Below are 56,065 nucleotides of genomic sequence, written 5' to 3' on the forward strand. Positions count from 1 at the left end.
TCCCATGGAGACCGCCCCTGACGGGCACCAGCCCACTACACTCACCGCGCAGCCCTCTGATCAGGCAAAACGTCGAAGTCCTGCTGGAGTACTAGTTCGCCCAGCACCGTCCGAGCAAATCCGCACCACCAACCCACCGGACCCAAGCCGACGGTTGAATTCGGGCCGGCGCCCCGCCCAGAGGGGTCCCCGCGCTACCCCCGGACGCTGCGGACCTCGCCGATGCCCGGCCCGAGTGGCGCGCAAGCCCTTCCGGCCGACGTCGGGGCCGGTCCGAAACCCTTGGACGGCACGGGGGCCGGCTTGCTGAAATGGGAGACGGCCGCTGTTGGAGTCGAAGGGATGCGGCGATGACCGAGATCAGGCTGCATCTGTCGGTGCGCGGCCTCACCGACGCGGACCTGCCGTCCTGCGGCTGGGCCGGCTCCCCCAAGCACGTGCGCGAGCTCGTTCACCAGATCCGCCGCGCCGAGACGGGCGAGATCGACTACCTGGCGGTGTGCACGCCGGTCGGACTACCGGTGGCGGTCGGCGGCATCGACTACACGGTCAGGCCCGGCGCCGGAACGCTCTGGCAACTCGCCGTCCACCCGGCTCTGCAGTCCTGCGGGATCGGAACGCTACTGATCCGCTCCGCCGAGCAGCGGATCGGCGCCCGAGGCCTGAGCCGCGCCGAACTCGGCGTCGAGCAGAGCAACCCGCGCGCCCGGGCCCTCTACGAACGCCTGGGCTACCGGGCTTTCGGCCGCGAGCTCGACTCCTGGGAGGTGGAGGCCGAGGACGGCTCGCTCCAGCGGTACGAGACGATGTGCACGCTGATGTGCAAGGACCTGGCGTGACGCTGGATTTCGCGGCGTTCGTCGCCGATGCGACGGCCGACCCGGCCGTCGTCGGGCTCGTCCTCAAGCGCACCCGGGCCCTGCCAACCGCCACCGGCAGCCCGTCAGCCACCACGCCGACCCCTGCAAGGGAGCGCAACACCGTCGAGCACCTGATCTGATCAACAAGCTGAACGCCCGGCAAGGCACCGCCGGTGACCTGCACGACCGGCAGCCGTCCTGGTCTACGCCGTGGTGAAGCGTGCAGTGGGCCGGTCACCGTTCTGCGCCTGCTGCGCGCGCTCTGCGACAGCCCTGGCGAGGGCTTCGAGAAGCGCCGGCGACGGAGCGCCCTTGGTAACGCCGTGCGTGATCTCGGCGAAGACGGTGCCGACCGTCAGCTCGATGCGCAGCGAGCCGCTCGTCGACGTGAAGCCGGCGCTCATGTCACCGACTTGCTGGAGCGACGTCTTGCGCCAGTCCTGGGGCTCCAGCTTGGACTCGTAGACCGCCTTGGCCTTGTCCGCGCTCTCCATCGATGCGACCTTCACTTTTGCTCCGGAGGAGCCTCCCGGACCGGTCAGCTGGGCGGTCACCGAGTAGCGGAAGCCGCAGATCGCGCCGTCACACGGGTCGTCGTAGACATAGAGATCCGCTTCCTTCCCCATCGACCATCCAGACGGCAGGTCCTCGATACCAGGAATGATCAGCTTCCCCAGATCCTGCGGTACCGCCGCCACCGCCTTCTTCTGCCCGCCAGGCTGCGCGCCGTCCGGTGTTCCTCCGCTCCCGCCGCTGCTGCACCCCGCCAAGAGGACAGCCAGCACCCCACCGGCAACTGCCTTCCCGAAACCCGTCCAACGCGCGCTGACAACCATCCCAGCCCCCTCCAGACCGCACCGCACGATGCCATCCCCTGCCCAGCACGACCATCTTGGCGGCAGCCATTGCACACGCCAACCCCGCCTCCCACACGTCGTGCGGCTGCGCCACGTCCAGGAGCAGCTCACCACCGGCCCGACCGCGGCGTCGTCTTCCACCGGCGGAACAACCGCCGCTGCCGGCCGACGGCGACGGTCGTCCCGCTGAACCCCGACAAGCCCTTTGACTCTCACCCCCCGGACCGGGTCGACCACCACGACCTGGCGAGAACACGCGAAAACACGCGAAACAGAAGTACCGCCACAGCACGGCCAGTCGCCATTGCCGGGCCTTGGACACGGCCGCCAGGAACACCCCGACGTCCTGGACGCCGGCCAGCTGACGCGCTCGCGGCGCCTGGTGCGCGACTACCAGACGCTACCCGCCGTGCACGAGCAGACGGTGCCGTGGTCGATGACGATACTCATGAGCCGCCGGCCGGCCCGGCGGCGAGCGTGAACCATCCCAAGGCGGGTCCGGGCCTTCACCCGTGAAAGCCCGAACCCACGATCGAGGGCGTCACACAGCACGATCCGGAACGCGCAACGGTCGAGGATCCGCACCACGCGATGCCCACGCGGCGCCCCGGCTCCCCCCGGACACACACGCGCCCAATACAGAGGCATCGAGATCCTTCAGGGACTCCAGCACCAGCGCGGCAATCGCAAAGCGCGGATCGCAGCGATCAGCGGCCTCCGGAACGGCGACGACCGCCATCTGGGCCGACACCCCGGCCAGGACGCCGTTGAACGAGTCCTCGACCACAATGCATTCACCGGGCGACGCGCCCAGGGCGGCGGCAGCCCGGAGATAGGCACCCGGATGGGGCTTGCCGTACTCGTCGTCCTCGGCCGAGAACACGGCATCGAAAGACCGCTCAAGGCCGGTACTCGCGAGCGCATGCCGAATCACCGACTCCGGCGAAGACGACACGACAGCCATCGCCCTCGATACACGCGCGCACACCGCAACGGCCTGCTCGGCGCCGGGCTTCAACGCCACCGCCCCCAGCCCACGACACACCGCGGCCACGATCCGCCGCTCCACGTCACCGGGATCGCCTTCAACGGCTGCCCGATCGAACCAGTACGCCACCATGTCCCTCTGCCGCAGCCCGCGCGTCGCCGCCTGCATCTCCGCGGTGAGATGCAGACCAAGCGGACCGAACACCTCACGCTTCGCCGCATCCCAGACCGGCTCGGAATCAATCAAAAGACCATCCAGGTCAAACAGGACAATCGGCCGCACCAGCTACTCCTCCGTTAACGACCACGCGAGGACGACAACGACTCACCGCCCCACCGTCCACAAGCGGACCGTGCCGTGGCCGATGACCATACCCATGAACCGCCGACCAGCCCGGCAGAGCATGAACCATTGAGCCGCCGACCAGCCCGGCGGCGAGCATGAACCATCCCCGGGGCGGACCCGCCGACCCACCCCCCACAGAACACACAGCCACACCCACCACACCCCAACCACACACCCCCCAACACCGGCACCGGCACCGGCACCGGCACCCAAGGGCAGCACAACCAGCACCCGCCGACAGCACACCCGCCCGACCCGGCCACCCGCACCGGAACACCACCGAACCAGCCGCCGGAAACCCGCAAAAGACAAAGAAAAGAACCGACCGGAATCCAACTCGACGGGCGCTTGAGAAAACCCGCCACCACCCCACCAGCGGGCTATGGTGCGACGCGTCCACTCCACCCGACACCCCGCCCCGACACCCCAACACCCGCACCCAGAACCGGACATCGACACCCGCACCCGCACCACGAACAAGGGGGGAACCCCACCGGCGCACCCCCGACACCCCGCCACCACCACCCCACCCGCAACAGCACCGGACCCGCCACCACCAGCACCAGCACCAGCACCAGCACCAGCACCAGCACCAGCCACCGTACACACGCACAACACGGACAGGGCCGGCACCGCACCGGCAGGAACGGCACGGCTGGGGGCGGGCGAGGCGGACACAGGCACCACACCAGCGGACCATCACAGCACAGACCCTGCCCCAGCGGGCCAGGTAGGCACGGACAAGGCACCACAAACACCACACCAGCGGGCCGCGCACGGACGGAGCGGACGGGCCGGACACAGGCACCGCCCTAACAGGCAAGCACCACACGGGCACGCACCGCACCGACAGCACAGACCCCGCCCCAAGAACGCCACACACGGGCACGGGAAGGCCTCACCAGGCCAAGGCGTACGGACACCAGGCGCAAAGGAGAACAACCGTGGAACTGCGGATACTCGGCCCACTGGGCGCCGACATCAACGGCACCTCCATCGTCCCCACCGCCAGCAAACAACGCCAAATCCTGGCCCTGCTCGCCCTCTACCCCGGCCGCGTCATCCCCACCACCACCCTCATGGAAGAAATCTGGGGCGACCAACTACCCCGACGCGCCCACACCACCATGCAAACCTACATCCTCCACCTACGCCGACGCCTCACCCACGCCCTCGGACCCGACACCCCCACCACCACCGCCAAACAACTCCTCGCCACCGGACACGGCGGCTACCTCCTCCACACCACCCCCCAATCCGTCGACGTCCACGAATACAACCGCCTCACCACACTCGGCCAACACGCCTTCGACCAAGGCCACGACGAACAAGCCGCCCACACACTCCGCCACGCCCTCACCCTCTGGCAAGGACCCGCCCTCCTCGACGTCCGCACCGGCCCCGTCCTCACCATCGAAACCATGCGCCTCGAAGAAAGCCGCCTCGTCACCCTCGAACGCCGCATCGACGCCGACCTACGCCTCGGCCGACACACCCAAGTCCTCGCCGAACTCACCCAACTCACCGCCCAACACCCCCACCACGAAGGCCTCCACTCCCAAGCCATGGTCGCCCACTACCGATCCGGCCGCCAAAACACCGCCCTGAACACCTACCACCGCCTACGCCACCACCTCATCAACGAACTCGGCATCGAACCCACCCCCCACCTCCAACGCCTCCACCACGCCATCCTCACCGTCGACCCCAACCTCCACATCACCGCAGGCCCCCGCCACACCTCCACCTTCAACCTCTACGCCGCCTAAAACCCAACCCCTAAACCCTCACCAGCCAACCCCGCCCCGCACCACCCCCGGAAGGAGGACCCATGCCCCACACACCCAAACCCGTCGCCCTCATCACCGGCGCCACCCGCGGCATCGGCCTGGCCGTCGCCCGCGAACTCGGCCGCCGCGGACACCGCGTCTTCATCTGCGCCCGCACCCCCGAAACCGTCACCACCACCATCAACCAACTCCGCACCGAAGGACACGAAGCCGACGGCACCACCGCCGACGTCCGCTCCCACACCTCCGTCACCACCCTCATCACCACCACCCTCCAACGCTTCGGCCCCATCAACGTCCTCGTCAACAACGCCGGCCGCAGCGGCGGCGGCATCACCGCCGACACCGACGACGAACTCTGGTACGACGTCATCGACACCAACCTCAACAGCGTCTTCCTCGTCACCCGCGAAACCCTCAAACACGGCGGCATCACCCAAACCCACCACGGCCGCATCATCAACATCGCCTCCACCGCCGGCAAACAAGGCGTCCTCCTCGGCGCCCCCTACACCGCCTCCAAACACGGCGTCGTCGGCTTCACCAAAGCCCTCGGCAAAGAACTCGCCCCCACCGGCATCACCGTCAACGCCGTCTGCCCCGGCTACGTCGAAACCCCCCAAGCCACCCTCGTCCACGAAGGCTGGGCCCAGGCCTTCCACACCACCCAAGACCACATCCGCCAACAATTCGAATCCCGCATCCCCCTCGGCCGCTACACCACCCCCGAAGAAGTCGCCTCCCTCGTCGGCTACCTCACCACCCCCACCGCCGCCAGCATCACCGCCCAAGCCCTCAACGTCTGCGGCGGACTAGGAACCCCATGAACACCACAACCACAGGAACAGACACACGGAAAATGACGCAGCCAGCACGCAGCGATGTGAAAGTCCACCAACTCTCTTAGGTCGAGCCGCGAATGCTCCCTAGGGGTCACCCCGTGGTGTCCCGGATACGATGCCGCCGCCCTCTCAGGCGGAACCCCTACTCCTCTGAGGCGACGTCAACTTCCGTTCCCTGCACCTACCGTCCTCGGCATGACCGGATTCCGCCGCACAGCCGCCGCGGCAACCCTGCTGCTCGCCCTGCCCCTGTCCGTGGCCGCCGCGACCCCCGCGCCGGCCGCACCCGCACCCGGCACCGTCGCCGCCACCGCGCCGGCCACGGCCACGCCCCCCGTACCGACGGGCGTCCACGCCGAACTCCCGCGCCCGAAGGGCCCGTACGCGGTCGGCCGGGAGATCCTGCACCTCGTCGACCAGGACCGGATCGACCCCTGGGTCCCGTCGGCGGGCCCGCGCCAGCTGATGCTCTCGATGTACTACCCCGCCAAGGCCGGGACGGGCGGGCCGGCTCCGTACATGACCCCCGAGGCCGCCCGCCTCATGCTGGACGGAAAGCTTCCGGGCAACACGATCCCCACCACCGCGGTCACCGCCACCCGGACGTGGGCGGAGTCCGACGCCCGCCCCGCGCACGGCCGGTTCCCGCTCGTGATGCTGTCCCCTGGCCTCACCATGCCCCGCACCGAACTGACCAGCCTTGCCGAGGACTTGGCCAGCCGCGGATACGTCGTCGCGCTCGTCGACCACACCTACGAGAACACCGGGACCACCTTCCCCGACGGGAGGACGCTCACCTGCGCCATCTGCGGCCGGATCCCGGAGGGAGGTCCCGAGGCCGTGTCCACGAGCCGGGCGAAGGACGTGTCCTTCGTCATCGACCGGCTGACCGCCCACCCCCACCCGGCCTGGCGCTACGCGCGCATGATCGACGACGACCGGATCGGCATGGCCGGGCACTCGCTCGGCGGCGCGGCGGCCGTACCGGCCCTGCTCACCGACGACCGGATCCTGGCCGGGGTGAACCTCGACGGCACCATGGACCTCAGGGTCCCCGCCACCGGGCTCAACGGCAAGCCGTTCATGATGCTCGGCCACCCGCTGGACGATGGCCCCGAGGACCCCACCTGGACCGAGAGTTGGCCCAACCTCGACGGCTGGAAGCGCTGGCTGACCGTCGCCGGCTCCAACCACGGCTCCTTCACCGACATCCCGGTGCTGGCCGAGAAGCTCGGCGTCCCCAGCCCTCCCGGGACCACGGTCTCCGCCCAACGGGGGGTGGAGCTCACCCGGTCCTACGTCGCGGCCTTCTTCGACCTGCACCTGAAGGGCATCGACCAGCCGATCCTCGACGGGCCGACGCCGGACAACCCTGAGGTCAGGTTCGAACCCTAAGGCCCTTTCCCCCGGGGTGAGTTGTCCAGTCGTCCGCGGCGGCGAGGGACGGCCTCGGGCTGGGCACACCGGTCACGGGCACCGCCGAGTCGTACTGGCTCCGCGAGGAGTCCCGCGACCGAGAAGCCGTCATGAGCGGCGGCCCGAGCGGCGGGTGAGGGCGATGCAGGCCCATCCGGCAGCGATCAGCAGACCGCAGGCGGCCGCCGCCGGCCATCGCCACCCGCCCGGCGAGCCCGTGGGGGGAAGCTCGCCCCACGGGCTCGGGGACGGCACCGGCGCGGGGCTCCGCGTCGCGGTCCGGCTGGGCGAGGGACTCGCAGTCGTCGGACTCGGGGAGGGCGACGTCGGTGACGGTGACGGTGAAGGCGAGGGCGAGGGGCTGGGCGAGGGACTCGGGGACGGCGAAGGAGACGGCGAAGGAGACGGCGAGGGCGAGGGCGACGGCGACGGCACCTGACAGGCGACCTCCACCTCGCCCAGCCGCAGCGCGGTGATGTCGCCCTGGTAGAGCGGCTGTCCGGCGGTGTCGTTGAGGGTCCCGGACACACTGATGTCCAACCAGGCCTCGGCGGTGGCCTGTCGGGCCTGTGCGGCCGGGTCCTGGTGCGGTGTCACCACCACGGTCAGCACGCTCGGCCCGACGTTCGGCGAACCGAAGTCCGCCCCGGTGACCTGGAGGGTCGTGGTGCCCAGGCCGACGCTGTTGCCGAGGACGGTGATCTGGCTGCTGTCGGTCCTGTTGTACGCCAGGGCGTACGGGCCGACCGGCGGCGGCACGCACTCCGCGTAGGAGTCCAGCGAGGCCACCGAGCCGGCGGACGCCGGGGCCAGCCTGATCAGCGCCCGCTCGTTCAACAGCACCTCCAGCGCCGTCAGTTGGGCCTGAGCGTAGTACTTGGCCGGGTCGGTGGCGGTGCGGGTCGTCATCGTACTGATCGTGATCCGCTGCAGCATGCCGTCGGGATCGGAGAAGTCCCCGCCGTCGGCGTCCGGGACGGTGGTGCTCACCGCCCTGCCGTAGGTGCCGGTGTAACCGGCCATGCCGATCGCGGGGACGGACTGGTTGGTCATTCGGACGAGCGTCGCCTTCGCGAGCTCCCCGGGGCCGAGTGCGGCGTTCGCGGAGGTCGAACCCTGTACCAGCAGCAGCACCGCCACCGCGCCGGCCGCCGTACCGGCCACGGCCACCGCCGCGGGGGAGAATTCGCGCTCACGTCGCATCATCATGAGCCACTTCATAGCAGCGCCGCGTCACCCTCCGGTCGCGCCACGCGCCCGCACCGCGCGCCCCTCCTCCATCCGCACCAGCCCCGCCGCCCGGTTCGGGTCGGGCGCCGCCCCGCGGTCAGGTGACCGTGACCCCGTGCTCCGACAAGCGGTCCCGCACCATCCGCACATTGGGCAATCGGCCTCGCCAGAGCTCACGGTCCTCCGTCAGCCTGAACCCGTGGTGCTCGTAGAAGCGGATCGCCCGCTCGTTGTACTCGGTGACCCAGAGGCGGACCGGCGCGTCCTGCGCCCACGCGAGAAAGCCCTCCATCAGCCGCTGCCCGACGCCCTGGCCCTGGGCCTCGTCCAGCAGGTACATCGGCCCGAGGGTGACCGTCTCGTCCCGGCGGCCGCAGAGGACCCCGACGATCCTCGTGTCGCAGCGGACGACGCGGCAGTAGAGCTGTTCCAGCTGCCACCCGGCCTCCTCGATGAACACCCGCCACCGGCCGATACCCTCCGCGGTGACGGTGGGGCCGCGGTGCTCACGGATCCAGGCCTCGTCAATCCCCGCCGCGTCGTTGGGGTAGGTCTGGATCCACGCCCTCAGTTGCATCCTGCTCACGGCAGCGGCATCGACGGGGTGAGGGACTTCGATCCGATGGTGCATGAGGACATCCTGGACGACCGGGCGCCGACTGCGTGTCGGCGCGCGGGCGACGGCCACCGCGTGCACCCCGCGGTTCGGCCGGGTGCCGCCCGGCACCCGGCCGGTCCGGTCAGCCCAGGTCAGCCCACACCCGGTCCGGTCAGCCCACACCCGGTCAGGTCAGCCCAGGTCCAGACGGTCGGCCAGTCCGGCGGCGGTGAAGGCGGCCACCAGCTCGTCACGGCCCTCGGTGAAGTGGGCCCAGCTGTTGTAGTGGACGGGGACCACCCGGCGGGCGCCGAGGATCCCGGCCGCCTCGGCGGCCTGGGCGCTGTCGAGGACGATCAGCGCGCCGCCGAAGAGGACGGGGAAGCGCGGGGCCCCGGCGAAGAGGACGGCGGTGTCCACCGGGCCGAAGCGCTCGGCGATCTGCCGGACCAGGTCGAGCGAGGCGTTGTCGCCGCTGACGTAGACCGTGGGCAGGCCGTCCCCGGTCAGGACGAAGCCGACGACCTGGCCGGCGATCGGTTCGACCTCCTCGCGCGTCCCGGGGCCGTGCACGGCGGGCACACCCGTCACGGTGACCGTGCCGCCCCCGGGGCGGTCGAGCTCGACCGCCTCCCAGTCGGCCAGTCCCCTGGCCGTGCCTCCCAGGCGCTGCGCGCCGCCAGGGGTGGTGAGGGTGAGGGGCACCTCGGAGAGGAGGGCCCGGCCGGACCTGTCGAGGTTGTCGGGGTGCTCGTCGTGCGAGAGCAGGACCACGTCGATGCGGCCGAGGTCGGCCGGGCTGCCGGCGGACGGCGCGGTCTTGGCCAGGGTCGGTCGGCCCGGTGCCGGGTAGTCGCCGGGAGCGTCGAAGGTGGGGTCGGTCAGGAAGCGCAGGCCGCCGTACTCGAAGAAGGCCGTCGGACCGCCGAGGACACGGACGGGGAGCTGCTCACTGGGCGTGCTGAAGCTGGCCATGAAAAGAACACCTCACGGATGGGGATTGGTCTATCCGTGAGAGAACCTAGCCGCTTCTCACGGATGGCGGCAACCCCTAACGTGAGATCCATCCCTTACCATGAGATCCATGAAGGAGACCGAGTCCGCCGTCCCACCCGCCCCCGGTGCGGAGCAGCACCCGGCGCTCGACTTCGCCAACAGTGCCCTGGCCCTGCCCGGCGGCCAGTTCGCCGACCTCCTCGGCACGCCCGCCGCCGCCAAGCGGTGGCTGATCGAGCACGACCTCGCCCCGGCCGACGTGGACCTGCAGGAGATGTGCACGGCACAACTGCGGTCGTTGCGCGAACAGGTCAGGTCACTGCTCGCCTCCCGGGTCGGCGGCCTCCCGGCCCTGCCCGGGGCCCTCTCCGCCGTCAACGACGCGCTCACCCGCGCTCCCGCGGCCTCCCTGCTGCACTGGGACCTCACCCACGGCCCGTACCGCGCCGCGGCCCACCCCACCGCCCAGATCGTCGAGCACGCCCTCGCGGTCCTCGCCTCCGACGCCGCCGACCTGCTCACCGGTCCGGACGCCGAACGCCTCACCGCCTGCGGATCCTCCCCGTGCAACCGCTACCTGCTGCGCTACGGCCGCCGCCACTGGTGCTCGGTCCGCTGCGGCGACCGCGCCCGCGCCGCCCGCGCCTACGCCCGGCGCACCCAGGCCGAGGCCGGCTCCCCCGCCTGATCCCCGACACCCGCCCGGCCCCGGGCACCCCCCGCCCCCCGATCCTGAGCACCCCCGCCACCGATGGAAGGCCCTCACCGCATGGTCACGCCGACGCTGTCCCCGCTCACGTTCGCACCACGCGAGATCGCCGAGATCGTCGAGCTCTACGCGAGCAACCCGGGCTACTGCCGCGACTCCGGCGAGTACGACCCCGAGCTCGTCCGGGCCGAGGCCGACCGGGTCGAGGCGGACCTGCGCGAGGAGGCCGGTACCGAGTCCTGCGAGGTCCTGCTCGCCCGCGACGCCCGGGGCACCCTGCTGGGACTCCTCTCCCTGCTCGGCAGGCACCCCCGCGACGGCCGGCCCTGGATCGGACTGCTGCTGGTGCACGGCAGTCTGCATCGCAGGGGGGTCGGCCGGCGGCTGGTCGACCTGGTCGAGGAGCGCTTCCGCGCCGAGGGCAGGGACGGCATCCGCCTGGCCGTCCTGGAGAACCGGCCGTCCTCGCTGGCCTTCTGGAGCTCCCTGGGCTGGCAGGAGATCGACCGCCGTCCCGACGTCCAGCACGGCCGCCCCTGCATCGTGATGCACAAGGACCTCGTCTGAGCCGGGAGGAGCCCGGAGGTACCCGGAGGGAAAACCGCGGCCGCCACCACACCGCCCCCCACCCCCACCGGCCGCCACCCCCACCGCCCGCTACGCCCGGGTGCGCCGCGCCTGCCGCCACACCAACGGCAGGACGACCGCCGCGGCGACCGCGACGAGGCCGGCCAGGCCGACCGCGCGGCCGGTTCCGACGGCCTGCACCTCCTGGTAGGCCGCGGTGATCGCGTCGGCGGTGGACTGGTCGACCGAGGCGAGGATCTGGTCGGCGAGCTTGGAGTCGGTGACGGCGTTGCCCAACTCCTGGGCGTCGGCCTCGGAGAGCCCGGCCGCGCGCGCCCGGCTGACCGCCTGGTTGGTCTCCACCGCCTGCTGGACGGCCACCGTGACGGCGACCCCGAAGGCGCCGCCCAGCATGCTGGTGACCTTGAACATCCCCGAGGCCGCCCCGGCGAGCTCCTCCGGCGGTCCGGCCACCGCGGTGTCGGAGAGCGGGATCGACATCAGCCCGAGGCCCGCGCCCAGGACCAGCAGCCCGACGGCCAGCACGGCGTAGTGGTACGACGTGCCGAGCACCGCCGCCACCAGGGTGCCGATGCCCAGCAGATAGAGGCCGAGGACCACCGGCAGCCGGGCGCCGCGCCGGGCCGCCACCCGCCCGCCGACCGGGTTGAGCAGCAGGATGGTCGCCGTCGAGGGCAGCAGCAACAACCCCGCGGCCACCGGGCCGTAGCCCCGGACCTCCTGCAGGTACAGCGTCAGCAGGAAGCTGACTCCGGCGAAGACGATGTTCATCACGGAGTTGGCCACCAGCGCCCCGCTGAACGGGCGGGAGGAGAACAGCCTCAGATCGAGCAGCGGATCCGCGACACGCCGTTCCACCAGTACGAAGAGTGCCGCCAGGACGACGGAGCCGACCAGCAGGGCGATGATCACCGGGTCGGTGAAGCCGTCCTCCTGCCCGGCCGTGCAGCCGTAGAGCAGGCAGAACGCGGCGGCGGCGCTGATCACCAGGCCCACCAGGTCGATGTGCCGGGTGGCGTTCGGGTCGGTGGACTCGACGGCGGCCCGGCGGACCAGCCAGAGGCCCACCAGCGCCACCGGGGCGTTGATCCAGAAGATCGACCGCCAGCCGAGCAGGCCCGTGAGCAGTCCGCCGACCGCCGGCCCGGCGGCCTGGCCCACCCAGGCCACCGCCATCCACGCGCCGAACGCGCGCGGTTGCTCCTCGACGGGGAACATCGGCGGGATCAGCGCGAGCGTGGCCGGCAGGATCAGCGCCGCTCCGACGCCCATCAGTGCCCGCCCCGCGATCATGCCCTCCACCCCCGGCGTGAACGCCGCCGGTACCGAGACCAGGCCCATCACCACCAGGCCGATCTCCAGCATCCGCCGCCGGCCGAAGATGTCGCCCAGTCTCCCGGCCGCCAGCACCAGTGCTCCGGTGGAGAGGCTGAAGGCGTTGTTGGCCCACTGCAGCGCCGGCAGCGACACCGACAACTCGTCGGCGATCGTCGGAACGGCGACCCCGAAATCCGCGAACGACAACCAGACCATGCCGGCGGCGACGCACATGCCGGCCATCGCCGTCCACCTGTGGGGGGAGTAACCGCCGTTCGGCGCCCCGGGCGATCGGGCCATACGTCGGCTCCCTCTTCCCGTGCCCGGCCCCGTGGCCGGACGGACCAGCCCACTATCCGGGCCCGCCCCCGCCACCTCCCGCACCCACGCCGGACATCCCCCTGAACGGTCCCCCGGGCAGCGCCGCACCGGCCGCCGCCGGGAGACGGCGCGGCCGGTGCGGGCAGCGGGGGGAGCACAGGAGGCACCGGCGGCGGGGTCTCCGCAGCCGGGTACTACCTCACTCCGGGGTGACGTACGCCCCGGAGATGCCGCCGTCCACCAGGAAGGTGTTGGCGGTCATGAACGAGGAGTCGTCGCTGGCCAGGAAGGCGACGGCGGCAGCGATCTCCTGCGGCTCGGCGAACCGGCCCAGCGGGATGTGCACCAGCCGGCGGGCGGCCCGCTCCGGGTCCTTGGCGAACAGTTCCTGCAGCAGCGGGGTGTTCACCGGCCCCGGGCAGAGCGCGTTGACCCGGATGCCCTCGCGGGCGAACTGCACGCCCAGCTCGCGGGACATCGCCAGCACCCCGCCCTTGGAGGCGCTGTAGGAGATCTGCGAGGTCGCCGCGCCCATCACCGCGACGAAGGAGGCGGTGTTGATGATCGAGCCCTTGCCCTGGCGCCGCATGTGCCCGATGGCGTACTTGCAGCAGAGGTACACGCTGGTCAGGTTGACGTCCTGGACCCGCCGCCAGGCGTCGAGCCCGGTGGTCAGGATGGAGTCGTCGTCGGGCGGCGAGATGCCGGCGTTGTTGAAGGCGATGTCCAGCCGGCCGTAGTGGTCGACGGCCTGCTGGTACATGGCCTCCACGGCCGCCTCGTCGGTGACGTCGGCCTGGACGAACAGGCCGCCGACCTCGTCGGCCGCCTTGCTCCCGGACACCTCGTCCAGGTCCACGCACACCACCTTGGCGCCCTCGGCGGCGAAGCGCCTGGCCGTCGCCAGGCCGATCCCGCTGCCCGCGCCGGTGATGACGGCCACCCGGCCGTCGAGTCGCTCGGTCATGCTCATCATTCCTCCGTGGAGATGAAGACGTTCTTGGTCTGGGTGAAGGCGTCGAGGGCGTCCGGGCCGAGTTCGCGGCCCAGGCCGGACTGCTTGAACCCGCCGAACGGGGTCGAATAGCGCACCGAGGAGTGCGAGTTGACGGACAGGTTGCCCGCCTCCACCGCGCGGGAGACGCGCAGGGCGCGGCCGAGGTCCGAGGTCCAGATCGATCCGGACAGGCCGTACTCGGTGGAGTTGGCGATCCGCACCGCGTCCTGTTCGCCGCGGAACGGGACCACCGCGACCACCGGGCCGAAGATCTCCTCGGTGAAGGCCCGGTCGTCGTGCCGGACGGGCGCCAGCACGGTCGGCGGGTACCAGAAGCCCGGACCGTCGGGGGCCGTGCCGCGGAACGCCACCGCCGAGTCGTCGGGGACGTAGGACGCCACCCGGGCCCGGTGGGCCGCCGAGATCAGCGGGCCCATCTCGGTCTTCTCGTCGGCCGGGTCGCCGACCCGCACCCCCCGCACGGCGGTCTCCAGCAGTGCCGTGAACTCCTCGTACACGGAGTCCTCGACCAGGATCCGCGAGCGGGCGCAGCAGTCCTGGCCGGCGTTGTCGAAGACGGCGTACGGCGCGGTGGCGGCGGCCCGCGCCAGGTCGGCGTCGGCGAAGACGATGTTGGCGCTCTTGCCGCCGAGTTCGAGGGTGACCGGCTTGACCTGGGCCGCGCAGCCCGCCATCACGGACCGGCCGACGGCGGTGGATCCGGTGAAGACCACCTTGCGGACGGCGGGGTGGGTGACGAAGCGCTGCCCGACCACCGGGCCGCGCCCGGGCAGGATCTGCAGGACGCCCTCCGGCAGGCCCGCCTGCAGGGCGAGTTCGCCGAGGCGCAGTGCGGTGAGCGGGGTGAGCTCGGCCGGCTTGACGAGGACGGTGTTGCCGGCCGCGAGGGCCGGCGCCAGGGCCCAGGCGGCGATCGGCATCGGGAAGTTCCACGGCACGATGACGCCCACCACGCCGAGCGGCTCCTGGAAGGTGAGGTCCACGCCGCCCGCCACCGGGATCTGCCGGCCGAGGTGGCGCTCGGGGGCGGCCGCGTAGTACTCGATGACGTCGCGGGCGTTGCCGGCCTCCCAGCGGGCGTTGCCCACGGTGTGCCCGGCGTTGGCCACTTCCAGGGCGGCCAGGTGCTCCCGGTCGGCGTCGACGGCGGCGGCGAAGGCCCGCAGCAGCCTGGCCCGGTCGGCGGGGGCCACCCTGCGCCAGGTCTCGAAGGCTGCCGCGGCCCGGGCTATGGCGGCGTCGGTCTCGGCGAGCGAGGCCATCTCGACGGTGGTGATCACCTCCTCGGTGGCCGGGTTGATCACCGGGTGGAGGTCGGGTTCGGTCATCTGGCTGCCTCCTTGCAGCTGGCCGCGGTGAACGCCTCGAACAGCCGAGGGTCCTCCGGGTCGGTCTCGGGATGCCACTGGACGGCCACCGTGAAGGCCCGGCCGGGCAGTTCGAGCGCCTCGACGTTCTCGTCGGCGCTCCAGGCGGTGGCCCGCAGGCCGGTGCCGATGCGGCCGACCGCCTGGTGGTGGTAGCAGGAGACCTGCGCCACCGGCCCGAGGATCTCGCCGAGCCGGCTGTCCGGCCGGATCACCACCCCTCTTCTCACGAAGGCGGCCGGCGGGTCCTGGTGGCTCTGGTCGGGCAGGTGCTGGCGCAGGTCGCCGCCGAGGGCGACGTTGAGCAGTTGCAGGCCGCGGCAGATCCCGAGGACCGGCAGGTCGCGGTCGAGTGCGGCCGCGAGCAGGTCGGACTCCCAGCGGTCCCGGTGCGGTTGGGGCGCTCCGGTGCGCGGGTGGGGTTCGGCGCCGTAGCGGGCGGGGTCGATGTCGGCGCCGCCCGCGAGCAGCAGCCCGTCGAGCGCGCCGATCAGCCGTTCGACGCCGCCGTCCTGGGGCGGGAGCAGGACGGGGGTGCCCCCGGCCCGGGAGACGGCGTCGAGGTAGCTGCCGGGGAGGACGGCCGCGGGCTGCCGCCAGACGCTCCAGGCCGCCTCCTCCAGGTAGGTGGTGATGCCGATCAGCGGGCGCACGGTCACAGCCGCTCGAATCCGCGGCGCCGCTCCCAGTCGGTCACCGACCTCTCGTAGGCGGCCAGTTCGGTCCGGCCGGCGTGGGTGTAGTGCTGGACGACGTCCGCGCCGAAGGCCTCGGTGGCGGCCTCGCTGCACTCGAAGGCCTCGACCGCGTCGCGCAGCGTGGCCGGTACCCGGGGTGCGTCGGAGGCGTAGGCGTTGCCGGTGAACTCGGCCTCCAGCGGCAGCCGGTGCTCGATCCCGTGCAGGCCGGCCGCGATCAGCGCGGCGACCGCGAGGTACGGGTTGACGTCGCCGCCGGGCACCCGGTTCTCGAACCGCAGCGACGTTCCGTGGCCGACCACCCGCAGCGCGCAGGTGCGGTTGTCGCGGCCCCAGGCGACGGCGGTCGGGGCGAAACTGCCCGGCGCGTACCGCTTGTAGGAGTTGACGGTGGGCGCGAGCAGCAGCGAGAAGTCGGCCAGGCAGGCGAGTTGGCCGGCCAGGAAGTGCTCCATGACCGGGGAGAAGCCGTGCGGCCCGTCGCCCGGCATCACCGGGCGGCCCTGGTCGTCGCGCAGGCTGAGGTGGATGTGGCAGGAGTTGCCCTCGCGCTCGTTGTACTTGGCCATGAAGGTGAGGCTGACCCCCTCCTGCGCGGCGATCTCCTTGGCGCCGGTCTTGTAGACGGAGTGGTCGTCACAAGTGGTGAGCGCCGCACCGTACTTGAAGGCGATCTCGTGCTGGCCCGGGTTGCACTCCCCTTTGGCGGACTCCACGGTGAGGCCCGCGCCCGCCATGCTGTTGCGCAGCCGGCGCAGCAGGGGCTCGATCCGCGAGGTCCCGAGGATGGAGTAGTCGACGTTGTACTGGTTGACCGGGGTGAGCCCGTGGTACGCCTTGTCCCAGGCCTGTTCGTAGCTGTCCCGGAAAACGATGAACTCCAGCTCGGTGCCGACGAACGCGTGCCAGCCGTGGGCGGCCAGCCGGTCGAGCTGGCGGCGCAGGATCTGCCGCGGGGAGACGCTGACCGGGCTGCCGTCGTGGTGGTGGACGTCGCACTGGACCATGACGGTGGCGGGGTGCCAGGGCACGGCCCGCAGGGTGTCCAGGTCGGGGGTGAGGACGAGGTCCCCGTACCCGCTGTCCCAGGAGGAGATCCGGTAGCCGTCCACGGTGTTCATGTCGATGTCGACGGCGAGCAGGTACCCGCAGCCCTCGGCCGCGTTGGGGACGACGTCGCTGAGGAAGTACTCGGCGGCGATCCGCTTGCCCTGGAGCCGGCCCTGCATGTCGGTCATGGCCAGCACGACGGTGTCGACGGTGCCGTCGGCGACCAGCTTCTCCAGCCGTTCGAGGGTGAGCCGGGGGGCGGTCATCGGGTCTCCATTTCGTCGGCGGTGGCGGTCTCCCGGTCCGGCAGTTCCTGGCTGCCGGCTGCGGGGGCGCCGTGGATCCGGGGGCCGGTGAACCAGTGCCGGGCGGAGAACAGCCACCAGAGGCCGGCGAACCCGACCACCACGGCGACGGCCACGGGGGTGTAGTTGAAGCTCACGGCGGTGACGGGGCTGACGGTGGGCAGCATGAACAGCACGGTGATCACGGCGGTCCAGCCGACCGCGACGGCTCCGACGGGCCGGCTCCAGCGGCCGAGGTGCCAGGGGCCGCGCGGGAACTCCGCGCCCTGGCGCAGCCGTAGGAAGACCGGGATCACGTAGGAGAGGTAGAGGCCGATCACCGAGATGGAGGTGACGGCGGTGTAGGCGGTGGTGTTCCACAGGGCGGGCAGCCCGAGCAGCAGGGCGCCGCCGGTGGCCAGCCAGACGGCGCTGGTGGGGGTCTGGGTGCGGGGGTTGATCCGGTGCCAGAGCCGGGAGCCGGGCAGTGCGCCGTCCCGGGAGAAGGCGTAGATCATGCGGGAGTTGGCGGTGACCGAGGCCATGCCGCAGAAGAACTGGGCGCCGATCACGATCAGCAGCAGCAGCTTGGCCCCGGTCGGGCCGATCGCGTCGATGAAGATCTGTGCGGGCGGAACGCCGGTGGAGCTGGCCAGTGCCCCGTCGTAGTCCTGGATGGCGAAGGTGATGCCGAGCAGCAGGATCCAGCCGGCCACGAGCGAGACCACGATGGCGTTGACGATGCCGCGCGGGCCGGAGCGGGCCGCGTCGTGGGTCTCCTCGGTCATGTGGGCGGAGGCGTCGTATCCGGTGAGGGTGTACTGGGCCAGGAGCAGGCCGAGCATGCCGACGTAGAAGCCGTTCCCGAAGCCGGTGTTGTTGACGAAGTCGGTGAACACGAAGGAGGCGGAGGCGTGGTGGTCGGGCAGCAGGGCCAGCGCGCCCACGATCACCGCCACGCCGACCAGGTGCCACCAGACGCTGACGCTGTTGAACAGGGCGACCAGCCTGACACCCCGGGTGTTGAGCAGCCCGTGCGCCAGCAGGATCACCGCGAAGATCGCCACGGTGTGGCCGGGGGTGGCGGCGAACCCGAACTGGAGGTCGAGGAAGGCGTTGGTGAAGAAGGCCGCGCCGTAGTCGACGCCGGCGGTGACGGCCACCTGGCCGAGGAAGTTGAACCAGCCGGTGAACCAGGAGGCGGCGGCCCCCCTGCTGCGGGCCAGTCGGGCGGCCCAGTAGTAGAGCCCGCCCGCGGTCGGGTAGCTGGAACAGATCTCCGCCATCGCGAGGCCGACGCAGAGCGTCATCAGGCCGACCAGCGGCCAGCCCCAGGTGATCATGGCCGGGCCGCCGGTGTTCATGCCCATCCCGTAGAGGGTGAGGCAGCCGGAGAGGACCGAGACGATGGAGAAGGACACCGCGAAGTTCGAGAAGCCCGACATCGACCGGGCCAGCTCCTGGGTGTAGCCGAGCTCGCGCAGCCGCCGTTCGTCCTCGGACGGGGCATGGGCCGCCGCGTCGGCGGGGACGGCGGCGGTGGGGACGGCGGCGGTGGGGACGGTGTCGGCGGGGACGGTGGCCTTGGGAGCCGCGGCGACGGGAACCGCGGCCACCGGAACCGCGCCGGACACGGTCGTGGAATCGGGAGGAAACACTGCTCTGGCAGTCTGCTCGGCCGGGCTGGAGCCGGCCTGGTCTTCGGACGTCATACGCACCCCTGGGGAATGAGGCGGGACCGACACGTGCGCCCACGTCGTCGTGGTGCACCCTCCTTGCGCTTCAATGGCCTGAAAGCAGACCATTGAAGCCGTGGGCAGCATCGTTCACCCGCGGCCGCCCCGCCGTCAAGAGCACTCCCCCGACCGGCCCCCGGGCACCCCCGGGTACCATCGCCCCGTGGAGGCACAGGTGGACCGGCAGCTCGACAGCGTCTTCCGACCCGTACGCACCGGCAACGCCTTCGAGGAGACCGTCGAGCGGATCCTCCAGGCCATCAAGCTCGGCGTGGTCGGCCACGGCGACCGGCTCCCCGCCGAACGCGACCTCGCCACCCGGTTGAACATCAGCCGGGAGACCCTGCGCGAGGCCCTGCGCTCGCTCCAGCAGGCCGGCTGGGTCGAGGCCCGCCGCGGCCGCTACGGCGGCACCTTCGTCACCTACCGGCTGCCCGCACCGGACGTCGGAGAGCTGCGCCGCGCCGCGGAGGACCTCGGCGCGGAGCTGGAGGACGCGCTGACCCTGCGCCTGGTGCTGGAGACCGGCGCCGCCGAACTGGCCGCCCGGCGCGAACTGACCGCGAACCAGCGCGCCTACCTGCTGCAACGGCTGGCCGACGCGGACGGCGCCAGCGCCGAGGAGTACCGGCAGTGCGACTCCCGGTTCCACCTGGCGATCGGCGAACTCACCGGCTCGCCCTCGCTCGCCGCCGGCATCACCGAGGCCCGGATCCGGCTCAACGACCTGCTCAACGCCATCCCCATGCTCGGCCGCAACATCGACCACGCGTCCGAGCAGCACGGCGCGATGGCCCGGGCGATCCTGGCCGGCGACGCCGCAGCCGCCCGCCGGGCCACCGAGGAGCACCTGGAGGCGACCGCCGCACTCCTGCGCGCATTCCTGGGCTGAGCGGCCTTCCATACCGGGCGCCCCGAGGATCGGAACGGGGAGCCCCGGGCCGGGGGCCGCGTCTACGGGACGAGGACGATCTTGCCCGCGACGGTCCCGGACTCCGCCAGGCGCATGGCCTCGGCGGCGCGCTCCAGCGGGAGTTCGACGGCGATGTGGGCGGTGATCCGGCCCTCGCGCAGGGCCGTGAACACCTGGGTAAGGTCGCCGCGCAGGCGGGAGCGGAAGCTGTCGCGGGCCAGGGCACGGCCGGCCCAGACGTTGAAGAAGTACGCGTGGCGGCCGTTGGGCAGCAGGTTCCACACCCAGACCCGGCCGAGCAGCTTGAGGACGGGCCACTGCTTGGACCCCTGGTCGTCGCGGGTGGCCGCGCTGCCGTAGGAGACGAGGGTGCCGCCGCGGGCGAGCAGTCCCCAGGAGTCGACGATGCTGCGGCCGCCGACGTGGTCGAAGACGGCGTCCACGCCGTTCGGGGCGAGCTCCCGCACCCGGGCGGGGACGTCGTCGCCGCGGTAGTCCACGGGCGTCACGCCGAGGGCGCGCAGCGCGTCGTGGTGGCGGGCCGAGGCCGTGCCGATGACGCGGGCGCCGGCGGCGAGCGCCAGCTGGACCAGGACCGACCCGACGCCGCCGTTGGCGCCGTGGACCAGGACGGTCTGGCCGGCCCGCACCCGGGCCTTGCGGTGCAGCATCTGCCAGGCGGTCAGGCCGTTGACCACCGCCGTCTCGGCCTCCGCCGCACCGACGCCGTCCGGCACCTCGACGAGGTCCGCGGCGTCCAGCGCGACGTGGCTGGCCCAGCCGCCGGTCTTGGTGAGGGCCGCGACGCGCCGGCCGACCAGGTCGGGGCCGACGCCGGGGCCGACCGCCAGCACCGTCCCGACCAGGTCGTAGCCCGGGACGAAGGGGAACGGCGGCTGGTCGTAGTAGCGGCCGCGCCGCATCTGCTGCTCGGCGAACGAGACACCGGTGGCCTCCACCCCGACCAGGGCCTGTCCGGCGGCCGGCACCGGCAGCGGCAGTCCCGTGCGGACCTGCAGCCCCTCCGGCTCGACCTTGCCCGGCAGAACGACCTCGGTGTACTCGGCGGCAACCATGACGACCCCTTCGAAGTTGGATGTTCTCGCTTCCGTTAGAAGCTGTAACTAGAATGAGCGCCACTAAGGGCCGTGTCAAGCGAGCAGATCCATCGATCGTGAGTGGCCATGCCGAGAGTGATAGCGTCTAACGCGTCCGGTCCCCGCCCGCGGCGGAGCCGACGGACGACGGATCCGCGGACGGGCGGAAGAAGCCGAAGAGGCGGAACAGGGCGGAAGAGGTGGCAGACATGGCCGACAGGGCGCCGACCCCACGCGAGCGGTACCGGCAGCAGGTCCGCGCGGAGGTCAAGGAGCGGGCCTGGGAGCAGATCGCCGGCGTGGGCGCCTCCGCCCTCTCGCTGAACGCGATCGCCAAGCAGATGGGCCTGAGCGGGCCCGCGCTGTACCGGTACTTCGCCAACCGCGACGAGCTGATCACCGAGCTCGTCCGGGACGCCTACCGCAGCCTCGCCGACACCCTGCTGGCCACCGGCTCCGCGGAGGGCACCCACCCGGCGGACCTCGGGGAGCTCGCCCACGCCCTGCGCCGCTGGGCGCTGGCCGACCCGCACCGCTACTTCCTCGTCTACGGCACTCCGGTGCCCGGCTACCACGCCCCCGAGGACACCGTCGTGACCGCGTCGGAGATCATGTCGGTGCTGCTCGACGCCTGCGTCGCCGCCGCCCCCGGGGCGGAGCCGACGGGCCCCGCCGCCGGTCTCGACGCCCACCTGGCGCACCACCGCCCCTGGGCCGCCGGACACCCGGGCGCCCACCCGGCGGACCTGCGCCGCGCGCTGGCGTTCTGGAGCCGCCTGCACGGTGTGCTCTCGCTCGAACTGGCGGGCCACTTCACGGGGATGGACCTCGATCCGGAGCAACTCTTCGCAGCCGAGGTGGCCTCCCTCACCAGCTGACCGCCGCCGCACGGCGCACCACCCCCGGATGCGGGGGCGCCGGCCCGTCAAGTCCCTTCCCCCGCAGGCCTGCAGGCCCGCAGGAAAGGACAGCGCTTGACATCCATTTCGGCCGCGCCCTAGCGTCCTGTCCCATCCGCCGACCCGGGAGCCATCATGCCCACCGCCTCCAGCCACTCCCCCACGGCCGACGGCGAGCCCGGCGCTCCCCGCACCGAGGCCGGCACCGGCTTCCACCCCCACCTGCCCGGCCACGACGACGCACCCGCCGCCGACGGCCCGCTGCGCGCCAGGCTGCACCACATCCGGGCCGACGCGCTGGACGGCGACACCGCGCAGACCGGCGGCATGCGCAGGTTCGCCGCCGTCAGCGGCTCCACCGTCGGCTCGGAGAAGCTCTGGATGGGCCAGACCCACGTCTCCCCCGCCACCGCCTCCTCGGACCACCACCACGGCGAGTCCGAGACCGCGATCTACGTGGTCGGCGGCCACCCGGAGTTCGTCTTCGTCGACCACTCCTCCGGCACTCCCGAGGAGGTCCGGCTCCGCACCGGCCCGGGCGACTACATCTTCGTACCGCCCTTCGTCCCCCACCGCGAGGAGAACCCCGACCCGGACGAGGAGGCCGTGGTGGTCATCGCCCGCAGCACCCAGGAGGCCATCGTGGTCAACCTGCCGAGCCTCCACGGCTAGACCGCTTCCGCCGGCCGCGGTCACGGCGACCCGGGGCGCCTCGTACTCCCGTACGCCCCTCGGGCGGAGCTCTCAGAGCCGCTCTTCCATCCGGATCGCCTTGCGGAGTTCCTTGTGGGCGCTGCCCTCACGGCTTTCGTGCTCTTCGAGGAGGGCTGCCGCGATCGCGTCGAGCTTGCGCTGGACGGCATGCTCGGCACGGCGCTCGGCGTTCTTGAGGAGCGCCAGCAGGAGCAGCGTGATCGCGGTCATGGTGTCACCGACGAGGATCTGCCACTCCGGCGACAGGCCGACCGCGTGGACCGTGAGGAAGGCGATCACCAGGAGGACGCAGAACAGCGAGAACGCCGGCGAGCTGGTGAGGTTGGACGCGGCCTCGGCAAGCCGCTCGAACCGGCCGCGCGCGCCGTCACTGCGGTCGGCGGGATGTGAGAGGGTCATGGCCCGTCCTTAGCGTCTGCCGTGTGCGGAGGCGTCCGGCAGCAGGCGCCGCTCGACTCCACCGCCTCCCGGCACGGCTGTCAGCGCCCGGCTTCCACGGGCGGGACGACCCGGCGTCGCGGCGGCGACCGGCCTGCCGGAGCCGGTCGGGGCCAGACCCGGCCCGGGCGCCGCCCTTCGAGGCACCGGCGCCCGGGTACCCGGAAATGGTCAGTCAGCCGTTCCGTATGTCGCCCGGGTCCTCGGGCAGGGGCGGCGCGCCCTCCCCGGTCATCCGGGCCTGGGGCCGCTCGCGCAGCGACGCATCGCCGCGGCCCGCCGCCCCGTCCGGTGCCAGCCGACCGCGCCAGCCACCGCTCTCACGGCCCTGCTCCTCGATGAAGCCCTTGAACCGCTTCAGGTCGCCCTTGACCTGCCGGTCCAGGACGCCGAGCGCGGCGCCTGCCTTCTCGGCCATGCCGTGCGGCTCGAAATCCATGGCCAGGCTCACCCGGGTGTGGGCGTCGTCGAGGCGCTGGAACGTCACGACTCCCAGCTGCTGGACGTCGCCGCCCACCGTACGCCAGGAGATCCGCTCGTCGGGGAGCTGGTCGACGATCTCGGTGTCGAACTCGCGCCGTGCGCCCGCCACCTTCGTCGTCCAGTGGCAGTGCCGGTCATCCGTCTGCCGGACCTCCTCCACGCCTTGCATGAAGCGCGGGAAGTCCTCGAACTGCGTCCACTGGTTGTAGACGCTGTGCAGCGGGACATCCACATCGATGGACTCCTTCACCTTGCTCACAACGGTCTCCTTCCGAATGACAGGCCGGACATTCCGTACCACCCGCGCGTCTGCCCTCATCTCGGGCACCCAATCGGGCATCCGGCATCTCGGGCACCCGATCGGGCATCCGGTCAGGCATCCCGCCGGGCATCGCGTCGGGCGGCCGACCCGGAGGCCGATCGGGAGGCTCGACCGTCAGGCGGCCCGCGAGGTGCGGGCCGGTCGGAGAAGTACCGCGCGCTCGGACTCGGACAGGCCGCCCCACACGCCGTAGGGCTCCCGCACCTCCAGCGCGTACCGCAGGCACTCGCGGCGGACGGGGCAACCCTGGCAGACCCGCTTCGCCTCCTCCTCGCGGTCCTCGTGGGCCTGGCCGCGCTCGCCGAAGGGGTGGAAGAACAGGCTCGCGTCGACGTCACGGCACTCCGCCGCGAGCTGCCAGTTCCAGTGGTCGTCGATGGCGCCGGGCAGGCGCGAGATGTCGGTCACGGAGTTCTCACCTCGACTGGTCGGGGATCGGGACGGTCGGTACCGCGGTCAGTACTGCAGTCGGTGCTGCAGTCGGTACTGCGGCCGGTGCTGCGGTCGGCACTGCAGCCGGTCCGGCCGCGGGGCGCCCCGGGGCGCCCCGGGCCACTCGGCCGCCTGCCCGCTTTCGCCGGTCCCATCCGCCTCGGTTTCAGGCATTCCCGCCCGGGCAGATGCGCTGCCACAGGAAAGCCGGCAGCAGCACAGTGGGGAGGCTCAGCCGATGGATGGGAGCAGCAGGGTGGTGACCGCACAGATCCAGGTCGGGCTGATCACGGCCGAGGGGGACGGCGTTGCCGTGCACTCCGCCTGGGTCTACGACACCAGGGATCCGCTCGCCGTCGGGATCGACTTCCGGCTCAGCGTCGGCACGTGCCAGCGGTGGGTGTTCGCTCGCGCGCTGCTCGCCGAAGGCCTCGACTCGCCTGCGGGTGAAGGCGATGTGGTGTTCGCGCCCGAGGCGGACGGCGTCCATGTGCTGATGCTGCTGTGCGGCGTGGACGGTGCCGCCGTGCTCCGCACGCGCACCGGCGACCTGCGGGGGTTCCTCCGCAGCACGTACGCGTGCCTGCCGCAGGGGGCGGAGCGGTGCGGGGACGCGCTGGATCGCTGGCTGCCCACCGTGCTCGACACGGCGTAGCCGCCCCGGTCCGGCACTGGCGACGGCGGTGGAGGTAGCGGTGGCGGCCTGTCCCGGCCGCCACCGCCTGCCGCGTCAGGCAACTTTTGCCCGTCGCGACGGGGCGAAGGTTGCCTGACGCGGCACTAGCCCTGCGGGAGGTCGATCTCGACCCAGACGGCCTTGCCGGGGGCGCCGACGCGCGGCTGGTGGCCCCATCGGCTGGCGAGCAGCGCGACGGTGTGCAGGCCGTGCCCGCCCGTGCGGACGGGCGAGTGCGGCACGCGCGGGCGGGGCGGTGTGTCGGAGCCGTCCAGCACCTCGATGCGCAGGGTGTGCGCGGTCGCGGACAGCACCAGCTGGTCCGGTCCGCCGGCGTGCTGGCAGGCGTTGGTGGCGAGTTCCGAGACGAGGAGCAGCACGTCGTCGGCCCGCGCCTGCCGGTCCGGGTCGACGGTGGGCAGCCAGCCCCAGTCCTCCAGGGCCGACCGGGTGTGGTCCCGGCAGCGTCCGACCGCTCCCGGGGCGCCGCTCAGGGTCAGCCTGCGGGTCTGGCCCGCGGCGGGCATCCCGGACAGGGCCGACCTGCTCGTGGCGCGGTACTCACTGGCGTTCATCTGTCCTCACTCGTACGACCCGAACTCTCACGACCCGAGCACTCACAACTGAGCTCTCACGACCCGAACTCTCACGACCTGAGCTCTCACGACCTGAGCTCTCACGACCCGACTCCTTCGACCGGCCGAGCCGGGTGGTGCGGCCGGCCGTCGCTTCCTTGTGCCCACCGGTTCGCAGGAGACACCGGTGAACACCCGCCGAGTCACGCCGGCCCCGTGAACGGCCACGACCGCGCCGCGGCTGCGGATCGCCGCCGGTGGCCGTGGCGTCATCAGGCGAGGGCGGAGCCGAGGTCCGTACGGATGTCGAACACGGTTTCCGCCCCGGTGACCTCGAAGACCCGGGCGACTGCGGGCTGCAGGCCGGCGAGGATGAGTGTGACGTGTGCCCGGTCCGCCTCGGTACGGGTGTTGAGCAGCAGGTTGAGGCCGGTGGAGTCGCAGAACGAGAGGTCGCGGCAGTCGACGACCACCCGCTGCTGCGGGCGCCTGATCGCCTCGTACAGCCGCTCGCGCAGGAGCGCGGTGCTGTCGTAGTCCAGCTCGCCGATCGGGGACACCACGACGGCGGTGCCCTCGGTCCGCAGATCGGCCCTCAGGCGTACGGCAATCGAACCTTCGCCGGGGTGCCGAGGGGCCGGGTTGGGTTCGGGGGCGCTCTCGGACATCGCTCTCCTTCGTCGGGTGGGCCGGCTGCACCTACGACCATACGGCGGCATCGTGCGCACGGTACGCCGCGTGGCGGAAGCGGTCGAGCGGCCGCACCAGGCCGTGAAGGACCGGTGAGGAGGCGGGGTTTCTACCGTGAAGTCGGGTCTGATCCGGGTGAGGCCGGGCAGGCGAGTCGTGCTGCCCGGAGCGGGTGACCACCAGCAGAGGAGAGAGCATGCCGAGCGTCGTGTCCCGCATGTCGACCCGTGACCGCGTCAACGACCCTGCGGCCCACGGCTCGACCGCACCTGCCGCGACCAGCGATGACGCGATCGCCGATGACCCAACCGTCGATGCGGTGGCGACCGTCGATGAGGTGACCCGCCCGACCGACTTCGTCCGGATGGCGGCGAGCCTCGGAATCGAGGCGGACCAGCCGGCGGCCGTGTGCCCGACGGACGCGCGCCAGCTCTCCAAGGTGCTGTTCGTCCGTCTGCGCGCGGCGGAGGAGGGCACGGCCGAGTACTCGTACGTGCGCGGCACCCTGATCGAGCTGAACATGGCGCTGGTGAAGTTCGCGGCGAGCCGATTCAGCCACCGCAAGGAACCCTTCGAGGACCTGCTCCAGGTCGGCACGATCGGCCTCATCAAGGCCATCGACCGCTTCGACCCGTCGTTCGAGGTCGAGTTCTCCACGTTCGCACTGCCGACCATCAGCGGGGAGATCAAGCGGTTCTTCCGCGACACCGGCTGGATGGTGCACGTCCCCCGCCGCCTGCAGGAGTTGCGCCTGGTGCTGGCCAAGACCAGTGACGCGATGGAGCAACTGCTCGACCGCGCCCCCACCCCGGGCGAGTTGGCGGCGCATCTGGGGCTGACCGAGGACGAGGTGCGCGAGGGCCTGATCGCCTCCCAGGCGCAGAGCGCAGCCTCCCTCGACGCCCCGGCGCCCGGCAGGGACCAGACGGACGGGGGCACCGCGCTGACGGACCGGATCGCGCAGGAGGAGGGCGCCTTCGAGACCGTGCTCTGCCTGGAGGCCCTCAAACCGGTCCTCGCCGCCCTGCCCGAGCGGGACCGCACCATCCTCTCGCTGCGCTTCGGGGCCGACTTGACGCAGGGGGAGATCGGCCGCCGACTGGGCATCTCGCAGATGCACGTGTCCCGGCTGCTCAGCCGGATCCTGACCGGTCTGCGGGCCGAACTCCAGGCCGAGGCCTGACCCGCCGCCCGTCGGAACCCGGTCCCGGAACCCGGTCCTGATCCTGGTCCTGGAATCCGGTCCCGATCCCGGAACCCGGTCCTGGTCCCGGTCCCGGTCCTGGACGGTACGGACGCGTGCCCGGCACGGCTTCGGCACGGCCCCCGGCCGCGTTCGAAGCCGGGTCGGGCGTTGACTGTGGCGGGCCCACGGCCCGGCGCTCTACGAGAAAGGCCACGTCCCGATGGCTGGCACGACCAAGGACCAGGCGCAGCACCCCCCGAGCGGTGGCACCGCGCAGGTCGGCGAACCGGACCTGCGGCGCCTGCTGGCCGGCCTGACCGCCGTACGCGACGGCGACTTCGGCACCCGGCTGCCCGACGACGCGGACGGCCTGCTGGGCGAGATCGCCACCGTGTTCAACGGCATGGTCGACCAGCTCTCGCTGTTCACCTCCGAGGTGACCAGGGTCGCCCGGGAGGTCGGCACCGAGGGGCAGCTCGGCGGACAGGCGGAGGTCCCCGGCGTTTCGGGGACGTGGAAGGACCTGACCGACTCCGTCAACGCGATGGCGGGCAACCTCACCAGCCAGGTGCGCGACATCGCCCAGGTCGCCACCGCCGTCGCCAAGGGCGACCTCTCCCAGAAGATCGACGTCGCCGCGCGCGGCGAGATCCTGGAACTCAAGAACACCGTCAACACCATGGTCGACCAACTCTCCGCGTTCGCGGGCGAGGTGACGCGGGTGGCCCGCGAGGTCGGCAGCGAGGGCAGGCTCGGCGGCCAGGCCCAGGTACCGGGAGTCGCGGGCACCTGGCGCGACCTGACCGACTCGGTCAACTTCATGGCTGGCAACCTCACCGACCAGGTGCGCAACATCGCCCAGGTCACCACCGCCGTCGCCAAGGGCGACCTCTCCCAGAAGATCACCGTCGACGCCCGCGGCGAGATCCTCGAACTCAAGAACACCGTCAACACCATGGTCGACCAACTCTCCGCGTTCGCCGACGAGGTGACCCGCATGGCCCGCGAGGTCGGCACCGAGGGCATCCTGGGCGGCCAGGCCGACGTCAAGGGCGTCTCGGGTACCTGGCGCGACCTGACCGACTCGGTCAACTTCATGGCGGGCAACCTCACCGCGCAGGTCCGCTCGATCGCCCAGGTGGCCACCGCCGTCGCCAGGGGCGACCTGTCACAGAAGGTTAACGTCACCGCCCGCGGCGAGATCATGGAGCTCAAGGAGACCATCAACACGATGGTCGACCAGCTCTCGTCCTTCGCCGGCGAGGTGACCCGGGTGGCCCGCGAGGTCGGCACCGAGGGCAACCTCGGCGGCCAGGCGACCGTCCGCGGCGCCTCCGGCACGTGGAAGGACCTCACCGACAACGTCAACGTGATGGCCTCCAACCTCACCGGCCAGGTCCGTTCCATCGCCCAGGTGGCCACCGCCGTCGCCAAGGGCGACCTCTCGCAGCGGATCAACGTGGAGGCCAAGGGCGAGGTCGCCGCGCTGGCCGGCGTCATCAACACGATGGTCGACACGCTCTCCGCCTTCGCGGACGAGGTGACCCGGGTGGCCCGCGAGGTGGGCACCGAGGGCACGCTCGGCGGGCAGGCCCGGGTCCCGAACGTGGCCGGCACCTGGAAGGACCTCACCGACAACGTCAACTTCATGGCCCACAACCTGACCAGCCAGGTCCGCAACATCGCCCAGGTCACCACGGCCGTCGCCCGGGGCGATCTCACCCGCAAGATCGACGTGGACGCGCGCGGCGAGATCCTCGAACTCAAGACCACCATCAACACCATGGTCGACCAGCTGAGCGCCTTCGCCGCGGAGGTCACCCGGGTGGCCCGCGAGGTCGGCAGCGAGGGCCGGCTCGGCGGCCAGGCCGAGGTCGAGGGCGTCTCCGGCACGTGGAAGCGGCTGACCGAGAACGTCAACGAGCTGGCCGGCAACCTCACCCGCCAGGTCCGGGCGATCGCGGAGGTCACCGGTGCGGTCGCCGAGGGCGACCTGACGCGGTCGATCACCGTGGACGCCTCCGGCGAGGTCGCCGACCTCAAGGACAACATCAACTTCATGGTGGAGTCGCTGCGCGAGACCACCCGGGCCAACGAGGAACAGGACTGGCTCAAGTCCAACCTCGCCCGGATCTCCGGGCTCATGCAGGGCCGGCGCGACCTCACGGTGGTCGCCGAACTGATCATGGATGAGCTGACCCCCCTGGTCTCGGCCCAGTGCGGCGCCTTCTACCTCGCCGAGGAGAGCGCCGGCACCGTGTTCCTCAACCTGATCGGCTCCTACGCCTTTCCGGCGGGCGCCACGCCCACCCGCTTCGAGCTCGGCGAGTCCTTCGTCGGCCAGGCCGCGCGCAGCCGGCGCACGATCGCCGTCGACGACCTGCCGCCCGGCTACCTCAGCGTCTCCTCCGGCCTGGGCCGCACCGCGCCCGTCTCCCTGGTGGTGCTGCCCATCGTGGTCGAGGGGCAGGTCCTCGGCGTCATCGAGCTGGCCACCGTCCGGACCTTCTCCACCGTCCATCTCGCCTTCCTCGAACAGCTGATGGAGACCATCGGCGTCAACGTCAACACGATCGTCGCCAACGCCCGCACCGACGAGCTGCTCGGCGAATCCCAGCGGCTGACCTCCGAACTCCGCGTCCGATCTGAGGAGTTGCAGGCACGCCAGGAGGAACTGCAGTCGTCCAATGCCCAGTTGGAGGACAAGGCGGCACTCCTCGCGGCGCAGAACCGAGACATCGAGACCAAGAACCTGGAGATCGAGCAGGCCCGCCAGGAGCTGGAGGACCGCGCACACCAGCTGTCGCTCGCCTCCAGCTACAAGTCGGAGTTCCTGGCCAACATGAGCCACGAGCTGCGCACCCCGCTCAACAGCCTGCTCATCCTCGCCCAGTTGCTGGCGCAGAATCCGACGAGGAACCTGACGGCCAAGCAGGTCGAATACGCGGGCATCATCCACTCCGCGGGCTCCGACCTGCTGCAGCTGATCAACGACATCCTCGACCTGTCCAAGGTCGAGGCGGGGAAGATGGACATCACCCCGGAGCGGATCCCGCTGCGCAAGCTCCTCGACTACGTCGAGGCCACCTTCCGGCCGCTCACGAGCCAGAAGAGCCTGCGGTTCGCCGTGGAGACCGCGTCGGCGCTGCCGGTGGACCTGCTGACCGACGACTACCGGTTGCGGCAGGTGCTGCGCAACCTGCTGTCCAACGCGGTCAAGTTCACCGAACGCGGCGGGGTGGCGCTGCGGATCGAGGTGGCGGACGAGGCGCAGGTGCCGGAGGTCGCGCGCCGCGAGGACGGTCCGGTGATCGCCTTCCACGTCGTGGACACCGGTATCGGGATCGAGCCCGAGCATCTGGAGAGCGTCTTCGGGGCGTTCCAGCAGGCGGACGGGACGACCAGCCGCAAGTACGGCGGCACCGGCCTGGGCCTGTCGATCAGCCGGGAGATCGCCTTCCTCCTCGGGGGTGCGATCACCGCGGACAGCGTGCCGGGCCGGGGCAGCACCTTCACGCTGTACCTGCCCGCCGCCCGGGCCGAGTTCGTCGAGCTGAACACCCAGAACCCGCCGGCGGCACTGGAGGCCGGGACCGGCCGGACAGCCGGGACGGCCGAGGCCGCCACCGCGGGCGCCCGCGACGAGGTGTCGGCGCCCGCGGCTCCCCCGGCGGCTCAGCCCAAGCGGCTGCTCGTCGTCGAGGAGCGGCCGCGCGGTCTGCTGTCGCTGGTCGCGGAGAGCGCCGTCGCCGACCTCGCGGGCTCCTCGGACCTCGGGGACCGACGGGCCCCGGTGGAGGTCATCACCACGGTCGGCGCCCAGGAGGCGGCCACGACACTGGCCGCGACACCGTGCCACTGCGTGGTGCTCGAACTCGACCTGCCGGGCGGCGCGGCCCTGCACTTCCTGGAGGAGATGGCCCGGGACGCCGCCCTGCACGGCGTGCCGGTCCTGGCGCACAACAACCGTCGACTGGGCGCCGAGCAGGAGCGTCTCCTGCAGCAGCGGGCCACCCTGCAGCCGCTCGAACTGCTCTCCAGTCTCGACGAGTTGCGTGAGCGCATCACCCTCCACCTCAGCGCCGACCAGCCCGGTGACGTGCTGCCGCTGGTGCGCACCGGGGATCCGGCCACCGCACTCCCCCCGGACGTCGACAACGCGCTCGCCGGGCTGACGGTGCTGGTCGTCGACGACGACGACCGCAACCTCTACGCGCTCACCGGGATCCTCGAACTGCACGGCATGCGGGTGCTGCAGGCCGAGAACGGCCGCGCGGCGATCGAGGTCCTCACCGGGCACCACCACATCGACCTGATCCTGATGGACGTGATGATGCCGGAGATGGACGGCTACAGCGCCACCGCCGCCATCCGTGCGATGCCCGAGCACGCGGACCTGCCGATCATCGCCGTCACCGCCAAGGCCATGATCGGCGACCGGGAGAAGAGCCTCGCCTCGGGAGCCACCGACTACGTCACCAAGCCGGTCGACGCGGTCGACCTGATCGCCCGGCTCGAACGGTGGCTGCGGCCGTAGCGGCCGACCGCACCACCACCACCCGCACCATCGCCGGCGGCACCACCGCCGACCGCACCACCACCGCACTGAACCACCACCGCACTGAACCGCCGCCGCACTGAACCGCCGCCGACCGAGGAGACACCGATGCACGACGCGCCACAGCCTCGGGACGCGGAAGGGCAGCCGCACCCACAGGCCCGGCCCGAATCCACCACCGCGCCCGGCCCGGCCGGGCCCCGCCCCTCGGCCGTGGCACAGCGCGGGTCGGCCGACCGCCCCGCCGAGCGGACGCCCCCGCCCGCCGGCGGGGGCGCGGTGGGCCGGCTGACGTCCACCGTCGACCGCCTGCGCCGCGAGCTCACCCGGGCGCAGGAACAGGCGGACGGACGGGCCCTGGTCGAGCTCGCCAAGGGAATCCTGGTCGAGCGCCTGGGCGTCTCCCCCGCCGAGGCCGGCCGCCAACTCGACACCCTGGCCGACCAGTCGACGCTGTCCGTCCTGGAGTTGGCAGCCGACCTGGTCAACCAGGCCTCGCACGACCGGATCGCCGAGCTCGCCCGCGAGTTCGTGGTCTCCGCGGGCGAGCCGTCGGTGGGCGTTCGGCTGCGCAGCGCCGAGACGGGGGCGCTGGGCGCCTCCGATGTCCAGGCGGTGGCACAGTCGGTGCTGGAGCACGCGGTGCGGCCGCTCGGGGCGCAGGCGGTGGCGATCTGGGCGGCCAACTCCGACCAGTCCCTGACCCTGGCGGGAAGTGCCGGGTTCGCCGACGAGGAGGCGCTGCGCTGGCGCCATGTCCCTCCCGGTGTTCCCGTCCCGGCACGCCGCGCGCTGACCGAACGGGCCTTCGCGGCCTACGAGTCGATGGCCGCGTCGGGCCTCCCCTCCATCGGGCAGCGGGAGTTCGGCGGCGGACGGCTGGCGGTACCGGCCGGATCCGGCGGCCGGATCACCGGTGTCCTGGAGGTCTGCTGGAGCGGCCGCATGCCTGCGCAGTCGCAGTCCCTGCACCGGCAGTTCGAGGCCCTGGCCGAGCTGTGCGCCACCGCTCTGGAAGCGCATCCGGCCACCGGGGGCGGTGGCAGCGGCGTCGACCCGCAGACGGCCGACCTGCTGGAGCTGGTCCACGGTCTGCAGGACCCCTGCCTGGTGATGCACCCGGACCTCGACCCGGCCGGCCGGGCGCGCGATTACCTCATCAGGCACGTCAACCCGAGCTTCGAGGACTTCGCCGGCCGCCCGCGCAGCGCCATCGTCGGCGCCCGGCTGCTGGAGGCCTACCCGCTGGCCGCCGAGCCGGGCGGCCTCTTCGAGAAGATCGAGTACGTCCTGGCCACCGGCGAGTCGTTCCGCTCACCGGGGATGAACCTCTCCGCGCTGGTCGACGGCGTCCCGCTGACCACCCGGGCCAGCGTGAGCGTCAGCCGCCACGGGACCAGCGCGGTCGTCATCTGGCGGACCGAGGACGGCGCCGCCCGCGTCGCCAGCCTGCTGCAGCACGCCCAACGCCTCGGGCGCATCGGCGGGTTCGAGGAGAACCTGCGCACCGGCGAGATCGCCTGGAACGACACCCTGTTCGACCTCCACGGCCTGCCGCCGAACGCCGAGCCCATTCCGCTCGAACACCTGCCCGCGCACGCGCACCCCGACGACGAGCACACCATCGGCCGGTTCCTGCGCACCCTGCTGCACCACCAGCGGCCCGCCTCCACGGCCTTCCGCCTGCAGCGGGCCGACGGCATCGCCCGACACATCCGGGTCGTCGCCGAACCCGTCCTCGGCGCCGACGCCCGCATCACCGCCGTCCGCGGCGCCTACCAGGACGTCTCCGCGCAGCACTGGACCGAGGTCGCGCTCGCCGCCACCCGCGACCAACTCGCCCACACCGAACAGCAGGCCGCCGAGCGCAACCGGCTCGCCCTGCAACTGCAGCACGCCATCATGCCGCCGAGCCGCGGCCCGCTGGACCTGCACGACCTGCGGGTGGCCGTGCGCTACCGGCCCGCCGAGAAGGACCACCTGGTCGGCGGCGACTGGTACGACGCACTCGCCCTGCCGACCGGCCAGGTGCTGCTGTGCGTGGGCGACGTCGCCGGACACGGCATCGAGGCCGCCACCGGCATGGTCGCCCTGCGCAACGCCCTGCGCGGCCTGGCCGCCACCGGCGCCGGACCGGGCCAACTCCTGGGCTGGCTCAACACCGTGACACACCATCTGACCGACAACGTGACGGCGACGACCATCTGCGCCCTGTACGACCCGCGCACCCGGGCACTGCGCTGGGCCAGGGCGGGCCACCTTCCCCCCGTCCTGCTGCGCGACGGCCGGGCCACCGAACTGCCCACCGTGGCCGGGATCCTGCTGGGTGCGATCGACCAGGCCGACTACGAGGAGGGCGAGATCCGGCTCAGGGCCGGGGACACCCTGATGATGTACACCGACGGCCTGATCGAGCGCCGGGACCGCTCCCTGGAGGAGTCCCTCGCCGACCTGCTGACCACCGTCGGGGCCACCGCCGGAACCGCGGACGGCCTCACGGAGCTCGAGCGCCGACTCGACCACCTGCTGCGGTACAGCAGTTCCGACACCGACGACGACACCTGCCTGATCGGCATCACGGTCTGCTGACCCGCCCGCCCGCCCGGGCGGCGCCGGCCCTGCGGCCGGCTCCGGCGGGCTGCGGCGGCGGGGTGGAGCAGGAGGGCAGGGCGGCTCGGCCGGCGTCCTGCTCCACCGGTGCGGCCGGGCTCAGCCGAGCAGGAGGTACTTGGTGGACGGGGTGCCCTGGTTGTAACTGCAGTCGGTGTTCTGGGTGGTGGCGCTGTAGGTGAAGCCGGAGGGGATGGTGCAGGCCCAGAGGCCGCTCACCGGGACGCGGATGTGGAAGGTCGTCGCCGGGACGCCCGGCTGGATGCTGCAGGTCGTCGTGTAGGTGATCCGGTCGTACGTCCAGCCGGGGTTGGCGGTGCACGAGGTGAGGCCGTCGACCGGGGTGCGCAGGTGGTACGTGGTCGCGGGGACGTTCGGCTGGAAGCTGCAGTTGTAGGTGTACGTGATCGAGTCGTAGACGAAGCCCGGCGCGGACGTGCAGGCGGTGAGGCCGTTGACCGGGGTGCGCAGGTGGTAGGTCGTGGCGGGGACGTTCGACTGCTGGCTGCAGCCGTAGGTGAAGGTGACGGAGTCGTACACGAAGCCCGGCGCGGACGTGCAGGCGGTCAGCCCGTCGACCGGGGTGCGCAGGTGGAACCGGGGCGCCGTCCAACTGCCCGAGCTGCACTGGGTGGACTGGCTCACCTGGTCGTAGACGTACCCGGTCGGGACCGAACACGCCCAGGTGCCGTCCAGCCCGGTGATCGCCGTGGTGACGGTGGCTGTTCCGGCGGTGGCGGTGGTCGCGGCGGTGGTCGCGGCGGTGGTCGCGGCGGTGGCGGTGGCCGCCGTCGCCGCACCGGAGAGCAGGAGAGCCAGGGCGGCGAGGGCGGCGAGCAGGAGGCGGACAAAACCGGTGCGGACGGGACCGGTACGGGCGGTGCGTGCGGTGCGTGCGGCGGACATGGGTCTCCCAAGGAGTGGCCGGTGGCATGGGGTCGCACGGTGACACGGGCGCGGATGCGCGCCCGTCGCCGGTTCTAGCACGCCACCCCCGCCCGGCGCCCTGGGCGGGCGGGGCGGACGGTCACCCTGTCGGCCGCCGTCCACTCCCGACCGCGCCGAGCCTCCGGGCGGGCTCAGCCGAGCAGCACCGCCGCCTCCTGCCGCGCCTGGCGTAGCCGCCGTGCGCGAGTGGCCGCCGGGCGACGGCACACCACTACGGGAGCATCGGGCCGATCGAGACCCAGGTGGAGTACACCCGGCCACTGCCGCAGTTGGCGGTGGCGGTGCCGTCCCCGAGCCGGAGGCCGCTGCTGACGGTGATGCCGGACTGGCACTTGGCCCAGACGGACCAGGCCCGACGGGGTTCGAGGCCGCCACAGACGCCGACGCCGAACGGGCCGGAGGGGTAGGCCACGCACGAGCCCGTGGTCGGCGGGTCGACCAGGGTCCGGGCCTGAGCGGCGGTCGGCACGGCCAGCGCGGCGGCCGAGGCGAGAAGCGAGGTCATCAACAGTGCTGCGGTGCGGCGCATCGAGGAGGATCCTTCCGAAAAGCGGCTGTGGCAGGGCGAACTCGCTGATCTGAAAGGTGGAGTGAGTCCCTCTCAGTTGTGCGAGGCGGGTGAATCCTGCGGGGGGCGTGTGACGGGTGTCAACGAAGAGATGACGCGGGCGAGCGAATACGCGCCACCGCGCCGCGCCCGGAAAGCACGGCGGCTTCCCCGACGCCTACCGGCGAAACCGCACGCGCCCAAGCTGCCGGTCAACTGCCGCTCTGCGCACGCAGGCCACCCCGCGCCCGTCCGGGAGTGCCGGACCACCAGCGCGACAGCCGGGCCGCCCGTCCTGACGGCTCCCCTTCGAAACTGCCTGTCCACGCCGGCCACGACTCCCCGCGCCCTTGGCCCCGGACAGGCCCTCGCGCCCCAGGAAGGCGCAATCCCCCGCCCGACGAACCGACGAACCGGCGACCCGACGGGAACACCGGCAGCCGACCACCGGAACCCGACCACCGGCAGTCCGCCATCAGCTCGGCAGCACCCGGCGGCTCGGAGCGCGGTCAGGCCCGGGTCGCCGTCACCACGGTCGCGTCCAGGTCCTCGCACCACCCCAGGACCGGCGAAAGGCCCGCCTCGCCGGCCACCGCCAGCGCCGTCGGCGCCTGGCGCTCACTGGTCTCGAACAGCAGCGCCCCACCCGGCGCGAGCCACTCGGGCGCCGAACGCGCCACCCTGCGCAGCACCTCCAGCCCGTCCGCACCGCCGTCCAGCGCCGGGCGTGCCTCGTGCACGCGCGCCTCCGCGGGCAGCAACTCGATGTCGGCGCTCGGCACATAGGGAACGTTCGCGATCAGCACCTCCACCCGCCCGCGCAGCGCGTCCGGCAGCGCCCGGAAGAGGTCCCCCTCGTACACGCCGGCCGCCACGCCCGCCAGATTGCGCCGCGCGCACCGCACCGCCGCCGCGTCCACGTCCGCCGCGTGCAGCTCCACCGGACGCCCGACCGCCGCCACCACCGCCGCGCCCAACGCGCCGCTGCCGCAACACAGATCCACCACCAGCGCGCCCTCGCCCACCAGGGCCGCCGCGCTGCTCACCAGGAACTCGCTGCGCCGCCGGGGCACGAACACGCCCGCGTCGACACCGATCCGCAGACCGCAGAACTCCGCCCATCCCGCCACGTGTTCCAGCGGTCGGCCCTCGGCCCGACGGCGCACCATCAGCGCCAACTGGGCCGGCGACTCGGCCGCCTCGAGCAGGACCCGCGCTTCGTCCTCAGCGAACACACACCCTGCGGCCCGCAACCGGGCCGCCACCGAGGATCGCAGCAGGGAGGAAGAGAAAACCGACACAAGAACCCCTCAGGCAAAGGAAGAATCAACCTGGGGCTTCCCCGGGGGAACGCGCCACCCCGGCACCGAGCAGTCCCATCGCCACGCCCGAGGGCAGCGGCTAGGACAACGGCGCCACAACGGCCCGACCGCGTACGGGGAGCACCCGCTCCAGCACACCGGTCATTGGGTCCCACCTCCCCTGATAGCAGACGGTCACAGACAGCTGCCGCCACAGTACACCACCGGCCACCCCGCTCCGGCCGCTGCGGGATCGGGCCGGGTGGCGCCGACGACGCAAGGGCGCCGGGCCCGCGCCGCACGACTGCGCCACCTGCCACAGCCAGGGCTGTTCGTGCACAGATCGGAGGAGTTCACGCACCGAGCGGCACTCCCGGCCCCGGCGGTACAGTGGGCATGCGCCCCTTATGACTGGGCGGATGCCCATTCACCAGGGCGGATGCCCACTCGCCGACGGAGGGCGGGCATGGCAACCACCGAAGGAGACCCACCGTGCCGACAGGCGTAGCCATCCGCGACCCTCGCGAGCAGCTGTTCGACGCCGCCGAACGCGTCCTGCTCCAGGACGGGCCCAGTGGGCTGACCAGCCGCGCGGTCACCACCGAGGCCGGCTGCGCCAAGGGCGTCCTGCACCGGCACTTCGCCGACTTCGACGCCTTCCTCGCCGACCTCGTCCTGGAGCGCGCCGCCCGCATCCGCAGCCAGGCCGCCGACCTGCAGGACCTCGCCGGCACCGGCACCGTCGCCGAGAACCTCAGCACCGCCCTGACCGACCTGTTCGAGTCGGTCGCCGTGGCGATCGTCAGCCTCGTCACCTCCCGCGACAGCCTGCGCGCCCGGCTGCGCGAGGCCGCGCCCACCGGCGTCCCGCTGCTCACCGAGGCCACGGCCATGATCGCGTCCTACCTAGCCGCCGAGCGCGAACTGGGCCGCATCACCGCCACGAGCGACATCGACGCCCTCGCCCCCACCCTCATCGGCACCGCGCACATGCTCTTCGCCGACCGTACGGGCACCCCGCCGGAGCCCGCGGCCGTCCACCGGGCCATCGCCACCGTCATCGCCGGCGCCGTACCGCAGCCCACGCACTGACCCGGCGTCCCGGCGGTACCGGTACGAGCGGCCCGACCGATCACGGTACGGGTCGCACCGCCGAGTCGGGCACCCGCCAGTCTAACGGGTCCAGCTCCACCTCCCAGCCGGGGAGGGCGGCGAGCGCTCCGGCGTTGACGGGGGTACGCAACAGGCAACGGTTGCGGACGAGTTCACGCCGCTCGGCGGGGGTCAGCAGCGCTCCGGCGTAGTCGGGCTCCCCCACACCGTCGAGGTCGGTGCGACCGTCCACATGGACCTGCTCCAGCCGGGCGGTGCGGTAGTGCGCCCGAACACCCCTCCGGCATCCGGTACGCGAGCCCGCGTCCGGAGCGGGAAGGGCCTGCGCCGGGGCGGACGGCCGGCGAAAGTCGCGTGACCCCACCGAAGGCACCGGCGACACTGACGCCATGACTGGTTCCGCACTGCCTCAACTGCTCCGACCGCGCGCCCTGAGGCCCGGAGACCTCGTTGTCATCGCATCGCTGTCCGGTCCGCTGCCGGCCGCCTACGAGCCCAACGTCGAGCAGACGGTGGTTGTGCTCGAGCGGATGGGATTCCGCGTGCGTCGGGCTCCGTTGCTCGAAGCAGGACGCCACCATTGGTGGAGCGCGGCCACGCCGGCGGAGATCGCCGGGGAGCTCAATGGTCTTCTGCGTGATCCCGAGGTGCGCGCGATCGTCGCGAGTGACGGCGGCCAGACGGCGCTCGGCTACCTCGACCTGATCGACGTCGAGGCGATCAGGGCCGACCCCAAGCCGATCCTCGGCCACAGCGACATCTCGCTGCTGCACCTGGTGCTCCATGCGCGCACGGGTCTGGTCGGGTTCCATGCCGACATGGCCGTCCCCGGTTTCGGCGGACACTGGCAGTCCGCGCCCGTGGCGCGCCAAGCGGAACTCGAGAAGCTCTACTCCAGATTGCTGACCGGTACCGAGGCGATCGGTGCGCTGCCGCCGAGCCCGTCGTGGGAGTGCTGGCGTCCCGGTCGTGTCGAAGGGCCGCTGATCGGCGGGGTGATCAATCGCATCGTGCTGGCGCAGGCGACGCGATTCGCGCTGCCGCTCGAACGGTTCGACGGTGCGGTGCTGTTCTGGGAGGAGATGGGCGGCCTGGCATCGCACGTGTGGAGCTATCTGCAGGTGATGCGGCACAGCGGCATCCTCGATCGGATCTCCGGCATGGTCGTGGGCGTTCCGCGCGAGATCAGCGGACTCGAGCCCGGTGCGTCCCCCACCCTGCCCGAGATCGTCCTCGACGTCCTCGGCGACCGTGACATCCCGGTCCTGGGCAACGTCGATTTCGGGCATGCCGGCCCGAATCTGCCGATGCCGGTCGGCATTCGCGCCGGCCTCGATGCGCAGCAGCGGACGTTGTCACTGCTCGAACCGGCGGTAGGGCCGCACGCGACGACGGGACCGGTCAGCTGAGCACCGCGGATCAGTGCGCCAGAAGCTCAGTTCCTGACGGCAGGGACCACCAACCCGGTGAACGTACGCGGTCACAGCACTGGCCGCTGCTCTGGCCACCACGGTCGGCCTGTCCGGCCCCGACCCCGAGGGGCGTCCGGAGCCGGGTCCTCGTCCAGGTGGTCGAGGACCCGGTCATCGGCTGACGCACCGCACCCGCGTTCGCAGCGTTTGCCTCAGTTCCCAGCAGTTGTCTCAGTTCGCCGGGAGCGACCTCACTGGCCGACCCTTCCGTCGACGCACTCGCGCAACAGATCGGCGTGGCCGCAGTGCCGGGCGTACTCCTCGATCCGGTGCACGAGCAGCGACCGGACGGTGATCTGGTCCTTCCCCACCCGCTCGCCCAGATCCGGGTGCGCGGCCAGCGCGGCGTCGGTCGAGGCCTGCTCGCGCGCCAGATCGGCGAACGCCGCGTCGACCTCGGCCTGATCGGCGACGGCCCCGTCGAAATCCGCGTCCCGCTTCCCGTACAGCTTCGGCAGCGGGTCACCGTCGCCGATCCAGTTCTGCCAGTCCCGCTCCACCTCGGCGAGGTGCCGCACCAGCCCGAGCAGCGACATCGTCGACGGCGGAACCGACCGCCGGGCCAACTGCTCCGCGTCCAGGCCCTCGCACTTCATCCGCAAGGTGATGCGGTAGTCCGACAGGTAGTCCTGCAGCGTCGCGAGCTCGCCGTCCGGACCAGGTCCCTCACTGTTGCGGGGGTCGTTGTCCGGGTCGGCCCACATGTCGGGGTAGACGGTTGCCTGGGTCCATCGTGCAGGTTGATCATTCATTCGACCATGGTCGTTCGTCAGGGCCGTTGTCCGCGAACGGATTTCTCCACGCCGGTGCCTGCACGCCCCGTCGAGGCCCGGCCGAGGCCGAGGCGGACCGGTACCACCGATCCGGCCGGTGCCGGCGGCTCAGGGCCCGGGTGTGCTTTGCGGGGCGGAGGTGCGGTAGCCGCCCACCGCGCCCGGCGGGACCAGACACGGGAGCAGCCACTCCCACAGGGCCCCCAGTCGGCGGGCCAGCTCCTCACCGCCGCAGCCGCTGCCGTGCACCACCTCCAGGCCGCAGGCCGCCGCCACCGCCAGGGACTCCACGCCCACCCCGCCCGAGCGCGCCCGCAGTTCACCGGTCCTGCGCGCCGAGGCCAGCAGCTCTCGGACCATCTGCGCCCACACGCCGTGCAGGCCCCCCACCCCGGAGCCCGCGAGCGTCGCACCGCCGCTCCACAGCTCCTCCTCCCGACCCAGCCGGAAGCCCGCGCGTACCACCACGTCCGACTCCAGTACCCGGACGAGCCAGAACCCGGCGTCGATCAGGCCCTGCAGCGGCGACACGCCCGCGCCCGCGGTGCAGCCTCCGCGCACCGCCGCCTCCGCGCGCTCCACCACAGCCCGCGCCAACTCCTCCTTGGAGGCGAAGTGGAAGTACAGCGCACCCTTCGTCACTCCCGCGGCGCCGGCGATCCCGCCCAGCGTCGCCCCCGCGTATCCCGAGCGGTCGAACTGCACCGCCCCTGCCTCGACAAGACGCCCCCGCGTCCGCTCCGACCTCTCCTGCATCACGAACCCACAACCCCTCACACCGGAACCACAGAAAAAGAGAGGGCCGCCCTGTCAGGCGACCCCCGAAGCCTCGGCCGCCACCGGCCACACCACCAGACACCCGCGTCCGCAGCTGTCCCCACCCGGAGGCGAGGGACGGCCCCGGGCCTACCGCACCTGAACGAACCTTCCACCACCGGCCGTTGCGGACTCTCCCGCCGCGGCCGCGCCACCCGTACTGCCCGCGCCCGCACTGCCCGCGCCCGGACCGCCCGCACCGGCGCCCACCCGCTCCAACGGCCCATCCGGCGCCGCCATCAGAATCGACCGCTGCAACCGCCGCAGATACACCGACGGCTCCATCCCCAACTCCCGCACCAACGTCCCCCGCAACCGCGCATACACCTCCAACGCCTCACCCCGACGCCCCGACCGGTGCAACGCCACCATGAACTGACCGTGCAGGTTCTCATGCGTCCGATACCGCTCCACCAGCACCGTCAACTCCGCCAACAGCACCCGATGACGCCCCAACCGCAGATCCGCCTCGATCCGCTGGTCCAACGCACACAACCGCGTCTCCTCCAACCGACGCGCCTCCACCCCCAACACCCCGCCCACCACCACATCCTCGAACGCACCACCACCCCACAACCCCAACGCCTCCCCCAACAACCGCGCCCCGCCCGGAAAATCACCCCCGTCCATCGCCCGATACCCCAACCCCGCCAACCGCTCGAACTCCCTCACATCCACCAACCCCCCACCACTGTTCAACATGTAGCCCCCCGGCGAGGTCACCAACACATCCTTCGCACACCCCACCCCCACCCCAGACCCAGACCCGGAAGCACCGACCCCGGACCCCGAACCCTCCACCAACGCCCGCGCGATCAGATCCCGCAACTGCAGCACATACGTCTGCACCGTCGTCCGCGCACTCCGCGGCGGCCGCCCACCCCACAACTCCTGCGCCAACACCCCCGCCGACACCACCTGATCCGCCCGCAACGCCAACAACCCCAACACCTGCCGCGGCTTCGACGCCGACGGCACCACCGACACCCCGCACACCCGAACCCCCAACGCCCCCAACACCCGAACCTCCACAACCACCACCCCAATCACAACAAACCCAGAGAACACGGACACCGGACACGGGAGGCCGGCACGCCGAACGCGGTACGCAGACACGGGAGATGGGACACCGGAGGCACCCGGGTGCCGGCCTGACTCCCCACAACCACCCGGGCACCTACATCGATTCAAAAACAGGACAGACGGTTTGTCAATACAAAACCGAACGCGCTGTTTGTTTACCTGGCAACAACCTGCCCCGCACCCAAGGGCGTTGACCCCTCCGCGCAGCCGCGACGGTCGCCGCCCCGCCGAGCCCGACCCCGGGTCGAGGGGCGCTTCGGACGGTCGGGCCCGGCCGGACCGGGCCGCGGAGCCGGCTACGGGACGGGTATGCCTGCGCGACGCCGGGCCCGGTCCACTACCGAGTACACCGCTGCTGATGATCGATTTCGACGACAGCCCGGTGGACCGCGGCCCGGTATTTCGCACGGAACCGGCCGAACCATTGACCGGGTGCGAACTGACACCATCCGATATCGCAGGTTCGATGCCCCCGACAACGGCGAATACACCTTCGGCGGCACCCCGGCCGAGGCCCGCGGCTGCGGCTGCGGCTGCCGCCGCCGGAACCGCCCGCACGAGGCCTGGACCCTCGGGGATTCGGCGCATGCCGACAGGCCCGGGGCGCGCGCTCTCCGCCTCCCCGGCGTTCGGATCTCGGCCGACAGGCGGTCGCCGGTGGGCGGAATCCGGTGCGCGGAATCCGGAGCGCGGTTGGCCGGCAAGCGGTGAACCGACACCGCCCACCGGCCAGTCCGTACCGCGCATGACGCCGCGGCCGGCGGTCTCCGAGCCCTCGGAGCCCCCTCACCTCCGGTGAGCACCGAGGCTCCGGGAACGCCGCTACTCCGCGGGCATTCCCGCGTAGGCGCGCATCGCGGCGCGCTCCTGGGGAAGGCCCCAGAAGCGCAGGATCTCCAGGAAGTTCACCCACCGCCAGGTGCCCGCATCGAGCGAGGCCAGGACGCGGATCAGCCGCTGCTGCCGGTCTTCCAGGTCCGCGAACGCCGGCCGGCCGTCGGAGCCCTGTGGGCCGAAGGCCAGCCGCAGGGCGGCCTCGGCGACCGCGAAGCTCGCAGGACCGCCGGTGGCGGCCAGACCCTCCGTCACGGCCACCAGCGCCTCGGCCGGGTAGCGGTCGGCCAGTTGGGTCAGGCTGGCGGCAGCGTGGGCACGCAGGTCGCCGTCGTGGAACGGGATGCCGGGCGGGCCGGGCTCGGGCGGGTCCGCCTGGGCGGCCGCGAGTTCCGTCAGCACCTCCGCTCCCACCGCCGCCTCGGCCCCGGTACCGCCCAGGCGCGCCAGGGCGGTTGCCGCGGCCCACCGCACGGCCGGCTCACCGGCCCTGAGAAACGGCCGCAGGCGGTCGACCAGAGCGGTGTCGCCCAGCAGCCCGGCTGCCACGAGTGCGGTGGCCACGACAGCGGGGGTCGTCTCACGGTCGAGCAGGCGCAGCAGCTCGGGCAGCGTGCGCGCCTCCTCCTCGGGGAACCAGGCCAGCACGTACCCGGCCGCGGCGCGCACCTCCGGATCGCCGTCGGCCAGCAGCGCACAGAGGCCCGGCAGTTCACGGCGGACGGCGTCGTAGGCTCCCAGTTCCGCCTCCGCGGACTGGAGTTGGTGGTCGTAGTCGAACATCGAGCGCCGCAGCTCGCGGACCCGGCGCTCTCCTTCGTCCGGCGCCTCGGCCACCCACGCGTCGTAGCCGGCACGCACCTCCGCCGGGTCCTGCGCCCTGAGCTCCGCGATCTCGCGCCGCCACTCCGCGATGTCCACGCCGGCCGGCAGGTGCGACTCGTCGTAGCCGACGGCCAGCGAGGCCAGCAGTTGCAGGGCTTCGGCCCGGCCGGGCAGTGCCGCATCGGCGGCGAGGCGCGCCAGGAACGGCACCGCCGTGGCCGAGGCCTGGTAGCGGCTGCCCTGGTGGAAGATGTTTCCGTACAGACCGTGCAGGGCCTTCTGCCGTCCGTCCGCGTCCGGCCCGCACAGGGCCCGGAGCTGCCCCGGCACATCGTCCGCGGCTCCGTAGGCGTGTTCCAGGGCCGCCCAGTCGATCGCGTCCAGGCCGGCCAGGGGGTCGTTCGTCTCGCTCGTCACGAGCGGGAATGTCTCACACCGCTCGGACATCCCGACCGCTCGCGTATCCCGGCCCGCGCGGACATCCCGGCCCGTGCGGACATCCCGGACCCTGCGGTGCAGGCGAGCTGCGAGGAGTCACCCGACGCGCCGGCCCTCGACCTCCTCCTCGGCCCCCGGGCCCGCAGCCGCGGCCTCGTCGGCCCCCGGGTCCGCCATCTCCGCGACCACCCGGGCCCCCCGGTCCGGTCCGAGGTCCAGCGAACCCAGCACCCCGGGAACGGCCACGCTCGGCATCAGCAACTGGTAGAGGCCCGAGATCCGGCGCTCCAGGTCCGCGCGGCCCGACAGCTTCTGCGACTGGATCTGCACGCCCGTCCAGGCCCCCGTCACCAGCCACGCCGTGTCCGCCGGGACCACGTGCGGCAGCAGCTCGCCGCGCTCCGCCGCCTCCTCCAGCAAGCTCTGCAGGCGCGCGATCCACCCCGGAATCGCACCGCCGTTCAGGTCCCCGAAATCGTCCTGTCCCAAGGACAACCGGGCTCCCGCCGACAACAGCGGGTCGCGCGGCATCAGATGTGCCACCACCATTCCGGTGTCCACGAACTCCTGAAGCTTGCAGGCGCGTTCGGGAATCGCGTTCTGGACGAACTGCTCCTCCACCACCCCTTGCGCAAGCTCCCGCTTCGACGCGAAATGGAAATACACCGCCCCACGGGTCACCCCGGCCCGCGCCACCACCTCACCGATCGTCGCGCCCTCATAGCCGAACTCGTCGAAAACCGACGCCGCCGCCTCCAGGATCACCCGACGCGTCCGCATCGCCCGTTCCTGCCGCACCACCACGACCACCCCGCCACCACAACCCGAGCAAACCAAACCGACCACCCCGCACCCTACCCACCCGGGACTCCCGACACCCCGGCGGTGCCGACCCTCGCGTGCCGACGGCCGTCGGTTGGAAACCGCATAAGCGGTATTCATACGCAACCGATTAAGGAGGCTCCGCCGGTCGGCCGTAGCGGAAGGCCGCCCCCCACTTCCCATCCGGTCGAATACGCAGCATCCAGCCGCCGCAACGGCCCGACGCCCGAACAGAACAGACTTTCGCCCCAGGTCACATGGGCTCTACGGGCCGCACGGACACCTCCACGAGCGGTCCGGTCGGCACGCACAGCAACGTTCTGCTTGCGCTCGGGCGCCAACGAACCTTGTTCCAAGCGCCTTGAAAACCAAACCGGTAGGTACGTATCTTACGAGCCCTGAGCCCCCATCCCGCCCACCACGGCCTTCCGGAGCGCTCCCATGACCCTGCTCGCCTACCGCCTCCCTGCCTCCGCGCCCGCCACCGTCCTCGGCCAGGCGCCCCGGCTCACCACCACGGTGCCCAAGGAGTACGTCCACCGGGCCTGCCACGCCGAGGTCTTCCTCACCGGCTGCCGGCAGCAGGACGACACCACCTTCACGGTCACCGCGCAATGGCCCCGGGCGCACACCTTCTTCACCAGCCCGGACGGGGTGCGGCACGACCCGCTCCAGACCGCGGAGACCGTCCGGCAGGTCGGCCTCTACCTCGCGCACACCCAGTTCGGGGTGCCTCTTGACCACCACTTCCTGATGTGGGACCTCGGCTACACCACCCGGCCGCGACAGCTCTCGATCGGCGCCGCACCGACCGACCTGACGATCACGGCCGAGGTCACGGCGCAGCCGCGCAAGACCCGGACCACCGTCGACTTCATGCTCACCACCACCCTGCTCCGGGGGGACCACGTCGCCGCCACGGGGTACACCAAGTTCACCACCGTCCCGCCCGCGACCTACCGGCGCCTGCGCGGCCCACAGCGTGCGGCCCACCAGGACCCGCACCCGGACCCGCTCGCGCCTCCGATGTCACAGCCGATGTCGCAGCTGACGTCCCAGCCGATGTCTCAGCCGGAGCCGATGCCGCTCGCCCCCGGCACGGTCGGACGCATCGACCCCCGGGACGTCATCCTCGCACCGACCGGGGAGCCGGACACCTGGAGGCTGACGCCCAACCCCCGGCACCCCATACTGTTCGACCACGCCAACGACCACATCCCGGGCATGGTCCTGCTGGAGGCCGCCCGGCAGGCCACCAACGCGCTCACCACACCGACCACCATCACGCCCACCGGGGCCGCGATCACCTACCACCGCTACGCCGAACACGACCAACCGACCGTCGTCACCGCCCGGTTCACCCCGGGCGACGATGCCAACGCGCTGGTCACCACCGTCACGGGGCACCAGGGCGGGGAGTTGGTCTTCACCACCGTCATCACGGGCAGCCCCGAGCACACCTGACCGCCGGGCCGCGGACGCGGCCGGCGCGGCGCCGGGAGTCCGCCCGATCCGCCCGATCGGACGGACTCCCCAGGCACCGGAGCCCAACCCGAACCGCCCTCCGGCTGGTGAGGGGTGGGCGGCCTGCGCAAGGATGGCAGGGATCGCATCACCTTCCCGGGGAGAGGGCTGTGACCGAAGTGACTTCGGAGAGCATCGAGTTGATACGTCTCGGAGACCGCCAGGACTCCGGCGGGCGAACCGTCGCGGTACGGGTGGGGAGGCGCCCGACGGACCGCGGAACGATCGCCTGCGACATCACGATCACCACGGAGGTGGTCGCGGGGCGGTTCCACGCCGAACTGACATCCGGCCAACTGGACGACTGGGAGGCCGCGTTGGACAGACTCACCAGACGCTCGGCGGTCCGGTGGCTGGACGGGGAACACGGTCCGGAGCTGCGGATCGAACCGACCGGGCCCGACGGGGTGTGGGTGACGGTGTCCGACGTCGAGTCCTCCGGCGTCCTGGTGCGCCTCGCACTGACCCCTGCGGCGGGCTGGGTCGACGAACAGCGCGCCCTGCTCGTACAGGTCCGGGAGGCCCTCCCCCGGGAGGGCTGAAGGCCGGGCCCGGGGGATCGGTCGAGCCGGGGTCGGTGCCGGGTGCCGGCGCCTGTCCCTCAACGGCCCTCAACGGCCCTCGACGGCCCGGGCGCCAGGGGCTCGCAGCACCCCGGCGCGGACGTCGGGGACTCCGCCGAGGACTCCGCTGAGGACTCCGCCGACTCCCCTACCGGCCCGGCGCACGGCTGACGAACCGGCTCAGGCGGTCTACCACCCGCCGGAGGTGGTGTTGTAGCCGCCGGACGTGGTGCCGGAGCTCCCGGACGCGGTGGTGTAGCCCCCGGAGGTGGTGGACGGACCGGAGGGCCGGCTCGACGGGGCGTCGGCGCCGGAGGTGCTGATCCGGCCGCCGCCCCGGCTCGGCTCCTGCTGCCCGGCGGCCGACTCGGTGGCGGACCACCTGGCTGCGGACGCGGACTCGGGGGCCGCCGCCCGCTGCTGCGGATCCTCCTGGTCGATCCGCAGCACCAGGCTGCGGCCCCCGGGGCTGCCGAGCCGGTCGCGGTCGGTGCAGCGGACCACCTGGCTGCGGGTACCACCGCGCTCCTCCCACCGCCCCACGACAGCGCGGATGCTGGGCCCCCAGGTGTTCTGGTACTCGTGCTCGACGGCGAGGTCCCAGTCCTCGGCGTCGATCACCTCGCTGGCTCCCAGGACCCCCGGCACCACGACGGTGCCGCCGCCCCGGACGGTCACCACCGCGCGTTGCGGCCACTCGGCCTGCACACCGGTCACCGTGATCCGGTGGGTGCCTCGGTACTTCGGCATCGGTCACTCCCGCAGGTTGGTTCGGCTGTTCCGCACTCCTCCTCCCTGATACGGCCGGTGGCCGGGCGGGGGTTCACCGTCCCCGTCGCCCCGGCCACCGGCCCCCGTTCCGGACCTGGGCGTACAGGCCCGATCCCCGGGACGGCTCTAGAAGTTGAACGTCGCCACCACGGGCGAGTGGTCGGACGGCCTGCTGTGCGGCGCGACCGGGTGGGCCTCCGTCGTGCTGGGCAGCTTGTCGAGGTGGGTGGAGACATCCTGGAACTTGGCCAGCAGCGCGTGGCTGATCAGGATGTGGTCGATCAGCTCGCGCTGCCCCTCGAAGACGCGGGAGAAGCCGCCCTGCTCCAGGATCTTCGGAGCCAGGTTCCACAGGCGCTTGGCATCGCCCTGGTCGGGGTGCTCGAAGCCGGTGGTTCCCATCTGGGAGCCGGGCGGGCCGTACAGGATCTGGGTCGTGGCGGCCTGCCACCCGTCGTTGAGGTCGCCCATCACGATGACCTCGCGGTTCGCGCCGTCGCCGTGGAGCAGCTGGTCGGCCAGGTCCCGGATCGTGACGGCCTCCGCCGCGCGCCGGAAGAGCGCGTACGCGGCGGAACGGGCCCGCAGGCCTTCGTCGTTGGTGCTGTGCTGGCTGTTGGGGAAGGTCAGCAGCTTGGACTTCAGGTGGCACACCACCACGTCCAGGCTGTGCCCCGGACTCCGCTCCACCGTCACGGCCAGCCCGCCGCGGCCCATCTCCTTGATGGGCTCGCCCTCGTCGTCGACCTGGATGGGCCGGAGGCGGGCGGGGAAGGCCACGCGCTGCTGGACGTTCGTGATCGGCCACCGGCTGATGACGCCGACGCGGATCCCCCTGGGGTCGGGGTGGTCAGACACGGCGGTGTGCCAGGTACCGGGCAGCTTGGCCACCAGGTCGTCCAACGGCTCCTGGCCGCCCACCTCCTGCACCCCGAGCAGGTCCGGCCCGATCTCGCCGATGACACCGGCCAGGGCCTCGACCTTGGCGTCGTAGGTCGCCTGGTCCTTGGCAGCACACTTGACCGGGTCCGGCGCGCTGCCGGCCGGCAGCGGCCGACAGAAGTTCTCCAGATTCCAGGTCCCGATGATCGCACTCACGGCAGCTCCCGCCGGTCATCGGCCGACGCCATCGCCGGCCTCCCCACCCCTTATCCCCCGGCCGCGTCCTGATGCACGGGAACGCGCCCGGTCACGCCCCGCTCCTTCACCCGCGTGCAGGCGCCACCGGTTGGGCCGGACCAGGTCCTCGAGCTGGGGGTGCCCGGTCACGCTGGATGCGGTTTCGTGGCCGACCACCAGCACGCTATCCCGCGCTGCGCCGCGAGAGCCGCCGGGTAACCCGGTCGAGCAGCTCCGTGAGCGGTTCGCCGACGTCCTGACCGAACTCGGTCAGCCCGTAGGTGACCTGGGGAGGCGTCGTCGGCTCGACCTTCCGCCAGACCAGGCCGTCCTCGACCAGTGCGCGCAGGGTCTGGGCGAGCATCTTCTCGCTGATGCCCCGGATGCTCTCCCGCAGCTCGTAGAACCGGAGGTCATTGTTCCGCAGGGAGATCAACACCCAGACGCCCCACCTGCTGGTCACATGGTCGACCACACCACGCGCGGGGCAGTCGGTGTGAAACACCTCATACCGCTCCCCCGCCTCGGCCTGCGTGAGCTGCGAACCTTCCACCATGTGATGAGCTTACCTCCGGGTATGTCCTTACCAATAGTTAGCCCAGGCTCCTAACGTCAAGGCCACAGAGGGCATCTGACGAAGGAGCTGATCATGATCGTGGTGACCGGGGCTACCGGGAACGTGGGCCGACCGCTGACGCGGGCACTGGCCGAGGCGGGCCACCAGGTGACGGCCGTGTCGCGGCATGCGGCAGCGGTGCCGGACGGCGTCCGCCACCTGGCGGCCGACCTGGCCGAGCCGACCGGCCTCGAGCCTGCGCTGACCGGGGCGGAAGCGCTGTTCCTGCTGCTGTCCGGCGACCTGCACGCCGCTGAGGCCAGTCCGGCCGACATCATCGGCCGAGCCGCGACCAGCGGGGTCCGCCGGGTCGTCCTGCTCTCCACGCAGGGCGTGGCGACCAGGCCCCTCGGCGCTACGCGGATCGTGATGCGCGCGGTCGAGGACGTGCTGCGGGAGTCCGGCCTGGAATGGGCCATCCTGCGGCCGGGCGGCTTCGCCTCCAACGCCCTGTGGTGGGCCGAGTCCATCCGCGCGCGGCGGGTCGTCGCCGCGCCCTTCGGCGACGTCGGGGTGCCGATCATCGACCCGGCGGACATCGCCGAGGTCGCGGCGGCCTGCCTGCTGGAGGACCGGCACACCGGCGGCGTGTACGAGCTGACCGGCCCGGAGGTGATCACGCCGCGTCAGCAGGCGGAGGCCGTCGCCGCCGCGCTGGGCTCGCCGGTGCGGTTCCACGAGCTCACCCGCGACGAGGCCAAGGCCGCCATGGCCCGGAGCATGCCGGCGGAGCTCGCGGAGGACACCCTGACCATCCTCGGCTCCCCGAACCCGGCCGAGCTGCGTGTCAGCCCGGACGTCCAGCGGGTCCTCGGCCGCGCCCCGCGCCCGTTCGCCGACTGGGCCGCGCGCAACGTCGCCGCATTCCGCTGAACCTGGTCAGCGCCGCCGGAACGGCCCGGCGTGCTCGGCGATCGCTTGGTGTTGACAGTGGTGGCGGTCACGAGGACGCCGGCGGCCTGCTACGCAGTTGAGTCGGCGCCGACGGGTCGGGGAGGTCCGGTCGGCCCTCGTCGTCGACGGCTGCGCTCTTGGGGTAGCGGACGCATTCGGCCGCCGCGAATACCTCCAGATTGCCGTTCGGGTAGAGCACGACACCGGCCCGGACCGCGACCTTGTCCTTCGTGCCCGGGGCCTCCAGCCGCAGGGCCACATCGCCGCCGGAAACCTTGTACGAGACGGTCTTCCAGCCGGCCGCCTCCAGCGTCCGCCGCGCTCGCGCCGTCGCGTCGGCGGCCTGGGCGTGCGTCACGCCGGCGAGTGCCCAGCTCTCGTGGACGGCGGCAGTACCGGGCTCGCGCGGCGGGGAGTCGGCGAGGGTGTCGGGGAAGTTCGCAAGACCGCGGGGGTGGCAGTCGTAGATGGAGGCCTCGATCCCGGCCATGGGCCACCGGGGATTGAGCGGCGCGTCCGGCAGTTGGAGCCCGTCGTAGATCGCCTGAGTCCGCGCGTCCAGCCGTCCGGCGACGGCAACGGGATCGGCCGTGGGGAACGGCTGGCCCCGCCAGAGGTCGTTGAACCACACTCCTCCGAGGACCAGCGCCACCACCAGAACCCCGACACCCAGGGTCCTTCTGAGGCCCGCCCCACCGCTCTGATCATTGGACATGCCGCCGATACTGTCCCACCCCCGGGTCCGTTCGCCTGAGTACCTGTACTCAACTCCCGAGCGTCGCCGCTGCGGCCTGGGACCTGAGACCGATGACGACGCCCGCTCCTCGATCTTCGTGAAGCTTCGGCGGAAGGAGGAGAACATGCCCATGGGGTCGAGGACTGCTCTCCGGGGAGCAGGGGCGCTACCGGCAGGTGGGACCGGGGCATCGGTGTGCGTGCGGGACCGACCGGGGGATCCTCCCGGCGGCACGGTTCGGCGGCGCCGGGGTGTCCGCGTCCGGTGTGCTCTGCTGACGGGGATGCCTGCTCGCGGCGTCGACTGACCACCCCGTCGCCGTCCACAGAGGAGTACCGCCATGCCCCGACCGTTCCGCCCCGCCCGGATGTACGGCGCAGCCTCGGCCGCCTCGTTCGCGCTGGCGCTGCTGGCGGCCACACCCGCCGTCGCCGTCGCACCGCCGCTCTCGCAGCCACGGATCGTCGCCCACTTCGACCTGGCCCAGGGGCTCCAGCCCGAGAACATCGCGGTGGAGCCCGACGGCTCCGTGGACCTCACCCTGTCCTTCGCCCGGCAAGTCGGCCGGGTCTCCCCCGACGGGCAGCTCACCGTCCTGGCCACCCTGCCGGCCCCGGCCCAGGCGGCCACCCCGCTGATCGGTGCGGCCGTGGCCTCCGGCCTTGCCCGCGCCCACGACGGCACCCTCTACTTCGCCTACGCCACCGGCACCGGGGACCTCACCGGCGTGTGGCGGCTCTGCCCCGGCGGCGAGCCCGAGCGGATCTCCGCCTTCCCCGCGAACAGCCTGCCCAACGGTCTCGCGCTCGACGAGCGGGCGGGCCTGCTCTACTCCGCCGACTCGGCGCTCGGCCTGGTTCGGACCGTCCCCGTGGGCGGCGGCGCCCCGACGGTCTGGTCCGACGACGCCCTGCTCAAGCCCGTCACCGCCTTCGGCGCCAACGGCCTCAAGCTGCACGCGGGCGCCGTCTGGGTCGGCAACACCGACACCGGCACGCTGCTGCGCGTCCCGATCGGCGCGGACGGCGTCGCGGGCCCGGTCGAGCCCCGCGCCACCGGGCTCGCAGGCCTCGACGACTTCGCGTTCCCCGGCGCCGGCGACGAGCTGATCGCCGCCCTGAATCCGTCCAGCGAGGCCGTGTTCATCGCCGCGGACGGCAGCCGGCACACCGTGCTCACCGCGGCGGACGGTCTCTCCAACCCCACCTCGGTCGGTATCTGCGGGGACACGGTGTACGTGCCGAGTGCGGCGTTCTTCACCCTGACCGATCCCAACCTGCTGGCCGCGAAGCTGGAGCGGGGCCGGGAGCCCTGGTGACGTTCCGAGCGGGCAGGAAGATCTCGTAGCTGTGGTCAAGCCCCATGTACTCCACCCCCTCCGGCGACGGGAGCCCTACGGCATTCGCCACTCCTGGGCCTTGTTGCCGGGGGTGCAGGTCTTCATGGTGACCGCGTTGCCGGTGCCGTTGTCGGTGAGGCAGGACTGGCCCATGTAGTCCCGGAGGGTGTAGGAGCCGGGAGTGGTGGCGGCGGTCACCGTCCAGTTCGTCAGGAAGCTGAAGCCGCCGCTGAGGTCGACCCTGCCGTCGGTCTCCTGGACGAGTTCGGGGGAGCTCAGGCTGCACGGGTTCAGGTGGTACCAGCTGCTCGGCTGGGTGCGGACCCAGCCGTAGGCGGTCGCGCCGCCCACGACCGCGGCGTTGCCTCCGGACAGGTTGTTGTTGGCGAGGCCGAGCTTCTGGCCGTCGCCCACGTTGACGATGTAGCCCCAGTTGGTGCCGCCGCAGCCCTGGGGCACGGCGGGGTTCTGCGGCTGGGGGTCGGGGGCCTGGGAGGCGGCGGGTGGGGCCGGGGTGGCGGCCGGTGCCGGGGTTGCCGCCCCGCCCGCCGCTCCGCCCGCTGGTCCGCCGTTCGCGGCGGCACCGCCGGCCGCGGCCGCCCCGCCACCGGCTGCGGCCCCGCCGCCGGCCGGGTTGGGTGTCTGCTTCACCGGCTGGTTCCCGGTGCCGGTCCCGGTGCCGGTGCCGGCGGCGGACCCGGCACTGGGTGGGACGGCGGCGCCGCCCGGGGCCGGGGACTGGTTCGCCGGGGGGAGCGTGCCGCCCGGAGCGGGGGTGGGTGCGGCCGTGGGAGTGGGCGTGGGTGCGGGAGTGGCAGCCGACGGGGTGGCGGACAGCGGCGTACCCGCACCCGTCCCCGCCGTCACCGAAGCGGACAGGGGCGGCTGCGGATCCACCGCCTTCGCCTCGGACCGGAAGGGGACCTTCTCGACCAGCACGGCGGTACCCGCACCCACCGTGAAGATCACCGGGACGATCACGGGAATCAGGATGCGGCGCCGCCTCCGGCCGGGGACGGTCTGCGCGGCGGCGGGCACCGGGGCGGGGATCGCCTCCTTGCCGGCCCCGGCCACCACCGCAGCGGCGGGAGCCGCGGGAGCCACCGCTGCCGGAGGGGCGGCGGGCCGCTCCCCGGCCGCCGGGTCCTCGCCGATCGCCGCCCGCGCCGCGGCCGCCATCGCCGCGGCGTCGGCGAAGCGCTCCTCGGGGTTCTTGGCCAGGGCGGTGGCGACGAAGTCGCGGACCGGCTTCGGGAGGGTCTCCGGGAGGTCGGGCGCGGGCTCGCGGAGATGCTTGAGCGCGACCTCCAGCACGCTCTCACCGTTGAACGGCGGTTCGCCGGTGAGCAGTTCGTAGCAGACGACACCGATCGAGTAGAGGTCGGAGGCCGGGGTGGTGGCCTTGCCCTCGGCCTGTTCGGGCGCCATGTAGAGGGCGGTGCCGATCACCGCGTGGGAGGCGGTGAGCTTGCTGCTCGCCAGGGCGCGCGCGATGCCGAAGTCGGTCACCGTCAGCCGGCCGTCCGTGCGGAGCATCAGGTTGGACGGCTTGAGGTCGCGGTGCACGATGTCCTGCCGGTGGGCGGCGTGCAGCGCGTCCAGCGCGGTGGCGAGGAGGCCGAGGGCCCGTTCGGCGGGCATCGGGCCGTCCTCGGTGAGGACCGTGTCCAGCGGCCGCCCCTGGACGAGCTCCATGACGATGTAGGCGACCTGCTCCTCGGAGTCGCCCTCGCTCTCGCCGTAGTCGTGGACGTCCACGATCCCGGGGTGCTTGAGGGCCGCGAGCAGCTGCGCCTCGCGCCGGAACCGCCGGGCGAAGGTGCCGTCCCCCGCCAGTCCGGGATGCAGGATCTTGACCGCGACCTGCCGCGCCAGCACCGCGTCGTCGGCGCGCCAGACGGCCCCCATGCCCCCGCCGCCGATCCGCTCGGTCAGCGTGTAGCGCCCGCCGAGCACGCTCCCGCGACCACTCATGCCCGCCCCCTTGTCATACCCGCCCCCGCGGGTCGTCACAGCCGCACAGCCTGCCAGCGGGCTCCGGGCTCCTCGCCCGTGCCGCAGCAGGGCCCTGACGGGCCTTCACCCGGCGCCCATCATCCCCGGTACACGGCCGAACCCCGAGGCCGGGGGCCTCTTCGGTCGATCTTGGCTGATCGGCGGCGGTCTGCGCCAGCCCTGACGAGCACGAACACCCCGGGCACCCCGCGGCCCGCCGCCCCCGGCCGACGGCCCGGGAACAGCGGGCCGGAAGGCGCCGGGGCCGGAAGGCAGCGGGCCGGAGGCGCCGGGCCGGAAGGCAGCGGGCCGGAGGCAGCAGGCCGGGCATCACCGTCAAGCGGTCACACCGCCCGGCCCGCCCGATCGGTCAGTGCGCGGTCTCCTGGAGGATCGCCGCGATGCCCGCCACGTCGGTGATGGTGTCGATGACGCCCTCGATGTCAGGGGCGGACGCGCCGTTGGCCCCGACGAAGAAGGTGTGCAGGCAGCCGTCGGCCGTCTCCAGGTAGCCTCCGAGGGTCTGCGCGCCCACCGCGATCCGCTGGTTGACGGCGTCGAAGCCGGCCACCGTGCCGGGCTTGGCGAAGACCTTGCCGCGCGCCGGGCAGTCGCCGGGGCAGCTGTCCGCGAGGCTGCCGTCGACGCCGAGGATCGGCAGCGAGGTGCGGAAGCGCTCGGCGTCCGGGGTGCGCAGCCAGTAGGCGAGGATCTGGTTCACCGCGCGCGGGGTGACCCGGTCGACGGGGTCGCCGCCGCGCCCGTCGAGCAGCTGGACCTGGGTCGGCTCGACGCCGGCCTGTGCCAGGAAGTCCCGCAGCACCGGGAAGCCGTCGTCGCAGTCGTGGCCGCCGGTGGTGACGGCGAGCAGGCAGATCCCGAGGTTGGCGCCCAGGTTGTGGCTGACCTTGAGGATCAGCTTCGCGTAGTCGG

52 protein-coding genes (1 of these 52 cut by a window edge) are annotated in these 56,065 nt (G+C 72.2%); 20 read left to right on the top strand and 32 right to left on the bottom strand.

Annotated elements, in window-relative coordinates:
- Nucleotides 1-350 precede the first annotated feature (350 nt).
- Together ACFVVX_RS33790 and ACFVVX_RS33795 are read left to right on the top strand one after the other, a co-directional pair.
- Complete coding sequence (locus ACFVVX_RS33790; protein ID WP_387951354.1) at nucleotides 351-839, top strand: GNAT family N-acetyltransferase; 489 nt, start codon at nucleotides 351-353, stop codon at nucleotides 837-839.
- The gene (locus ACFVVX_RS33795; protein WP_387951355.1) at nucleotides 836-1,000 is read left to right on the top strand and encodes a hypothetical protein; all 165 of its coding nucleotides are present in this window, start codon (nucleotides 836-838) and stop codon (nucleotides 998-1,000) included. Before ACFVVX_RS33790 ends, ACFVVX_RS33795 begins: the two co-directional genes overlap by 4 nt.
- A 63-nt stretch (nucleotides 1,001-1,063) precedes the next feature.
- Here the strand turns inward: ACFVVX_RS33795 and ACFVVX_RS33800 are convergent, their stop codons facing one another.
- Nucleotides 1,064-1,696, bottom strand: a complete 633-nt coding sequence (locus ACFVVX_RS33800) for a hypothetical protein (RefSeq protein ID WP_387951357.1) — start codon at nucleotides 1,694-1,696, stop codon at nucleotides 1,064-1,066.
- Nucleotides 1,697-2,258: 562 nt separating this feature from the next.
- Nucleotides 2,259-2,987: an HAD family hydrolase gene (locus tag ACFVVX_RS33805; RefSeq protein ID WP_387951359.1), complete on the bottom strand. Its 729-nt coding sequence runs from the start codon at nucleotides 2,985-2,987 to the stop codon at nucleotides 2,259-2,261.
- A gap of 1,007 nt (nucleotides 2,988-3,994) precedes the next feature.
- Between ACFVVX_RS33805 and ACFVVX_RS33810 the strand changes: the two genes are divergently transcribed.
- The 3 genes from ACFVVX_RS33810 (at nucleotide 3,995) to ACFVVX_RS33820 (ending at nucleotide 7,077) form a co-directional block, all read left to right on the top strand.
- Nucleotides 3,995-4,819 carry a BTAD domain-containing putative transcriptional regulator gene (locus tag ACFVVX_RS33810; protein ID WP_387951361.1) on the top strand — a complete coding sequence of 275 codons (825 nt, stop codon included), beginning with the start codon at nucleotides 3,995-3,997 and terminating at the stop codon, nucleotides 4,817-4,819.
- A 62-nt stretch (nucleotides 4,820-4,881) separates the two neighbouring features.
- On the top strand, nucleotides 4,882-5,667 hold the full coding sequence (fabG, locus tag ACFVVX_RS33815) for a 3-oxoacyl-ACP reductase FabG (RefSeq protein WP_387951363.1): 786 nt from the start codon (nucleotides 4,882-4,884) through the stop codon (nucleotides 5,665-5,667).
- A 210-nt stretch (nucleotides 5,668-5,877) separates the two neighbouring features.
- Nucleotides 5,878-7,077: an alpha/beta hydrolase family protein gene (locus ACFVVX_RS33820; protein WP_387951365.1), complete on the top strand. Its 1,200-nt coding sequence runs from the start codon at nucleotides 5,878-5,880 to the stop codon at nucleotides 7,075-7,077.
- A gap of 129 nt (nucleotides 7,078-7,206) precedes the next feature.
- Here ACFVVX_RS33820 and ACFVVX_RS33825 read toward each other — a convergent pair whose 3' ends face one another.
- The 3 genes from ACFVVX_RS33825 to ACFVVX_RS33835 form a co-directional block, all read right to left on the bottom strand.
- Entirely contained in the window at nucleotides 7,207-8,307 is a 1,101-nt protein-coding gene (locus ACFVVX_RS33825) for a hypothetical protein (RefSeq protein ID WP_387951366.1), read from the bottom strand.
- 118 nt (nucleotides 8,308-8,425) lie between these two features.
- Nucleotides 8,426-8,905 carry a GNAT family N-acetyltransferase gene (locus ACFVVX_RS33830; protein ID WP_387951368.1) on the bottom strand — a complete coding sequence of 160 codons (480 nt, stop codon included), beginning with the start codon at nucleotides 8,903-8,905 and terminating at the stop codon, nucleotides 8,426-8,428.
- 213 nt (nucleotides 8,906-9,118) lie between these two features.
- A complete protein-coding gene (locus ACFVVX_RS33835) occupies nucleotides 9,119-9,901 on the bottom strand; it encodes an MBL fold metallo-hydrolase (RefSeq protein WP_387951370.1) in 783 nt (260 codons plus the stop codon).
- A gap of 100 nt (nucleotides 9,902-10,001) precedes the next feature.
- Between ACFVVX_RS33835 and ACFVVX_RS33840 the strand changes: the two genes are divergently transcribed.
- Nucleotides 10,002-10,610 carry a CGNR zinc finger domain-containing protein gene (locus ACFVVX_RS33840; RefSeq protein ID WP_387951372.1) on the top strand — a complete coding sequence of 203 codons (609 nt, stop codon included), beginning with the start codon at nucleotides 10,002-10,004 and terminating at the stop codon, nucleotides 10,608-10,610.
- A gap of 81 nt (nucleotides 10,611-10,691) precedes the next feature.
- Nucleotides 10,692-11,198: a GNAT family N-acetyltransferase gene (locus tag ACFVVX_RS33845; protein WP_387951373.1), complete on the top strand. Its 507-nt coding sequence runs from the start codon at nucleotides 10,692-10,694 to the stop codon at nucleotides 11,196-11,198.
- A gap of 90 nt (nucleotides 11,199-11,288) precedes the next feature.
- Here ACFVVX_RS33845 and ACFVVX_RS33850 read toward each other — a convergent pair whose 3' ends face one another.
- The 6 genes from ACFVVX_RS33850 to ACFVVX_RS33875 all read right to left on the bottom strand — a co-directional run bounded on the left by ACFVVX_RS33850 (nucleotide 11,289) and on the right by ACFVVX_RS33875 (nucleotide 18,719).
- A complete protein-coding gene (locus ACFVVX_RS33850; protein WP_387951375.1) occupies nucleotides 11,289-12,836 on the bottom strand; it encodes an MFS transporter in 1,548 nt (515 codons plus the stop codon).
- 220 nt (nucleotides 12,837-13,056) lie between these two features.
- Nucleotides 13,057-13,833, bottom strand: coding sequence for a 3-oxoacyl-ACP reductase (locus ACFVVX_RS33855; RefSeq protein WP_387951377.1), 777 nt, complete (start codon nucleotides 13,831-13,833; stop codon nucleotides 13,057-13,059).
- On the bottom strand, nucleotides 13,830-15,203 hold the full coding sequence (locus ACFVVX_RS33860; protein WP_387951379.1) for an aldehyde dehydrogenase family protein: 1,374 nt from the start codon (nucleotides 15,201-15,203) through the stop codon (nucleotides 13,830-13,832). The genes ACFVVX_RS33855 and ACFVVX_RS33860 overlap by 4 nt, the downstream gene beginning before the upstream one ends.
- A complete protein-coding gene (locus ACFVVX_RS33865) occupies nucleotides 15,200-15,901 on the bottom strand; it encodes a gamma-glutamyl-gamma-aminobutyrate hydrolase family protein (RefSeq protein ID WP_387951381.1) in 702 nt (233 codons plus the stop codon). The genes ACFVVX_RS33860 and ACFVVX_RS33865 overlap by 4 nt, the downstream gene beginning before the upstream one ends.
- A complete protein-coding gene (locus tag ACFVVX_RS33870; RefSeq protein ID WP_387951383.1) occupies nucleotides 15,898-17,256 on the bottom strand; it encodes a glutamine synthetase family protein in 1,359 nt (452 codons plus the stop codon). The genes ACFVVX_RS33865 and ACFVVX_RS33870 overlap by 4 nt, the downstream gene beginning before the upstream one ends.
- The gene (locus ACFVVX_RS33875) at nucleotides 17,253-18,719 is read right to left on the bottom strand and encodes an amino acid permease (protein ID WP_387951455.1); all 1,467 of its coding nucleotides are present in this window, start codon (nucleotides 18,717-18,719) and stop codon (nucleotides 17,253-17,255) included. Before ACFVVX_RS33875 ends, ACFVVX_RS33870 begins: the two co-directional genes overlap by 4 nt.
- A 454-nt stretch (nucleotides 18,720-19,173) precedes the next feature.
- Here ACFVVX_RS33875 and ACFVVX_RS33880 point away from each other — a divergent pair, with 454 nt between their 5' ends.
- A complete protein-coding gene (locus tag ACFVVX_RS33880; protein ID WP_387951385.1) occupies nucleotides 19,174-19,902 on the top strand; it encodes a FadR/GntR family transcriptional regulator in 729 nt (242 codons plus the stop codon).
- Nucleotides 19,903-19,964: 62 nt separating this feature from the next.
- Here ACFVVX_RS33880 and ACFVVX_RS33885 read toward each other — a convergent pair whose 3' ends face one another.
- Nucleotides 19,965-20,999, bottom strand: coding sequence for a medium chain dehydrogenase/reductase family protein (locus ACFVVX_RS33885; RefSeq protein ID WP_387951386.1), 1,035 nt, complete (start codon nucleotides 20,997-20,999; stop codon nucleotides 19,965-19,967).
- Between the two features lie 230 nt (nucleotides 21,000-21,229).
- On the opposite strand from ACFVVX_RS33885, the gene ACFVVX_RS33890 reads away from it, so the two are divergent.
- Together ACFVVX_RS33890 and ACFVVX_RS33895 are read left to right on the top strand one after the other, a co-directional pair.
- The gene (locus tag ACFVVX_RS33890; RefSeq protein ID WP_387951388.1) at nucleotides 21,230-21,898 is read left to right on the top strand and encodes a TetR/AcrR family transcriptional regulator; all 669 of its coding nucleotides are present in this window, start codon (nucleotides 21,230-21,232) and stop codon (nucleotides 21,896-21,898) included.
- A gap of 156 nt (nucleotides 21,899-22,054) precedes the next feature.
- Nucleotides 22,055-22,591: a cupin domain-containing protein gene (locus ACFVVX_RS33895; RefSeq protein WP_387951390.1), complete on the top strand. Its 537-nt coding sequence runs from the start codon at nucleotides 22,055-22,057 to the stop codon at nucleotides 22,589-22,591.
- A gap of 72 nt (nucleotides 22,592-22,663) precedes the next feature.
- Here the strand turns inward: ACFVVX_RS33895 and ACFVVX_RS33900 are convergent, their stop codons facing one another.
- From ACFVVX_RS33900 to ACFVVX_RS33910, 3 genes are all read right to left on the bottom strand, one after another.
- Nucleotides 22,664-23,032, bottom strand: coding sequence for a low affinity iron permease family protein (locus ACFVVX_RS33900; RefSeq protein ID WP_387951391.1), 369 nt, complete (start codon nucleotides 23,030-23,032; stop codon nucleotides 22,664-22,666).
- A gap of 214 nt (nucleotides 23,033-23,246) precedes the next feature.
- Nucleotides 23,247-23,813 (bottom strand): SRPBCC family protein, encoded by a 567-nt coding sequence (locus ACFVVX_RS33905; protein ID WP_387951393.1) that lies wholly within the window; start codon nucleotides 23,811-23,813, stop codon nucleotides 23,247-23,249.
- A 177-nt stretch (nucleotides 23,814-23,990) separates the two neighbouring features.
- Nucleotides 23,991-24,284: a WhiB family transcriptional regulator gene (locus tag ACFVVX_RS33910; protein ID WP_387951395.1), complete on the bottom strand. Its 294-nt coding sequence runs from the start codon at nucleotides 24,282-24,284 to the stop codon at nucleotides 23,991-23,993.
- A gap of 283 nt (nucleotides 24,285-24,567) precedes the next feature.
- Here ACFVVX_RS33910 and ACFVVX_RS33915 point away from each other — a divergent pair, with 283 nt between their 5' ends.
- A complete protein-coding gene (locus ACFVVX_RS33915; protein ID WP_387951397.1) occupies nucleotides 24,568-24,963 on the top strand; it encodes an SsgA family sporulation/cell division regulator in 396 nt (131 codons plus the stop codon).
- A gap of 125 nt (nucleotides 24,964-25,088) precedes the next feature.
- Here the strand turns inward: ACFVVX_RS33915 and ACFVVX_RS33920 are convergent, their stop codons facing one another.
- Entirely contained in the window at nucleotides 25,089-25,559 is a 471-nt protein-coding gene (locus tag ACFVVX_RS33920) for an ATP-binding protein (protein WP_387951399.1), read from the bottom strand.
- Nucleotides 25,560-25,831: 272 nt separating this feature from the next.
- The gene (locus ACFVVX_RS33925) at nucleotides 25,832-26,227 is read right to left on the bottom strand and encodes an STAS domain-containing protein (RefSeq protein ID WP_387951401.1); all 396 of its coding nucleotides are present in this window, start codon (nucleotides 26,225-26,227) and stop codon (nucleotides 25,832-25,834) included.
- A gap of 218 nt (nucleotides 26,228-26,445) precedes the next feature.
- Between ACFVVX_RS33925 and ACFVVX_RS33930 the strand changes: the two genes are divergently transcribed.
- From ACFVVX_RS33930 to ACFVVX_RS33940, 3 genes are all read left to right on the top strand, one after another.
- Nucleotides 26,446-27,432 (top strand): SigB/SigF/SigG family RNA polymerase sigma factor, encoded by a 987-nt coding sequence (locus ACFVVX_RS33930; RefSeq protein ID WP_387951403.1) that lies wholly within the window; start codon nucleotides 26,446-26,448, stop codon nucleotides 27,430-27,432.
- A gap of 223 nt (nucleotides 27,433-27,655) precedes the next feature.
- A complete protein-coding gene (locus tag ACFVVX_RS33935; RefSeq protein WP_387951404.1) occupies nucleotides 27,656-31,972 on the top strand; it encodes a HAMP domain-containing protein in 4,317 nt (1,438 codons plus the stop codon).
- A 129-nt stretch (nucleotides 31,973-32,101) separates the two neighbouring features.
- On the top strand, nucleotides 32,102-34,582 hold the full coding sequence (locus ACFVVX_RS33940) for a SpoIIE family protein phosphatase (RefSeq protein WP_387951406.1): 2,481 nt from the start codon (nucleotides 32,102-32,104) through the stop codon (nucleotides 34,580-34,582).
- 120 nt (nucleotides 34,583-34,702) lie between these two features.
- Here ACFVVX_RS33940 and ACFVVX_RS33945 read toward each other — a convergent pair whose 3' ends face one another.
- The 3 genes from ACFVVX_RS33945 to ACFVVX_RS33955 form a co-directional block, all read right to left on the bottom strand.
- Nucleotides 34,703-35,509 (bottom strand): hypothetical protein, encoded by an 807-nt coding sequence (locus ACFVVX_RS33945; RefSeq protein WP_387951408.1) that lies wholly within the window; start codon nucleotides 35,507-35,509, stop codon nucleotides 34,703-34,705.
- Nucleotides 35,510-35,762: 253 nt separating this feature from the next.
- Complete coding sequence (locus ACFVVX_RS33950; RefSeq protein ID WP_387951410.1) at nucleotides 35,763-36,080, bottom strand: hypothetical protein; 318 nt, start codon at nucleotides 36,078-36,080, stop codon at nucleotides 35,763-35,765.
- A gap of 527 nt (nucleotides 36,081-36,607) precedes the next feature.
- Nucleotides 36,608-37,333 carry a putative protein N(5)-glutamine methyltransferase gene (locus tag ACFVVX_RS33955; RefSeq protein ID WP_387951412.1) on the bottom strand — a complete coding sequence of 242 codons (726 nt, stop codon included), beginning with the start codon at nucleotides 37,331-37,333 and terminating at the stop codon, nucleotides 36,608-36,610.
- A 558-nt stretch (nucleotides 37,334-37,891) separates the two neighbouring features.
- On the opposite strand from ACFVVX_RS33955, the gene ACFVVX_RS33960 reads away from it, so the two are divergent.
- The gene (locus tag ACFVVX_RS33960; protein WP_387951414.1) at nucleotides 37,892-38,491 is read left to right on the top strand and encodes a TetR/AcrR family transcriptional regulator; all 600 of its coding nucleotides are present in this window, start codon (nucleotides 37,892-37,894) and stop codon (nucleotides 38,489-38,491) included.
- 40 nt (nucleotides 38,492-38,531) lie between these two features.
- On the opposite strand, the gene ACFVVX_RS33965 is transcribed toward ACFVVX_RS33960, so the two are convergent.
- Nucleotides 38,532-38,744, bottom strand: a complete 213-nt coding sequence (locus ACFVVX_RS33965; RefSeq protein ID WP_387951416.1) for a hypothetical protein — start codon at nucleotides 38,742-38,744, stop codon at nucleotides 38,532-38,534.
- Between the two features lie 157 nt (nucleotides 38,745-38,901).
- Between ACFVVX_RS33965 and ACFVVX_RS33970 the strand changes: the two genes are divergently transcribed.
- Nucleotides 38,902-39,921 (top strand): LD-carboxypeptidase, encoded by a 1,020-nt coding sequence (locus ACFVVX_RS33970; protein WP_387951417.1) that lies wholly within the window; start codon nucleotides 38,902-38,904, stop codon nucleotides 39,919-39,921.
- 254 nt (nucleotides 39,922-40,175) lie between these two features.
- Here ACFVVX_RS33970 and ACFVVX_RS33975 read toward each other — a convergent pair whose 3' ends face one another.
- From ACFVVX_RS33975 to ACFVVX_RS33995, 5 genes are all read right to left on the bottom strand, one after another.
- Nucleotides 40,176-40,736, bottom strand: coding sequence for a DinB family protein (locus ACFVVX_RS33975; protein WP_387951419.1), 561 nt, complete (start codon nucleotides 40,734-40,736; stop codon nucleotides 40,176-40,178).
- A gap of 129 nt (nucleotides 40,737-40,865) precedes the next feature.
- Entirely contained in the window at nucleotides 40,866-41,513 is a 648-nt protein-coding gene (locus ACFVVX_RS33980) for a ScbR family autoregulator-binding transcription factor (protein WP_387951457.1), read from the bottom strand.
- Nucleotides 41,514-41,663: 150 nt separating this feature from the next.
- Nucleotides 41,664-42,605, bottom strand: coding sequence for a BTAD domain-containing putative transcriptional regulator (locus ACFVVX_RS33985; protein WP_387951459.1), 942 nt, complete (start codon nucleotides 42,603-42,605; stop codon nucleotides 41,664-41,666).
- An 873-nt stretch (nucleotides 42,606-43,478) separates the two neighbouring features.
- On the bottom strand, nucleotides 43,479-44,732 hold the full coding sequence (locus ACFVVX_RS33990; RefSeq protein ID WP_387951421.1) for a HEAT repeat domain-containing protein: 1,254 nt from the start codon (nucleotides 44,730-44,732) through the stop codon (nucleotides 43,479-43,481).
- Between the two features lie 117 nt (nucleotides 44,733-44,849).
- Entirely contained in the window at nucleotides 44,850-45,563 is a 714-nt protein-coding gene (locus ACFVVX_RS33995) for a ScbR family autoregulator-binding transcription factor (RefSeq protein ID WP_387951423.1), read from the bottom strand.
- A 453-nt stretch (nucleotides 45,564-46,016) separates the two neighbouring features.
- Here ACFVVX_RS33995 and ACFVVX_RS34000 point away from each other — a divergent pair, with 453 nt between their 5' ends.
- Nucleotides 46,017-47,039 (top strand): ScbA/BarX family gamma-butyrolactone biosynthesis protein, encoded by a 1,023-nt coding sequence (locus ACFVVX_RS34000; protein ID WP_387951424.1) that lies wholly within the window; start codon nucleotides 46,017-46,019, stop codon nucleotides 47,037-47,039.
- 170 nt (nucleotides 47,040-47,209) lie between these two features.
- Nucleotides 47,210-47,641 carry a DUF5959 family protein gene (locus ACFVVX_RS34005; RefSeq protein WP_387951425.1) on the top strand — a complete coding sequence of 144 codons (432 nt, stop codon included), beginning with the start codon at nucleotides 47,210-47,212 and terminating at the stop codon, nucleotides 47,639-47,641.
- Nucleotides 47,642-47,851: 210 nt separating this feature from the next.
- Here ACFVVX_RS34005 and ACFVVX_RS34010 read toward each other — a convergent pair whose 3' ends face one another.
- The 3 genes from ACFVVX_RS34010 to ACFVVX_RS34020 form a co-directional block, all read right to left on the bottom strand.
- Nucleotides 47,852-48,412 carry a hypothetical protein gene (locus tag ACFVVX_RS34010; RefSeq protein WP_387951427.1) on the bottom strand — a complete coding sequence of 187 codons (561 nt, stop codon included), beginning with the start codon at nucleotides 48,410-48,412 and terminating at the stop codon, nucleotides 47,852-47,854.
- 147 nt (nucleotides 48,413-48,559) lie between these two features.
- Nucleotides 48,560-49,531 (bottom strand): endonuclease/exonuclease/phosphatase family protein, encoded by a 972-nt coding sequence (locus tag ACFVVX_RS34015; protein WP_387951429.1) that lies wholly within the window; start codon nucleotides 49,529-49,531, stop codon nucleotides 48,560-48,562.
- Between the two features lie 205 nt (nucleotides 49,532-49,736).
- Complete coding sequence (locus ACFVVX_RS34020) at nucleotides 49,737-50,108, bottom strand: winged helix-turn-helix transcriptional regulator (protein WP_387951431.1); 372 nt, start codon at nucleotides 50,106-50,108, stop codon at nucleotides 49,737-49,739.
- 93 nt (nucleotides 50,109-50,201) lie between these two features.
- Between ACFVVX_RS34020 and ACFVVX_RS34025 the strand changes: the two genes are divergently transcribed.
- The gene (locus ACFVVX_RS34025; RefSeq protein ID WP_387951433.1) at nucleotides 50,202-51,041 is read left to right on the top strand and encodes an SDR family oxidoreductase; all 840 of its coding nucleotides are present in this window, start codon (nucleotides 50,202-50,204) and stop codon (nucleotides 51,039-51,041) included.
- A gap of 67 nt (nucleotides 51,042-51,108) precedes the next feature.
- Here ACFVVX_RS34025 and ACFVVX_RS34030 read toward each other — a convergent pair whose 3' ends face one another.
- Nucleotides 51,109-51,777 carry a hypothetical protein gene (locus ACFVVX_RS34030; protein WP_387951435.1) on the bottom strand — a complete coding sequence of 223 codons (669 nt, stop codon included), beginning with the start codon at nucleotides 51,775-51,777 and terminating at the stop codon, nucleotides 51,109-51,111.
- Between the two features lie 361 nt (nucleotides 51,778-52,138).
- On the opposite strand from ACFVVX_RS34030, the gene ACFVVX_RS34035 reads away from it, so the two are divergent.
- Nucleotides 52,139-53,116, top strand: a complete 978-nt coding sequence (locus tag ACFVVX_RS34035; RefSeq protein ID WP_387951437.1) for a hypothetical protein — start codon at nucleotides 52,139-52,141, stop codon at nucleotides 53,114-53,116.
- Between the two features lie 75 nt (nucleotides 53,117-53,191).
- Here the strand turns inward: ACFVVX_RS34035 and ACFVVX_RS34040 are convergent, their stop codons facing one another.
- Both ACFVVX_RS34040 and dacB read right to left on the bottom strand, forming a co-directional pair.
- Nucleotides 53,192-55,111, bottom strand: a complete 1,920-nt coding sequence (locus ACFVVX_RS34040; protein WP_387951438.1) for a protein kinase — start codon at nucleotides 55,109-55,111, stop codon at nucleotides 53,192-53,194.
- Between the two features lie 391 nt (nucleotides 55,112-55,502).
- Nucleotides 55,503-56,065 carry the end of a D-alanyl-D-alanine carboxypeptidase/D-alanyl-D-alanine-endopeptidase gene (dacB, locus tag ACFVVX_RS34045; protein WP_387951440.1) on the bottom strand. Its footprint extends 1,015 nt past the window's final position, so only the last 563 of its 1,578 coding nucleotides appear in the window; its start codon lies beyond the right edge, outside the window; it ends in the stop codon at nucleotides 55,503-55,505.

The organism is Kitasatospora sp. NPDC058170 (genome assembly GCF_042883905.1).
Taxonomy (GTDB): domain Bacteria; phylum Actinomycetota; class Actinomycetes; order Streptomycetales; family Streptomycetaceae; genus Kitasatospora.

Bases quoted from the DNA above. Each gene is read 5' to 3' on its own strand.
- ACFVVX_RS33790 (WP_387951354.1), top strand. From the start codon at position 351: ATGACCGAGATCAGGCTGCATCTGTCGGTGCGCGGCCTCACCGACGCG.
- ACFVVX_RS33800 (WP_387951357.1), bottom strand. From the start codon at position 1,696: ATGGTTGTCAGCGCGCGTTGGACGGGTTTCGGGAAGGCAGTTGCCGGT.
- fabG (WP_387951363.1), top strand. From the start codon at position 4,882: ATGCCCCACACACCCAAACCCGTCGCCCTCATCACCGGCGCCACCCGC.
- ACFVVX_RS33820 (WP_387951365.1), top strand. From the start codon at position 5,878: ATGACCGGATTCCGCCGCACAGCCGCCGCGGCAACCCTGCTGCTCGCC.
- ACFVVX_RS33825 (WP_387951366.1), bottom strand. From the start codon at position 8,307: ATGATGATGCGACGTGAGCGCGAATTCTCCCCCGCGGCGGTGGCCGTG.
- ACFVVX_RS33830 (WP_387951368.1), bottom strand. From the start codon at position 8,905: ATGCAACTGAGGGCGTGGATCCAGACCTACCCCAACGACGCGGCGGGG.
- ACFVVX_RS33835 (WP_387951370.1), bottom strand. From the start codon at position 9,901: ATGGCCAGCTTCAGCACGCCCAGTGAGCAGCTCCCCGTCCGTGTCCTC.
- ACFVVX_RS33840 (WP_387951372.1), top strand. From the start codon at position 10,002: ATGAGATCCATGAAGGAGACCGAGTCCGCCGTCCCACCCGCCCCCGGT.
- ACFVVX_RS33845 (WP_387951373.1), top strand. From the start codon at position 10,692: ATGGTCACGCCGACGCTGTCCCCGCTCACGTTCGCACCACGCGAGATC.
- ACFVVX_RS33850 (WP_387951375.1), bottom strand. From the start codon at position 12,836: ATGGCCCGATCGCCCGGGGCGCCGAACGGCGGTTACTCCCCCCACAGG.
- ACFVVX_RS33855 (WP_387951377.1), bottom strand. From the start codon at position 13,833: ATGATGAGCATGACCGAGCGACTCGACGGCCGGGTGGCCGTCATCACC.
- ACFVVX_RS33860 (WP_387951379.1), bottom strand. From the start codon at position 15,203: ATGACCGAACCCGACCTCCACCCGGTGATCAACCCGGCCACCGAGGAG.
- ACFVVX_RS33870 (WP_387951383.1), bottom strand. From the start codon at position 17,256: ATGACCGCCCCCCGGCTCACCCTCGAACGGCTGGAGAAGCTGGTCGCC.
- ACFVVX_RS33875 (WP_387951455.1), bottom strand. From the start codon at position 18,719: ATGTCGGGCTTCTCGAACTTCGCGGTGTCCTTCTCCATCGTCTCGGTC.
- ACFVVX_RS33885 (WP_387951386.1), bottom strand. From the start codon at position 20,999: ATGGTTGCCGCCGAGTACACCGAGGTCGTTCTGCCGGGCAAGGTCGAG.
- ACFVVX_RS33890 (WP_387951388.1), top strand. From the start codon at position 21,230: ATGGCCGACAGGGCGCCGACCCCACGCGAGCGGTACCGGCAGCAGGTC.
- ACFVVX_RS33895 (WP_387951390.1), top strand. From the start codon at position 22,055: ATGCCCACCGCCTCCAGCCACTCCCCCACGGCCGACGGCGAGCCCGGC.
- ACFVVX_RS33900 (WP_387951391.1), bottom strand. From the start codon at position 23,032: ATGACCCTCTCACATCCCGCCGACCGCAGTGACGGCGCGCGCGGCCGG.
- ACFVVX_RS33920 (WP_387951399.1), bottom strand. From the start codon at position 25,559: ATGAACGCCAGTGAGTACCGCGCCACGAGCAGGTCGGCCCTGTCCGGG.
- ACFVVX_RS33925 (WP_387951401.1), bottom strand. From the start codon at position 26,227: ATGTCCGAGAGCGCCCCCGAACCCAACCCGGCCCCTCGGCACCCCGGC.
- ACFVVX_RS33930 (WP_387951403.1), top strand. From the start codon at position 26,446: ATGCCGAGCGTCGTGTCCCGCATGTCGACCCGTGACCGCGTCAACGAC.
- ACFVVX_RS33935 (WP_387951404.1), top strand. From the start codon at position 27,656: ATGGCTGGCACGACCAAGGACCAGGCGCAGCACCCCCCGAGCGGTGGC.
- ACFVVX_RS33940 (WP_387951406.1), top strand. From the start codon at position 32,102: ATGCACGACGCGCCACAGCCTCGGGACGCGGAAGGGCAGCCGCACCCA.
- ACFVVX_RS33945 (WP_387951408.1), bottom strand. From the start codon at position 35,509: ATGTCCGCCGCACGCACCGCACGCACCGCCCGTACCGGTCCCGTCCGC.
- ACFVVX_RS33950 (WP_387951410.1), bottom strand. From the start codon at position 36,080: ATGCGCCGCACCGCAGCACTGTTGATGACCTCGCTTCTCGCCTCGGCC.
- ACFVVX_RS33970 (WP_387951417.1), top strand. From the start codon at position 38,902: ATGACTGGTTCCGCACTGCCTCAACTGCTCCGACCGCGCGCCCTGAGG.
- ACFVVX_RS33975 (WP_387951419.1), bottom strand. From the start codon at position 40,736: ATGAATGATCAACCTGCACGATGGACCCAGGCAACCGTCTACCCCGAC.
- ACFVVX_RS33980 (WP_387951457.1), bottom strand. From the start codon at position 41,513: ATGCAGGAGAGGTCGGAGCGGACGCGGGGGCGTCTTGTCGAGGCAGGG.
- ACFVVX_RS34000 (WP_387951424.1), top strand. From the start codon at position 46,017: ATGACCCTGCTCGCCTACCGCCTCCCTGCCTCCGCGCCCGCCACCGTC.
- ACFVVX_RS34010 (WP_387951427.1), bottom strand. From the start codon at position 48,412: ATGCCGAAGTACCGAGGCACCCACCGGATCACGGTGACCGGTGTGCAG.
- ACFVVX_RS34020 (WP_387951431.1), bottom strand. From the start codon at position 50,108: ATGGTGGAAGGTTCGCAGCTCACGCAGGCCGAGGCGGGGGAGCGGTAT.
- ACFVVX_RS34025 (WP_387951433.1), top strand. From the start codon at position 50,202: ATGATCGTGGTGACCGGGGCTACCGGGAACGTGGGCCGACCGCTGACG.
- ACFVVX_RS34030 (WP_387951435.1), bottom strand. From the start codon at position 51,777: ATGTCCAATGATCAGAGCGGTGGGGCGGGCCTCAGAAGGACCCTGGGT.
- ACFVVX_RS34035 (WP_387951437.1), top strand. From the start codon at position 52,139: ATGCCCCGACCGTTCCGCCCCGCCCGGATGTACGGCGCAGCCTCGGCC.
- ACFVVX_RS34040 (WP_387951438.1), bottom strand. From the start codon at position 55,111: ATGAGTGGTCGCGGGAGCGTGCTCGGCGGGCGCTACACGCTGACCGAG.